At 51.0% G+C, this 57,671-nt stretch carries 58 protein-coding genes, 1 tRNA gene and 1 pseudogene (1 of these 60 running past the window's edge); 26 read left to right on the plus strand and 34 right to left on the minus strand.

Annotation, left to right across the window (positions count from 1 at the left end):
• Both GKC03_05540 and GKC03_05545 read right to left on the minus strand, forming a co-directional pair.
• The coding region (locus GKC03_05540; protein ID NYT12002.1) for a radical SAM protein at positions 1 to 564 on the minus strand (564 nt) is incomplete at its 3' end.
• Between the two features lie 41 nt (positions 565 to 605).
• Positions 606 to 1,325 (minus strand): metallophosphoesterase, encoded by a 720-nt coding sequence (locus GKC03_05545; protein ID NYT12003.1) that lies wholly within the window; start codon positions 1,323 to 1,325, stop codon positions 606 to 608.
• Between the two features lie 133 nt (positions 1,326 to 1,458).
• On the opposite strand from GKC03_05545, the gene GKC03_05550 reads away from it, so the two are divergent.
• Positions 1,459 to 2,232, plus strand: coding sequence for an exonuclease (locus tag GKC03_05550; protein NYT12004.1), 774 nt, complete (start codon positions 1,459 to 1,461; stop codon positions 2,230 to 2,232).
• A 26-nt stretch (positions 2,233 to 2,258) separates the two neighbouring features.
• A complete protein-coding gene (locus GKC03_05555; protein ID NYT12005.1) occupies positions 2,259 to 3,782 on the plus strand; it encodes a DHH family phosphoesterase in 1,524 nt (507 codons plus the stop codon).
• Here the strand turns inward: GKC03_05555 and argF are convergent.
• Positions 3,766 to 4,677 carry an ornithine carbamoyltransferase gene (argF, locus tag GKC03_05560; protein NYT12006.1) on the minus strand — a complete coding sequence of 304 codons (912 nt, stop codon included), beginning with the start codon at positions 4,675 to 4,677 and terminating at the stop codon, positions 3,766 to 3,768. The genes GKC03_05555 and argF overlap by 17 nt on opposite strands.
• Before the next feature lie 357 nt (positions 4,678 to 5,034).
• On the opposite strand from argF, the gene GKC03_05565 reads away from it, so the two are divergent.
• From GKC03_05565 to GKC03_05575, 3 genes are all read left to right on the plus strand, one after another.
• On the plus strand, positions 5,035 to 5,610 hold the full coding sequence (locus tag GKC03_05565; protein NYT12007.1) for a helix-turn-helix transcriptional regulator: 576 nt from the start codon (positions 5,035 to 5,037) through the stop codon (positions 5,608 to 5,610).
• Between the two features lie 84 nt (positions 5,611 to 5,694).
• Positions 5,695 to 5,768, plus strand: a tRNA-His gene (locus tag GKC03_05570).
• Positions 5,739 to 6,035: a hypothetical protein gene (locus GKC03_05575; protein ID NYT12008.1), complete on the plus strand. Its 297-nt coding sequence runs from the start codon at positions 5,739 to 5,741 to the stop codon at positions 6,033 to 6,035. Before GKC03_05570 ends, GKC03_05575 begins: the two co-directional genes overlap by 30 nt.
• A 261-nt stretch (positions 6,036 to 6,296) precedes the next feature.
• Here the strand turns inward: GKC03_05575 and GKC03_05580 are convergent.
• Together GKC03_05580 and GKC03_05585 are read right to left on the minus strand one after the other, a co-directional pair.
• Positions 6,297 to 6,998 (minus strand): annotated as a pseudogene (locus GKC03_05580) (hypothetical protein).
• A 73-nt stretch (positions 6,999 to 7,071) separates the two neighbouring features.
• Positions 7,072 to 8,265 carry a DUF835 domain-containing protein gene (locus GKC03_05585; protein NYT12009.1) on the minus strand — a complete coding sequence of 398 codons (1,194 nt, stop codon included), beginning with the start codon at positions 8,263 to 8,265 and terminating at the stop codon, positions 7,072 to 7,074.
• Positions 8,266 to 8,382: 117 nt separating this feature from the next.
• On the opposite strand from GKC03_05585, the gene GKC03_05590 reads away from it, so the two are divergent.
• Positions 8,383 to 9,837: an RtcB family protein gene (locus GKC03_05590; GenBank protein NYT12010.1), complete on the plus strand. Its 1,455-nt coding sequence runs from the start codon at positions 8,383 to 8,385 to the stop codon at positions 9,835 to 9,837.
• Here the strand turns inward: GKC03_05590 and GKC03_05595 are convergent, their stop codons facing one another.
• The 4 genes from GKC03_05595 to GKC03_05610 form a co-directional block, all read right to left on the minus strand.
• A complete protein-coding gene (locus GKC03_05595) occupies positions 9,838 to 11,148 on the minus strand; it encodes an HD domain-containing protein (GenBank protein ID NYT12011.1) in 1,311 nt (436 codons plus the stop codon).
• 110 nt (positions 11,149 to 11,258) lie between these two features.
• Positions 11,259 to 11,636, minus strand: coding sequence for a cell division protein SepF (sepF, locus tag GKC03_05600; protein NYT12012.1), 378 nt, complete (start codon positions 11,634 to 11,636; stop codon positions 11,259 to 11,261).
• An 81-nt stretch (positions 11,637 to 11,717) separates the two neighbouring features.
• Entirely contained in the window at positions 11,718 to 12,212 is a 495-nt protein-coding gene (locus tag GKC03_05605) for an RNA-binding protein (protein ID NYT12013.1), read from the minus strand.
• Between the two features lie 56 nt (positions 12,213 to 12,268).
• The gene (locus tag GKC03_05610) at positions 12,269 to 12,790 is read right to left on the minus strand and encodes a hypothetical protein (protein ID NYT12014.1); all 522 of its coding nucleotides are present in this window, start codon (positions 12,788 to 12,790) and stop codon (positions 12,269 to 12,271) included.
• Between the two features lie 210 nt (positions 12,791 to 13,000).
• On the opposite strand from GKC03_05610, the gene GKC03_05615 reads away from it, so the two are divergent.
• Positions 13,001 to 13,822 carry a hypothetical protein gene (locus tag GKC03_05615; GenBank protein ID NYT12015.1) on the plus strand — a complete coding sequence of 274 codons (822 nt, stop codon included), beginning with the start codon at positions 13,001 to 13,003 and terminating at the stop codon, positions 13,820 to 13,822.
• A gap of 9 nt (positions 13,823 to 13,831) precedes the next feature.
• Positions 13,832 to 14,578, plus strand: a complete 747-nt coding sequence (locus GKC03_05620; protein NYT12016.1) for a hypothetical protein — start codon at positions 13,832 to 13,834, stop codon at positions 14,576 to 14,578.
• A 26-nt stretch (positions 14,579 to 14,604) separates the two neighbouring features.
• Here GKC03_05620 and GKC03_05625 read toward each other — a convergent pair whose 3' ends face one another.
• Positions 14,605 to 15,291, minus strand: coding sequence for a recombinase (locus GKC03_05625; GenBank protein ID NYT12017.1), 687 nt, complete (start codon positions 15,289 to 15,291; stop codon positions 14,605 to 14,607).
• Between the two features lie 252 nt (positions 15,292 to 15,543).
• On the opposite strand from GKC03_05625, the gene GKC03_05630 reads away from it, so the two are divergent.
• From GKC03_05630 to GKC03_05640, 3 genes are all read left to right on the plus strand, one after another.
• Complete coding sequence (locus GKC03_05630) at positions 15,544 to 16,257, plus strand: hypothetical protein (protein ID NYT12018.1); 714 nt, start codon at positions 15,544 to 15,546, stop codon at positions 16,255 to 16,257.
• Positions 16,232 to 16,630 carry a PadR family transcriptional regulator gene (locus tag GKC03_05635; GenBank protein NYT12019.1) on the plus strand — a complete coding sequence of 133 codons (399 nt, stop codon included), beginning with the start codon at positions 16,232 to 16,234 and terminating at the stop codon, positions 16,628 to 16,630. The genes GKC03_05630 and GKC03_05635 overlap by 26 nt, the downstream gene beginning before the upstream one ends.
• A 63-nt stretch (positions 16,631 to 16,693) precedes the next feature.
• Entirely contained in the window at positions 16,694 to 17,194 is a 501-nt protein-coding gene (locus GKC03_05640; protein NYT12020.1) for a CBS domain-containing protein, read from the plus strand.
• On the opposite strand, the gene GKC03_05645 is transcribed toward GKC03_05640, so the two are convergent.
• Entirely contained in the window at positions 17,151 to 17,897 is a 747-nt protein-coding gene (locus GKC03_05645) for a HesA/MoeB/ThiF family protein (protein NYT12021.1), read from the minus strand. The genes GKC03_05640 and GKC03_05645 overlap by 44 nt on opposite strands.
• 190 nt (positions 17,898 to 18,087) lie before the next feature.
• On the opposite strand from GKC03_05645, the gene GKC03_05650 reads away from it, so the two are divergent.
• A complete protein-coding gene (locus tag GKC03_05650; protein NYT12022.1) occupies positions 18,088 to 19,017 on the plus strand; it encodes an ABC transporter ATP-binding protein in 930 nt (309 codons plus the stop codon).
• On the plus strand, positions 19,010 to 20,104 hold the full coding sequence (locus tag GKC03_05655) for an ABC transporter permease (GenBank protein NYT12023.1): 1,095 nt from the start codon (positions 19,010 to 19,012) through the stop codon (positions 20,102 to 20,104). Before GKC03_05650 ends, GKC03_05655 begins: the two co-directional genes overlap by 8 nt.
• A gap of 55 nt (positions 20,105 to 20,159) precedes the next feature.
• Here GKC03_05655 and GKC03_05660 read toward each other — a convergent pair whose 3' ends face one another.
• The 5 genes from GKC03_05660 to GKC03_05680 form a co-directional block, all read right to left on the minus strand.
• The gene (locus GKC03_05660) at positions 20,160 to 21,188 is read right to left on the minus strand and encodes an ABC transporter permease subunit (GenBank protein NYT12024.1); all 1,029 of its coding nucleotides are present in this window, start codon (positions 21,186 to 21,188) and stop codon (positions 20,160 to 20,162) included.
• Complete coding sequence (locus GKC03_05665) at positions 21,188 to 22,108, minus strand: ABC transporter ATP-binding protein (protein NYT12025.1); 921 nt, start codon at positions 22,106 to 22,108, stop codon at positions 21,188 to 21,190. Before GKC03_05665 ends, GKC03_05660 begins: the two co-directional genes overlap by 1 nt.
• Before the next feature lie 4 nt (positions 22,109 to 22,112).
• The gene (locus GKC03_05670; protein ID NYT12026.1) at positions 22,113 to 22,367 is read right to left on the minus strand and encodes a hypothetical protein; all 255 of its coding nucleotides are present in this window, start codon (positions 22,365 to 22,367) and stop codon (positions 22,113 to 22,115) included.
• Between the two features lie 74 nt (positions 22,368 to 22,441).
• A complete protein-coding gene (locus tag GKC03_05675) occupies positions 22,442 to 23,158 on the minus strand; it encodes a hypothetical protein (protein ID NYT12027.1) in 717 nt (238 codons plus the stop codon).
• Positions 23,159 to 23,264: 106 nt separating this feature from the next.
• Complete coding sequence (locus GKC03_05680) at positions 23,265 to 25,541, minus strand: hypothetical protein (GenBank protein ID NYT12028.1); 2,277 nt, start codon at positions 25,539 to 25,541, stop codon at positions 23,265 to 23,267.
• A gap of 169 nt (positions 25,542 to 25,710) precedes the next feature.
• On the opposite strand from GKC03_05680, the gene GKC03_05685 reads away from it, so the two are divergent.
• Positions 25,711 to 26,697, plus strand: a complete 987-nt coding sequence (locus GKC03_05685; protein NYT12029.1) for a DUF1616 domain-containing protein — start codon at positions 25,711 to 25,713, stop codon at positions 26,695 to 26,697.
• Positions 26,698 to 26,699: 2 nt separating this feature from the next.
• Here GKC03_05685 and GKC03_05690 read toward each other — a convergent pair whose 3' ends face one another.
• The 3 genes from GKC03_05690 to GKC03_05700 all read right to left on the minus strand — a co-directional run bounded on the left by GKC03_05690 (position 26,700) and on the right by GKC03_05700 (position 28,835).
• A complete protein-coding gene (locus tag GKC03_05690) occupies positions 26,700 to 27,197 on the minus strand; it encodes a hypothetical protein (protein NYT12030.1) in 498 nt (165 codons plus the stop codon).
• Positions 27,198 to 27,242: 45 nt separating this feature from the next.
• Complete coding sequence (locus GKC03_05695; protein ID NYT12031.1) at positions 27,243 to 28,100, minus strand: CPBP family intramembrane metalloprotease; 858 nt, start codon at positions 28,098 to 28,100, stop codon at positions 27,243 to 27,245.
• 63 nt (positions 28,101 to 28,163) lie between these two features.
• Positions 28,164 to 28,835, minus strand: coding sequence for a metal-dependent hydrolase (locus tag GKC03_05700; protein ID NYT12032.1), 672 nt, complete (start codon positions 28,833 to 28,835; stop codon positions 28,164 to 28,166).
• A 251-nt stretch (positions 28,836 to 29,086) separates the two neighbouring features.
• Between GKC03_05700 and GKC03_05705 the strand changes: the two genes are divergently transcribed.
• From GKC03_05705 to GKC03_05715, 3 genes are all read left to right on the plus strand, one after another.
• On the plus strand, positions 29,087 to 30,349 hold the full coding sequence (locus GKC03_05705) for a UDP-glucose/GDP-mannose dehydrogenase family protein (GenBank protein NYT12033.1): 1,263 nt from the start codon (positions 29,087 to 29,089) through the stop codon (positions 30,347 to 30,349).
• 4 nt (positions 30,350 to 30,353) lie between these two features.
• Positions 30,354 to 31,262 carry a UTP--glucose-1-phosphate uridylyltransferase GalU gene (gene galU, locus GKC03_05710; protein NYT12034.1) on the plus strand — a complete coding sequence of 303 codons (909 nt, stop codon included), beginning with the start codon at positions 30,354 to 30,356 and terminating at the stop codon, positions 31,260 to 31,262.
• 115 nt (positions 31,263 to 31,377) lie between these two features.
• Positions 31,378 to 33,195 (plus strand): hypothetical protein, encoded by a 1,818-nt coding sequence (locus tag GKC03_05715; protein ID NYT12035.1) that lies wholly within the window; start codon positions 31,378 to 31,380, stop codon positions 33,193 to 33,195.
• Positions 33,196 to 33,277: 82 nt separating this feature from the next.
• On the opposite strand, the gene GKC03_05720 is transcribed toward GKC03_05715, so the two are convergent.
• On the minus strand, positions 33,278 to 34,123 hold the full coding sequence (locus GKC03_05720) for a universal stress protein (GenBank protein NYT12036.1): 846 nt from the start codon (positions 34,121 to 34,123) through the stop codon (positions 33,278 to 33,280).
• A gap of 179 nt (positions 34,124 to 34,302) precedes the next feature.
• On the opposite strand from GKC03_05720, the gene GKC03_05725 reads away from it, so the two are divergent.
• The 4 genes from GKC03_05725 (at position 34,303) to GKC03_05740 (ending at position 37,283) form a co-directional block, all read left to right on the plus strand.
• On the plus strand, positions 34,303 to 35,112 hold the full coding sequence (locus GKC03_05725) for a mechanosensitive ion channel family protein (GenBank protein NYT12037.1): 810 nt from the start codon (positions 34,303 to 34,305) through the stop codon (positions 35,110 to 35,112).
• A 148-nt stretch (positions 35,113 to 35,260) separates the two neighbouring features.
• Positions 35,261 to 35,947, plus strand: coding sequence for a phosphate ABC transporter ATP-binding protein (locus GKC03_05730; protein ID NYT12038.1), 687 nt, complete (start codon positions 35,261 to 35,263; stop codon positions 35,945 to 35,947).
• Positions 35,948 to 36,727, plus strand: a complete 780-nt coding sequence (fetB, locus tag GKC03_05735) for an iron export ABC transporter permease subunit FetB (GenBank protein ID NYT12039.1) — start codon at positions 35,948 to 35,950, stop codon at positions 36,725 to 36,727. It begins immediately after the preceding gene.
• Between the two features lie 187 nt (positions 36,728 to 36,914).
• Positions 36,915 to 37,283, plus strand: a complete 369-nt coding sequence (locus GKC03_05740) for a helix-turn-helix transcriptional regulator (protein NYT12040.1) — start codon at positions 36,915 to 36,917, stop codon at positions 37,281 to 37,283.
• 156 nt (positions 37,284 to 37,439) lie between these two features.
• Here the strand turns inward: GKC03_05740 and GKC03_05745 are convergent, their stop codons facing one another.
• A complete protein-coding gene (locus GKC03_05745) occupies positions 37,440 to 38,333 on the minus strand; it encodes an NAD-dependent epimerase/dehydratase family protein (protein NYT12041.1) in 894 nt (297 codons plus the stop codon).
• A gap of 594 nt (positions 38,334 to 38,927) precedes the next feature.
• On the opposite strand from GKC03_05745, the gene acs reads away from it, so the two are divergent.
• Both acs and GKC03_05755 read left to right on the plus strand, forming a co-directional pair.
• Positions 38,928 to 40,907, plus strand: a complete 1,980-nt coding sequence (gene acs / locus GKC03_05750) for an acetate--CoA ligase (protein NYT12042.1) — start codon at positions 38,928 to 38,930, stop codon at positions 40,905 to 40,907.
• The gene (locus tag GKC03_05755) at positions 40,904 to 41,581 is read left to right on the plus strand and encodes a hypothetical protein (protein NYT12043.1); all 678 of its coding nucleotides are present in this window, start codon (positions 40,904 to 40,906) and stop codon (positions 41,579 to 41,581) included. Before acs ends, GKC03_05755 begins: the two co-directional genes overlap by 4 nt.
• A gap of 30 nt (positions 41,582 to 41,611) precedes the next feature.
• Here the strand turns inward: GKC03_05755 and GKC03_05760 are convergent, their stop codons facing one another.
• The gene (locus GKC03_05760; GenBank protein ID NYT12044.1) at positions 41,612 to 43,483 is read right to left on the minus strand and encodes a GNAT family N-acetyltransferase; all 1,872 of its coding nucleotides are present in this window, start codon (positions 43,481 to 43,483) and stop codon (positions 41,612 to 41,614) included.
• Positions 43,484 to 43,706: 223 nt separating this feature from the next.
• Here GKC03_05760 and GKC03_05765 point away from each other — a divergent pair, with 223 nt between their 5' ends.
• Together GKC03_05765 and GKC03_05770 are read left to right on the plus strand one after the other, a co-directional pair.
• Complete coding sequence (locus GKC03_05765; protein NYT12045.1) at positions 43,707 to 43,979, plus strand: hypothetical protein; 273 nt, start codon at positions 43,707 to 43,709, stop codon at positions 43,977 to 43,979.
• A 591-nt stretch (positions 43,980 to 44,570) separates the two neighbouring features.
• Positions 44,571 to 44,837, plus strand: a complete 267-nt coding sequence (locus GKC03_05770) for a hypothetical protein (protein ID NYT12046.1) — start codon at positions 44,571 to 44,573, stop codon at positions 44,835 to 44,837.
• 24 nt (positions 44,838 to 44,861) lie between these two features.
• On the opposite strand, the gene GKC03_05775 is transcribed toward GKC03_05770, so the two are convergent.
• Both GKC03_05775 and GKC03_05780 read right to left on the minus strand, forming a co-directional pair.
• Complete coding sequence (locus tag GKC03_05775; GenBank protein ID NYT12047.1) at positions 44,862 to 45,920, minus strand: DUF2117 domain-containing protein; 1,059 nt, start codon at positions 45,918 to 45,920, stop codon at positions 44,862 to 44,864.
• Positions 45,921 to 45,969: 49 nt separating this feature from the next.
• Positions 45,970 to 47,118, minus strand: a complete 1,149-nt coding sequence (locus tag GKC03_05780) for a CBS domain-containing protein (GenBank protein NYT12048.1) — start codon at positions 47,116 to 47,118, stop codon at positions 45,970 to 45,972.
• 120 nt (positions 47,119 to 47,238) lie between these two features.
• On the opposite strand from GKC03_05780, the gene GKC03_05785 reads away from it, so the two are divergent.
• A complete protein-coding gene (locus GKC03_05785; GenBank protein ID NYT12049.1) occupies positions 47,239 to 47,646 on the plus strand; it encodes a hypothetical protein in 408 nt (135 codons plus the stop codon).
• Here GKC03_05785 and cobO read toward each other — a convergent pair whose 3' ends face one another.
• The 10 genes from cobO to hemL form a co-directional block, all read right to left on the minus strand.
• Complete coding sequence (gene cobO, locus GKC03_05790) at positions 47,647 to 48,189, minus strand: cob(I)yrinic acid a,c-diamide adenosyltransferase (GenBank protein ID NYT12050.1); 543 nt, start codon at positions 48,187 to 48,189, stop codon at positions 47,647 to 47,649.
• Positions 48,190 to 48,226: 37 nt separating this feature from the next.
• Positions 48,227 to 49,456 carry a geranylgeranyl reductase family protein gene (locus tag GKC03_05795; GenBank protein NYT12051.1) on the minus strand — a complete coding sequence of 410 codons (1,230 nt, stop codon included), beginning with the start codon at positions 49,454 to 49,456 and terminating at the stop codon, positions 48,227 to 48,229.
• Between the two features lie 6 nt (positions 49,457 to 49,462).
• Entirely contained in the window at positions 49,463 to 50,524 is a 1,062-nt protein-coding gene (locus GKC03_05800; protein ID NYT12052.1) for an NAD(P)/FAD-dependent oxidoreductase, read from the minus strand.
• Complete coding sequence (locus GKC03_05805) at positions 50,508 to 51,173, minus strand: hypothetical protein (protein NYT12053.1); 666 nt, start codon at positions 51,171 to 51,173, stop codon at positions 50,508 to 50,510. Before GKC03_05805 ends, GKC03_05800 begins: the two co-directional genes overlap by 17 nt.
• A gap of 123 nt (positions 51,174 to 51,296) precedes the next feature.
• Positions 51,297 to 51,872 (minus strand): flavodoxin family protein, encoded by a 576-nt coding sequence (locus GKC03_05810; protein ID NYT12054.1) that lies wholly within the window; start codon positions 51,870 to 51,872, stop codon positions 51,297 to 51,299.
• A gap of 75 nt (positions 51,873 to 51,947) precedes the next feature.
• Entirely contained in the window at positions 51,948 to 54,866 is a 2,919-nt protein-coding gene (locus tag GKC03_05815; protein ID NYT12055.1) for a PAS domain S-box protein, read from the minus strand.
• Positions 54,867 to 55,037: 171 nt separating this feature from the next.
• Positions 55,038 to 55,820 carry a uroporphyrinogen-III synthase gene (locus tag GKC03_05820; GenBank protein ID NYT12056.1) on the minus strand — a complete coding sequence of 261 codons (783 nt, stop codon included), beginning with the start codon at positions 55,818 to 55,820 and terminating at the stop codon, positions 55,038 to 55,040.
• The gene (cobA, locus tag GKC03_05825; protein NYT12057.1) at positions 55,817 to 56,575 is read right to left on the minus strand and encodes a uroporphyrinogen-III C-methyltransferase; all 759 of its coding nucleotides are present in this window, start codon (positions 56,573 to 56,575) and stop codon (positions 55,817 to 55,819) included. Before cobA ends, GKC03_05820 begins: the two co-directional genes overlap by 4 nt.
• Complete coding sequence (gene hemC, locus GKC03_05830) at positions 56,572 to 57,447, minus strand: hydroxymethylbilane synthase (protein ID NYT12058.1); 876 nt, start codon at positions 57,445 to 57,447, stop codon at positions 56,572 to 56,574. The genes cobA and hemC overlap by 4 nt, the downstream gene beginning before the upstream one ends.
• A protein-coding gene (hemL, locus tag GKC03_05835; GenBank protein ID NYT12059.1) for a glutamate-1-semialdehyde 2,1-aminomutase crosses the window boundary here: on the minus strand, positions 57,444 to 57,671 show its end. Its footprint extends 1,050 nt past the window's final position; only the last 228 of its 1,278 coding nucleotides appear in the window; its start codon lies off the right edge, out of view; it ends in the stop codon at positions 57,444 to 57,446. Before hemL ends, hemC begins: the two co-directional genes overlap by 4 nt.

Below are 57,671 nucleotides of genomic sequence, written 5' to 3' on the forward strand. Positions count from 1 at the left end.
CTCAGAGAACGCCTTGACGTCGATATTCATCACATCCACGAGAGGAAGAGCGTCATTGAGAGCCTCCTCAGAGATGAAACCGTTTGTGTTCAGCAGGATGAATAGGCCCTCTTCCTTCGCCAATGCAGCGGTGTCCAGAATGAACTCGAGCCAGACTATTGGCTCATTGTATGTCCATGCGATGCCGTCCACGCACCTGTCCACTGCAGATCTCATCACGTCCTCAGGATTCATGATCTCGCATGGCAGTTCCCCCTCATTGGCGCAAGCAACCACGAAATTCTGACAGTTATCGCAGCGCAGATTGCAACCGAAGGTGCCGAGTGAAAAGAGCCTGCTGCCCGGTCTGAAGTGAAAGATGGGCTTCTTCTCGATGGGGTCTGCTGTGGATGCGCATACATGCCCGTATGATAACGATCTAAGTTCATTTCCAATGTTCCTACGGGTCCTGCAGATGCCAGTCTTCCCCTCGGCAAGCAAGCATCGATGAGGACAAAGTTCGCAGCGAACATTTCCATCCTCTCTGGACCACCATCTAGCGGTAATACCATCCATGAATCTCAACGAATTCGTAAGGTACTCGATAGATAGAAAGATTTGTCGATTCAGACCCTGAGGCCTCTGAGATCAGTAAGCCTTCCTAATGGTAATAGACCGACCTCGCTGCAGGCGATTATCTTGGCTTCCCCAAGCTCCTTCCCCTTGAGTATGGGGGATAAATATTCATCCGGAGAAACGGTGGAAAAATCCGTTCCCAGAGCCAAGGGAGAGAAGGCAGGTATGACGGTGATCCCCATTCTCTCATGGTGGACGAAGCAGGGAAGCTTGACATATGCTCCCACGCTATCGATGATCTTGATGGAGGGGTGCTCATGTGCCATGACCACGGGTCTCGATCCGTGGTCCTTGTGTCCGTGGACGAATGTCACACCGTTCTCATCGAACGAGTCGACCATTGGGATCCCCATCTTCGATACGATGTTCGCCAAGTAGTTGTCGTGATTGCCTCTGACCATGACAACCTCAGCCGTACTCTTGATCATTTCCAGCAGTGAACGCACCTCGCTCCACTCCTGGCTCAGGTTTCGACTGAACTCATGTTTGAAATCACCCAACACGACAACTTTCTCGATCTCGAACTTGTCGATAAGATACATCAGTTTCTCGGACATCAATCGAGTCTGCATTCTGGGCAGATGGATCCCGTCATTCTCCAGGGCGCTCTCGTAGCCAATATGGAGATCCGCTATGATCAGAGTGTCGTCTGTGATCAGGCACCTGTCAGTGGATGCGATAATTCCAGGGGTGAGCTCCATCATCTCCATGTGACGATCTCCAATATCACACCTAGCCCGGTCAAGCGTATTTCTAGATTCGCCATATACAGCGGGCTTGGAGGTACAACTTTCAAGATACCCTCCGAAACCATATTGATTCCCATCAGCCAATCACCGGGGGATGATCAGGAGGACCTTCGTTATCCTGCCATCCATAGGCAATGGTACCGAAAGGTCTCTCTGGAGAGATGGAATCAGACACTGGGATGAATTCATAGATTCACCTTCTATAAATGGCATGTCTCAAAGCCGCAAGGAGAAGATGGACGAGCATCTCATCGAAGCCAGAGAAATGCTGAACAGTGGACATTCTCATTATTTCACCAATCTACTGGTTCCATGTGAGCAGTGGCGGCTGTTCCAGGAAATGGAGCCCAGTGTTACATATTTGGATATCGAGACCGATGGATTGAGACACGATTCCAAGGTTACCGTTGTCGGTATTCACCGAGATGGCGAGACACGAACATTGGTGAGGGGGATTGATCTGCACTCCGACTCGCTGGCAAGAGCTCTAAGAGGGACCAAACTGCTCGTGACCTTCAATGGTAGAAGCTTCGACGTTCCGCTCCTGGACTTCAACTTCCCGTTTACGGTTCCAAGGGTACCGCACTTCGATCTCCGTCACGGATGCGCGAGGATCGGCCTGAGGGGAGGTCTTAAGAAGGTTGAGAGAGACGTTGGTATTGGGAGGCCGAAGGAGGTCGATTACGTTACCGGGGAGGAGGCTGCCTATCTCTGGAAGCTCTGGGAGCGGAAGGGCAACCAGAATGCTCTCAATCTCCTCAGGAGATACAACGAGGAGGATACCAGGAACCTCGAGCCGCTTGCCAGGCATACGTACGAGAGATTGAAATCTAGACTTGAAGGAGAGATGATAGAATGTCAGCGATGAGCCGAGCCAGTGATTTCTCTAGCTTCATGGAGGTCGCGGCCGAGACCGCAAGATTCCTCACAAGGGCGAAGAGGGTGGATGTGCTGGCTCACATAGACGCTGATGGTATAACATCTGCCTCCATAGCCTCAATGGCCCTTGATAGGGCGGGAATAGATCATTCGGTTCATTTCATCAAGAAACTGGATCCAGAAGCGATCGAGAAGATCAATCTATGCGAATCCGATGCAGTTTGGCTAGTGGATCTGGGAAGCGGATCATACAGCCTTCTTGAGCACAGGGGGGTGTGCATTTCAGACCACCACGCCCCCAACTTCAACGGGCAGACCTGTCTTACAGCTTATTTCGGTCGACATGTGAACCCCCACCTCCACGGGAAGGATGGATCTGTCGAGATATGCGGGGCGGGGGTGACCTATCTGGTAGCGAGGATGATGGATGAGCGAAACAAAGACCTCTCCTACCTGGCCATCGTGGGAGCGGTGGGGGATTTCCAGGATTCCGGTGAGTGTCGCCTCATTGGTATCAACCGTCACATACTGCAGGATGCTGAGGAGATGGGGGTTATCCGGGCATCCACTGACATTCGACTGTTCGGAAGGGAGACAAGACCCCTAGCGAGGATGCTCCAGTACTCCTCGGACCCTTTCTTGCCTGGCTTGACTGGCAACTACTCAAACTGCAAGGAAACGCTGCAGATACTTGGCCTGATCCCCGATGATGGTGTATTCGAGGGGGATGCACCTGAGGGAGATGATTCCATGGGTTCGAACAGAAGGTGGATCGATTTGGACCATGAGGAGAAGAAGAGACTCACCAGCTGGCTCTGCGAATTCCTTCTGCACAACGGCCTGGGATCACGAGCTGTAAGGAGGCTCATAGGCGAGGTCTACGTCCTACCGAGAGAGGAAGAGGGCACGCCCCTTCACGACGCCAAGGAGTTCGCAACCCTGTTGAACGCGTGCGGAAGGTACGGGAAGGCCGGAATGGGCATGGAGGTGTGCAAAGGAGATCGCAACCAGCATCTAAAGGAGGCGCTCACGATGCTCGGATCGCACCGCAGGTACCTCTCCGAATCCATAGGTCTGTTGACCTATCCAAACCCTTCTAGGGTGGGAGCGGAGGGAGATGCATCGCAAATTGGTACGGGGAAGGTACCAGATGATTCCATCGTTATCCTCCCCTTCGGGAAGAACATCAGGTACTTCCAGGCAGATGAAAGGATCCCGGACACCATAGTTGGAATAGTGGCTGGCATGTATCTTGGCTCAAATCAAGAGATAGCGGATAGACCACTTATCGGCATGGCCCCCGTGCAGGATGATCCAGAGAAAGTGAAGGTTTCTGCAAGGGGGACGAAGGAGCTGGTGAGGATGGGGCTGGACCTTGCCAGGGCCATGAGGCTGGCCTCGGAGAGAGTTGGAGGAATTGGCGGTGGTCACGCAATCGCAGCAGGAGCCACCATCGAAAGAGGAAGGGAAGAGGATTTTCTCGAGGAGATCGAGAGTATTGTGGGTAACCAGCTATCAGATGCTAACCGAGAAGCATGAGGAGTATTGCCTTCTGAGCATGCAGCCTGTTTTCTGCCTCGTCGAATACCACGCTCTGAGGCCCGTCGATGACCTCTGCACTGATCTCAAGTCCGCGATGTGCCGGCAGACAATGGAGAACGATGGCATCGCTCTTTGCCTTTGAAAGAAGCTGGGAATTGAGCTGATAGGGCTCGAATACCTTCTCGCGCTCCACTTCTTCTCCTTCCTGACCCATGGAGACCCAAACATCCGTGTAAAGGATATCAGCCCCTTTGACCGCCTCTGCCGGATCCTCGATTATCAGGGAGGAACACCCGGTTGCTGAAGCGAGAGCCTCTGCCTTCCTCGTGATTTCCCCATCCGGAAAGTATCCATAAGGGCAGCACGCCACGAAGTCCATTCCCACTATGGCGGCGGCCAGCATGAGCGAGTTGCAGACATTGTTCCCATCTCCGAGGTACACCAACTTCAATCCCCTGAGCTTGCCTTTATACTCCATTACAGTCTGAAGATCGGCGACGATCTGGCATGGATGCTCAAGGTCATCCAAACCGGATATGACCGGTATGGATGCGTTCTTGGCCAACTCTTTCATGTTCTTGTTGGAGAAAGCACGGTACATGATAGCATCCAGGTACCTACTGAGCACCTTTGCGGTATCCGCAATGGTCTCACCCCTCCCAATCTGAAGATCCTTGGGGCTAAGGTAGAGGGCGTGACCGCCAAGCTGGAACATACCTGTTTCGAAGGATACCCTGGTACGCGTAGAGGATTTCTCGAATATCATCCCAAGGGTCTTTCCCTTGAGAGGAAGATCCGCGCCCTTTGTCCCTTTCTTGATCTCGATCGCATCCCGAACGAGCTGTTCTAGCTCTTCCTTGATGTCTAGAATTGAAATGACGTCCCTTTTCATTTTCTCGGATGTCGGAAGAACTGTTCCCTATTAACGGTTTTGTGTAATGCGGTACATTTCAAGGTAAGAATTGTCCCCTATGCTTGCCATAGTTTGACCTAGAAGTATCAATTTAAAGAATAGTAAGGAGTTTATAAATGGTTTTTCGAGATCTCATTCATCTTGGCAACAGGTAAATTCCAGGAATAACTGGCACAGGTCTCAGTTCCTTTGATCCGTAATTTTTCCTCCTCATACTATCACCCTTATACGGTAAACTCATCTATTACCGTTAATATTTCATTTTAGCGTATTCTAGAGATATATTTAAGCCTTTTGAACATATTATATCGATAAAACCTTGTTTGAGTGGGAAATATGAGTAAGATTGGCATTGAACAGATCAAGGTCTTATCAGATCCCAATCGGTTGGCCATTCTATCACTACTGTCAATGAAGGAAATGACCACCACGCAGATTTCGCAACTGCTAGGTATCAGTGTCCAGAACACGCAGTACCACATAAAGAAACTTGCCGAGGCCGATCTCATTTCACAGACACGCCAAGAAATAGTTGGCAACCTTGTGGAGAAATATTACAGATCCGCATTCGAACCGGGCATGATTTCAGAGGCTGCGGACGAGGCGACTATTGACATTGCCGAGCGGGCCGATCTCGTGTTCGCCGCAATGGGGGCAATCAAAGGCATACTCAATCATGGCATATCAATTTTGGACGAACGGAGGAATGAATATTTCCTAAGACCAGATATTCGACCCCGATATCCCTTTGGAGCCGACTATATAATCCTACCCAATACCTCAGAGAGCGCGAAGATGGCCGAGACTCTTGTCACTGAATTCGACGATAAGATGCACGCCCTGGCCGAGGAGTTCAAGGATGAGAGGAAGGAAAAATTTGCACTTCTTTACGCCCTCTTTCCTTACGATTGAGCCCTGTGGTAATTGGTCTGGATGAAGCTTGCTAAATACCGGAAAACTTTATCTATGGCGAAGCAATCCAAGTTCTCCTGCATGGCCGGGATGGGGTAGCCTGGTTATCCTGTGGGACTGTGGATCCCTTGACTCGAGTTCAAATCTCGGTCCCGGCCCTTTCCTTTTTCATTCTCATCATCTGGTTGAAGGACCTCACATTCTCTCTCGAACAGGGCGAGATCTCTGGTATCCAAAGCAGCTGGATCAACTGGAATCAATATTCTGATGTCCTTATCAACGGCCTCGTCTCGGAGGGCATAAAGGAATTTCAGAACCTTCTCAACAGGATTGTTGGAGATCAGATACTCAAGGCCATCGATCATTATTACCACCCTATCAACCGAATTGGTGAACTCTACAATGGTGTGCTGAAGTATGGATAGATTGCTGGGTTCCACATGGTTCAAACCAGCTTTCTGCGCGAGCCAAATGATGGGGGTCTTGACAAACCCGTACTTCTCCCTCAGAGTGTCTGGATGGGTTCTTGATACTATTAGGCCATGAAAGCCACCGTTGAGCTCCTCGAGGAAGAGAGAGTACGCGACCTCAGCCTTCTTCTCCTCGATTAGTACGATGGTTGAAGCCAATATCCCATTCTTTTCCGACATGACCACATTTGGTTCCTTAACACCATCCTCCTTAACCGGAGAGATGATGAACATGTTGAATTTCAGTATGCCGAAAGCGAAGATGATATTGGCGATCACGAACCCCGGGGAGAGAATCGGTACGTTGTCGATAATACCTAGGTAATTGAGCATCTCCTGACCTGTACCGTATACCAGAGGGACAATGACCGCGAGCGACATCATGAAACATTGCCATTTGACCTCATCGTTGCTTGAGGACCTAGCGGTTCTTGCCAAGACGATTATGGAGATCAGTGCCAGACAGACCACGATGCCAATCAGAAGATTCATGCTGAGTGAGTTTGGGACTCCCCAGCCAAAACTAGTCTTCAGCATCTCATCGACGGTTACTGCGGGAATTAAGGCCATTACAACCACGATTGCCCAATATCGCTTTGGGTTGGAGTGGAGCCAATTTGAGGCACTCCCAAATGGGAAGGATGAGCCGATATAGAGATATCCTGCGAACATCACCACCATCAGGAAGAAAATGGTTCTGGCGATTAGCCTGGCGTATTCTTCGTCAGGCGCGTTCATGAGCGCAAAGTCCAAGACGCCAAGAGTAAGCATGATTAACATGAGCTGGAAGAAGAATACGGATATTCTCATGAAGGGGTTCTTCCTATAAACGTAAAGGCCAAGCAGGAATCCTGAGCCTCCAGCGGCTATTGATATAAGGGACCATATCTGGCCACCTTCCAGCAATGCCTCGAACATACTCTTCTAAACTCCGATGGGAATGAATTACTTAAATTGGACTCTGCCGCCTATCATCTTTGATAATGGAAAATTATAGACTCAGGACCTCGAATTCTCTCTCGAGCAAGGCGATCTCCGATTCGCTCATGATGTTTGGATCGATTGGCAATATGAGTCTGGCGTTGCCCACGATGACCTCATCAGATATTGAATAGAGCATCTTCAAGACCCTGTCCAAGTTGTTATTGGAGATCAGGAACTCTACACCGTCCAGCATGACTACGGCCTTCTTGCTCTTGCTCACAAAATTACCAATCATGTTCTCGAGGATGAAGAGATTGTTGGGTTCAACCCTGTCCTGGCCTGGTTGGTTCGCCAACCATATTATCGGTGTCCTCTCGAGTCTGTACCTCTCCCGAATGGCATCGGGATGAGATCTCGATATCACAAGACCCTGCGATCCCTCGGACAGCTCTCTGATGAAGAGATCGTAGGAGCACTCGGGCCTCTTTTCCTCCACCAGTAGGCAGGGAGGAAGCCCGAATGATTTCGGAGGCTTGTCATTTGGAATCTCTGAGAAAAGACTCTCCTCAACGACTGGGTTGATTATGAACATCTTGTACTTCATTATCCCAAAGGTGAAGACAAGCATCGTCACGAGATAGCCCAGCCCACCTAGGATAAGCGCTCCTGGAAGGACCGGCTCTAATACATACAAGATGCCCGTGTAAAGCAGGGGGAAGAATATTCCAAAGGCTAAGAGAACGCATTGCTGGCGCGCATCCGGATTGGTGGCAAAGGTGTAGGTCTTGTGGAGCAAATGCACGCTGAGTAACGCAATGGAGAAGGATATTACTATCAGGAACAGCATGGCCGGCTCCTCAAACGTCCAATACCCAAGAGACTTCAATGTCACTTCATCGACGAGATAAGCGCCTAGAACTCCAATAAGAACGATGACCGTTCCATACTGGAATTTATACTTCCAGAAGGAACTGCTGTAATTCTCGAAGGGCATCTGTGACGAGAGGAAAAGATATCCTCCCAACATCAGAGTGAAGAAGAAGATGGCGCCCATGCCCATATAGCGGGCGATCCATGCATCTGTATTTCCCGCAAGAAGGAAGAAGAAAATTTCCACGAAGAAGCCCATGAGCATGGTCACGAAGAATGCCTGGGCCAAGCTGAACTTTGGGTTTTTGAAGAGAACGTACGAACCCAGGGCTAGGTGCAGGACCCCCACCGAGATAGTAGTAACGGAGTAGAATAGCACAGCCCCGTTCATCATGCCGAGCTAAGACTTACTGTACTTAAAATAATGTGAGCCAAACATCAAAAATGATAGGTTTGTGGCTTGAAAGAATTAATATGCCATACCAAGCATTGACTTATGGTAATGAACATGGCTTGGGACGGTCCTATCGAAAAAATCAACAATTTCCGCTGGAGGATCCCGCAGAATTATAAGGATTGCATGAACACCGATGCAGTGATCTTCGCAGACGATGAGATGATTCCATCCATATTGAGGGACAACGCCCCGGAGCAGGCGGCAAATGTAGCCTGCCTCCCAGGAATCGTGGGTAGATCCTTGGCGATGCCGGACATCCACTGGGGATACGGATTCCCCATAGGTGGTGTTGCGGCCATGGACTCTGAGGAAGGGGTCATCTCCCCTGGTGGAATCGGCTTCGATATCAATTGCGGGGTGAGGCTTATCAGAACCGATCTCTGGGATAAAGATGTCCGCCCCAAGATAAAAGACCTTATCGCAATTCTTCTCAAGAACATCCCCGCTGGCCTTGGTTCCAAGGGAGTGACCGATGTCGCTGCCAGCCAGATCAACGACATCCTGGAGATGGGATCGGAATGGGCAGTGGCCAACGGATACGGCTGGCCCGAAGATCTGGAGGCGACCGAGGAGGGCGGCAGAATGAAGGACGCCGACGCCTCAAAGGTCAGTGACAGGGCTAAGAAGAGGGGGATCCCACAGGTTGGATCGCTAGGATCTGGTAACCATTTCCTTGAGGTAGACAGAGTAGATAGGATATTCGACGAGAAGGCTGCCAAGGCGTTCGGAATCGAGGGTGAGGGACAGGTAACTGTCACCATCCACTGCGGTTCCAGGGGCTGCGGACACCAGATAGCCACTGATTACCTGAAAGTGATGGAACACTCGGTCAAGCAGCGGAACATCAGACTACCTGACAGGCAGCTGGCATGTGCCCCGGTCACCTCCGATGATGGTCGCAATTACTTCAAGGCCATGGCCTGCGGAGCCAACTTCGCCTGGGCCAACCGTCAGATGATTCTCCATTGGGTCCGCGATTCATTCCAAGAGATGTTCAATCAACCTCCCGAAGAATTGGGTATGAGGCTCGTGTACGATGTTGCGCATAACATCGCCAAGAAGGAGAAACATATTGTCGAGAGAGAGAAACGGGAGGTTTACGTACACCGAAAGGGAGCAACGAGGGCATTCCCAGCTGGACATGATGAGGTTCCAGCTAAGTACTCTGCCGTAGGTCAACCTGTCATAATACCTGGAGACATGGGAACTGGCTCTTACGTTCTGGTGGGTACCCAGAAAGCGATGGAGGAATCCTTCGGGTCGACCTGCCATGGTGCTGGCCGAGTGATGTCCAGAGGGGCAGCCATCCGCAAGTACAACATCAATGATGTCAGGAGAGATCTCGAGGGAAAGGGTATCTATGTCCGATCAGTGACCAAGGAGGGGATCCTGGAGGAGGCTCCAGGGGCCTACAAGGACGTTGACCATGTCATCAGGGTGGTTGAGGGGGCAGGATTGGCCAGGCCCGTTGTAAAACTCTCCCCCATTGGAGTCATGAAGGGTTGATCAGGAAAAAAGAACCTTGTTGGCTGCTTTGGCAACGGTCTCCACCAAGGGTTTGGGGCAGGAGACCATCACCGCCCAGTCGTACACACTGCGATACTGCAATGCCCTTGCCAGGGGACTGTACTTGGAAAGGGGCTTCACCCTGCCATTGGCCAGGATAGGCACATCCGTCTTTCCGATCCTGGGCTCGGAGAGCATCAACTCCTTAGAAGGGACATCCAATATTATGTCCGAGATGTCCACACCAGCCCTATCGGCGATCTCGGCTTCCTTTGCCTTGCGCTTCTGGTAATCGGCAAGAGGAAGCAGTCTCTCCAGCTTAGAGTCTTCGATTTCTGAGGTATTGAGGGAGAAGGCTTTCTTGTAAAGCTTCCTATATTTCATCTCTGTGACTATTTTTGCGGGTTTCCCTCCACAATCGATCAGGCTTCGGGAGAGCGAACAATCTGTCTCTCCTTGAATGTTGTCCAGTATTCTTTCGTCAGCGAGTTCCACCGCCTTGCAGAGCATCATCTCTGCTATCCTGACTGTCTTATGAAAGTAAACAGAGGTGTACATCAGAGCCCTCGCCACAAGAAGGCCCTCTATTGCTACAACCCCTCCTTTTTGAACGACCACGTCTCCGTGGAAGGTGGAGATCGTCTCCAGTATCCTGTCGAGATCTATTGTCCCGTGAGCAACCCCAGTATAGTAGGCATCACGCAGCAGGTAGTCCATCTGGTCAGCGTCGACCGGCCCGTGGATTATCTGCCTCTGGAAGTTGCTGCTCCCGAAGTGAGCCTGTCCCTCCTCCACCATCAGGTGATCCTGACCCACTCGGTCCAGCTCCTCCTGACCTATGAGGTCCCCAACCCTCCTGGCCGAAAGTCCATGAGATTCTAAGAGCTCTGAGATCGGCTCCATGTCTCCCAGCAATTCGGCTGAACGTTCTGGTAAGCCTTTCATCTCACCAAGAATTATGGAACGGGTCACCTCCATGTGGTCCTTGCCCGTGTGGTCCCGAATAACCGTTTCCATAGTATGGGAAAAGGGCGGATGACCCAGGTCATGAAGGAGCGCAGCGGCCAGGACTTCCTCGATCTCTTCATCCTCAAGGCCAAGGGAATTGGCCATCTTTCCCGCTATGAAGAAGGTGCCTAGCGAGTGCTCGAGACGGGTGTGATTGGCTCCTGGGAAGACCAGGTGAGCTAATCCTAGCTGATGCACGTGGTGCAGACGCTGCATCTCAGGTCTCTCGAGAAGCTTAAGATAAAGATCCCAGACCCTGACGCTTCCATGGACACTATCGTGAATGACCTTGAATCCAGTCAACGGCATTCGTATCGGATATGACTCTTAAGAAACTTACCCGTGCTTCAAGCTCTTAGTATAGAAGATCATGTCTTTCACTGGGATGGTGAAACCATTTGACAGTGGCCCTTTCAGAAGCCACCTTTTATCTTATGGCGATCCACCTTGATACCGTTCGGCGTGACCACGATCAGGTTCTTGCCTATGGCGGCAACATCCCCGTTTGTATCTCGGGCGACCGCCTTGAGTTCGGTGGTGATCCTCTTGAGTGTGAGCGAATCGTTCTGGACAGCGGAGTAATCTACCAAGAGTATGTTGCCGTTATAGACCGGCTTGGCGATGGATGAAACGTCCTCGTACCGGTAGATTTCAGCCACCTTCACCATTCCGCTACCCCCAAGCGGATTCTCCTCTTCAAAATTCAGCTGACCGAGATCGATGTATTGATCAGTTTCAACCGTCTGGATTTCTTCCCTCGATCGACTAAAAGGCTTCTTCAATAGCGCCATGGAATCCCACTTTGTTGTAATAGGGGGATGTGTTCTTAAACCTTTCAGTTGGGTACCCACAAAGGAAAGAGCTGGATTGACTCACTTCTCATCGTACTTCCACAACTTATCCCCAACATAATGAATGGTCGCCACGGCCTTACCAGACTTGGCTGAGATCATGTCAGACCCGGACATAAGTGCTTTGCCGATGGCCAGGGGTCTTGCGTTCTTCTCATCTCGTATCCAGACCATATCCCCTTCTTCAAGCTGTAGATCTGCGTCCACTACACCTGGTGCCATGACATCTGCCCCGTTCGCCACGTAGGGGACAGCACCCATGTCCACGGTCACGAAAGCGCGGTCTGCACCGAGCTCCAGGATCCCCCTCACTGTGAGGAAGGGTTTCCCTTCCACGATGATTGCCACGATGTCACCATTCACGAAGATGACATCGTACTCCATGCTGGAAGCGATATCGACCATGTCCTCTGTCGAAAATACGTCCATTCCCATTGTCTCATTGAGCTCTTGGGCAAGCGCCTTGACTTCCTTGTTCCTGAGGCGTCGACGCTTCCTGATCCTGATCTCCGCCATGCTCTCCAAATATGGATATCGGCTAAAAAATGCTATTGGAGTTTTCGGGCTATTTCTCAGTGGGAACCTTTCTCAGTGGTTCCCCCGTCCTTGACGTCCCTCTTTGCCCCCCTGCGGTTCAACTTCTTCTCCCGTTTTTCCTGTCTCCTGAGGGATTTCTTCTCTTTCTTCTCAGCTTTGAGGGTGACCTTCTTGATCTTTTTCTCTTTCTTTCGATCCTTGCGATGCTGTTCCATTTCAGCCAATGACATCGGTTTATCGGGATCTTCTTCAAATTCCTCAGGCTCCGTGATCGATTCGGAATCCTGCTCTTGGTCTTCAGATTCTTCCTCGACAGGTTCAGCTTCTTCAGGGATTTTTTCTACTTCGTCAGGACTCGTTTCGAGCTCCTCTTCGGATTCCACCGCCACCTGAAGAGGGGATTCAGGATAGAAATCATCGACATGTAAGGCAAGTTCCTCAAGTTCGTCAAGCCCGCTCATTGAGAGCTCTGTGCCGCAGAACTGGCACTTCTTAGACGTAGCAGGTATCGACCTGTCACATATGGGGCACTCTATAAGTATCTCATCCAGTTCCAAAGAATCCCTATCATTCGCAACGAGGATTTCGTGATATAACCCTTGTGGTATTATTCACTCCTATTAATAATGAGAACAATGAGGACAATGGATGGGTCGACATTCTCATAAATGGTATCAATGCGGAAAACGAGGGATTCGAACTTCTGGTTATCAATTGAGATATTGGGCAGAGAAGGATTTAATAAACACTTGTGAGTGGGTCGGGTGATGAAATGGGGATTGCTGGGTGTCAGGCTGGGCATTCTGGGCATCAATATCGTCATAATTGTCATAATCATCATGAGCATCGTTCCTCTCGCCACGGGAGGAATGGACGTCGATATCCCTGAAGGACAGACCAGCTGGACGGTTCAGGACAATGTCATCTCGTTGAGTCAACCGGTCAGAATATACAACGGCGGCTTCTACGACTTCGAGGACTTCACCGTTCACTTCTACCTTGAGGATTCGGATGGTAGTGTGATCACCGATTACCGCAACAGCCCGGTGGACATCGATGCCGGCAAGAGGACCACTGTCAATATCAACCTGCGTATTGATCTCAACGACATGGGCGAGGAGGGGATGAGGAACCTCGTCTTCAACGGTACGACATTCAATATGCTGGTAGAGATAGACACGGCCTACATGATGAAGCTGATCTGGCTCAACGTGAATGTCTCGGAGGAGATGGAGTGGGAACCCCTGATCCAAGACTACGGGATCAACGAATGGGGCATCCAATACTACATGGTCGGAAGCCAGATGCAGATCGACGTCCCCTATTTCATAGAAGCCTCCGAGATGCTCAATGACCAAGATGTTGGAATAGACTGTGTGCTGAGGAACGATACCTCCGTCATGGGTAACGCCAGCGAACAGGTGACTCTCCAGGGATACACCGAGGGTACTTTGAGCTTCCTGCTCAGTGAAGAGGCGAGCCAATGGCTGCTGCACAACGAGGAGGAACTGACCTTTGATTTCCAGATCGAGGTGGAAGAAGTCACTGGAAATCAAGAATACCACTACCACTGGGATCCGTCAACATGAGGTGAGAAGATGGGTGATTTTGCTTTGGAAAACGGAAAGGTCAGTAAGGGCATAATCGGCGCTATCCTGGCGGCTGTGAAGTACCTGGTGATACCTGTTCTTATCGTCAGCATCATCCTTGCCATGCTGAGCGATTTCGCTGAGGGATACCTTCCACTCGAAGAGCTCGAAGCCATCAGACTCTCGTTGATCGTCTTTGCATTACCTGTCATAGCTCTTGCCTTCTTTGTCGGATTCTATCCCAAGGGTTCCTACTCAAGGATGACCTTCGGTATAATCTACGTAGCTTCCATCTGCTTATGGCTCTGGTTGGCAGCCCAGGGGGGAAAGATCGATGCTTCGATCGAGTTCGTAGGATTGGCCCTGGACTTCACTGTACTCCTACTGCTGTTCATATTCGCGGCTTCGCTCAAGTCGCTGTTCTACATAGCTGAGGCTCCCTCATACCGAGAGGAGTTCCTGAAAAAGAAGGAGCTGGAGCGGGGGGCACAACCAGGACCAAGCGGTTCGACCAATCAAGCTGGACCTTCCCTGCAACCACAAACCAGATCTGAGGTCCAAACCGAAGCCCAGATCACGGAGGAGCCTAAGAGTGGTCCGGAGGATATCAACAGCCCCCAACCAGCCACTGAATCCACGACATCGGCGTCAACAAAAATCTCAATGCCGCTTCCATCGTCAACCGATTCTTCCGTTAGTGGGAGCTCAGAAGAGGTGGAAACCAACTCGGATATCTCGGATTCAGTGAGCGATTGAAAATAACTGATGGTGCCAGTATTCGTTCAGGAGAGTATGTTGATGCCCTTCTTCCCTATCTCGAACACTAGGTACTCTATGGGCGCTGCCATCGATCTCATCTTAACAATCTCCATGGCTCTCTCCCTTGAGTCGGTGTAGGGATTATCTCTTTTCATCAGTTTGATTACACCGTGCACGGAGTACAGCGCCACCTCCTTCTTGTCCTTCATGAGGGTCTCATCAGAGATTATCAGGGAGGTGCATTTCCTCTTACTAAGAGTGTAAACTAGAAAGTCCAGCTGTTGTCTGAACTGAGATAGTGCCATATCCAGTGCTAGGATTCCCAGGTTGTCGATGACCACTACCTCAGTATCGGGTTCGATGACCTCCAGGAGTCCGCCGAAGCCGGTCTCGGGGCCAAAGAAGGTGAATTGGTACTTGGCTTCCACCATGCGTTCCTCGAGCAGCGGGACGATCCGGAGGAGACCCTCCTGTTGGTACTTGACGAAATCCCACCCGAACTGAGCCGCCTGAACAATCAAGTCCTCCTTGGTCTCCTCGATGGCAACATAGGCACATTTCTTACCTTGGGAGCAGCTCTTCTCAATGAAATGGAGCGCGAGGATCGTCTTGCCAGAACCTGCGCTCCCCGTTACAAGAACGCACTTACCGCTAGGGTAACCGCCAATGATGCGATCGAGCTCCAGAATACCAGTGGAATTCTTCTCCAATCAAACCCACCTCGGGCATTCGATACACTAGTGAAGACCTCACTCAGTCCTGCCCGTATCATGGGTCAGACGTTATATAATATCTTCCTGCTGAATGGCAAAATGAATACCAATAATGAACCTTCTGGCCTGCACTGAACCGAAGTCATCGAACCCTCATTAACACAAGATTCCATTAGGTCTCAAGGTAATAAATAAATACCCGGGCTGTTTCTTCCACAAGGACAGGGGGCATGAGAACTGGGAATCAGTATGGCCATCTGCGAGCTTGACAGTGATGATTCACTATGCAAGAAGGCAAAACTAACGATCGTCAGGGTTCACCTGGACTCCATTGAGGGTCTGGAGGAATATGCGGAATACGACCTTGTAATATCCAACACCATGGCAAAGAAGGTACTGGGTGATTCATGGGAGCAGTTCCTGAAGAGGAATAGACTTGACAACGATCAGGAACAGATCTATCTAGATAAGTTGAAGAAAGAGGCTGACAGGGAGATATTGATACCACATGCCGAGAAGCGATACACCGGCTGGTTCGTTATGGACGACCTTCCGGTAAAGGTTGCGGAGGAAGTACTATCCAGAAAAGGCGATGAGGACCTCCTGACAGGGTGGGACATGATCTCCTTCGATGAAATGAACAGTACCTGCGCAGTTTGTGAACTGTCTTGGGATAAAGGGAGAGGATGCATTGGAACTTTCGGTCCGGACAGCGGTCTTCTCCCTGGGATCGCGGAGAAGTATGGATGTGAGATTATCGCTAACGTCCCCAAGTTGGCCGAGAATGGAGAGAAGCTTTCCACTCAGGACGCGAAGCGACTGCTCGAAGAGATCGCTCTGCTGAGGGAGAAGCTTCCTGATGAGGGGAAGATGATGGTCCGCCGATACGCAGGAGTACTCGACCGTCTTGAGAAGATGGCCGAAGTCTGCACGGGATATGGTACCAGATTCTACTTCATCTGAACGAATTAGCCTAGGGAGGAATAGTATCGAAGACAGAGAGAAGTTCAATAGGACCTTCGGGGGTCATGGGTTCAAGACCGGGTTTCTGAAGCTGATGCTTCTCAAGCTGATCTCCGAGGAACCTTCTCATGGTTATGCATTGATGCAGAACATCGAGAGCCACACGGACCAGGACTGGAGACCGAGCCCTGGCTCCATCTATCCCGCCCTTCAAGAACTGGAGAAGAAGGGGCTGATATCATTCGAGAGCGTAGGTCGCCAGAAGGTATACCGGATAACCCCTGAGGGCGAGATAGTGCTAAAACAGGCTGTTAGTCACCTGAAGATGGTGCTCCGTCACATGAGATCCGTCTTCTCCGATGAGATTCTCTGACCGATTCAGGCTTGCAGAAGAGAAGATATGTGTTTAATAGGTTGATATGTCGTTATAGTGGACATGCCCTACATTCAGAAGAAGTTCGTTGAGCTAACGGTGGAGGAGGTGGCAGATAATCTGATCGTAGAGCCTTCCGTGATCTCCCGGAATGCCAGCATAAGGGAGGTCATCGACGCCATGCTCGAGAACCCCATCACCAGAAAGGTATATGTGGTGGATAGCGAGGGCAAGCTGGTGGGAATGGTGACCACCGCTACCATTCTCCGGCTTATCGGATACAGGGTCGGGGTACGAACTGGGACGCTCTCATTCTACAAGTTCCTCAGGGATACTCTGAAGGAGGAGGTGAATTCAGTAATGGAAGCGCCGGTGTTCGTGAGACCCAAGAACAAGCTGACCGAAGCCCTCCTTAAGATGCTGGATGAGAACATGAACGACATCCCTGTGGTTGACGAGAACATGAAGTTATTGGGGGAGCTTAATAGCCTGGAACTCTTTTCCAAGGCCAGGGATCTGTTCATAGAGGAAGGTGACCACAAACCGGACACCGTTCAGACCTAGAAAGCTCGATGATGTCCCAGATCTGGAACTTGAGGTCGCCAAACAGCAATCTCGACTTGAGAGGTTTTCCCACCCCAAGAATCAGCTTCAACGCCTCCGAGGCCTCCATTGCACCGAAGACTCCGGCCGTTGAACCGATTATGGGGAACTCCTCCGTGCTTGAAGGAACGCTGGGGAAGATGCATCTCAGGCATGGTGTCTCACCTGGTACGATGGTGGTAATCTGACCATTGAATGACTCGATGCCGCAATGGACGAAAGGTTTTCCAGACTCGACGCAGTAGTCATTCAATACGTACCTCGGAGCGAAATCGTCGAGGCAGTCTACGATGAGGTCCGCGTCCTCGAACACCATACCGATATTTTCTGAGTCAATTGCTATGTTGTGAGCCTCGACCTCGATATCAGAGTTCAGGTCTCGAACCCTGCGTTCGGAACTCATGGCCTTGGGAATCCCCCTCGCAACCTCGTTCTCACCGTGCAGCACCTGACGGTTCAAGTTGGAAAGCTTTGGTGGTTTTTGATCGACCAGAATGAGTTTTCCCACCCCTGCCGCTGCGAGATAGAGCGTGCATGGCGACCCCAATCCTCCTTGCCCCAGAACTCCAACGGTGGCTGATGCGAGTTTTCTCTGACCCTCCTCTCCAATATCAGGAATCAGTATCTGCCTGTGGTATCTTTCGAGATCCCTATCTGACAGCACATGTGACGACATGGTTTGGCTCCCCATGGTTCTCATGTTCCTTAGGACCGTCCTATGCAAAATAGTTGACTACACATCATTTGAAATAAGGAGATTGGATAATGTGTCATTTTGGATCTCGACCTTCATTGAAGTAGGATAATCTATTTATAGAATCCCTAATACGGGATAAAATAGGAGGATTACTACCTTGACAGAAACTGTGATCGAGGTGAAGAATCTCGTCAAGCAGTACGGGGAACTGAGAGCCGTTGATGATCTGAGTTTCGAGGTCCGAGCGGGTGAGGTATTCTCAATTCTTGGCCCCAACGGGGCGGGAAAGACCACCACCGTGGAGATCATGGAGTGTATCAGAGATCCCACATCAGGAGAGGTGAGCATCCTTGGAATGAAGACCCACAAGCGGTCTGGGGATATCATCAAGAAGATCGGTGTGCTGCCCCAGAGGTTCGACGCCTTCGACCTTCTCACGGTGAAGGAGAACATAGACTACTTCGCCAAGATGTTCGAACACCACTTAGACGCGGCGGACCTTGTCAAGACCATTGCTCTGGAGGATAAGTCCAATGAATTGTTCCGAACGCTTTCCGGCGGAATGAAACAGCGCGTTGGTGTCGCAATTTCAATGGTCAACGATCCCGATATAATATTCCTGGACGAACCCACCACGGGTTTGGATCCCAGAGCTCGAAGAGAGGTTTGGGAGGTTGTCAGGAACCTGCGAGAGCAGGGAAAGACAGTGATACTCACCACCCACTACATGGAGGAAGCAGAGGTGCTCTCCGATAGAGTGGCCATAATGAACCAGGGTAAGTTCATGGTCGTGGATTCTCCCAAGGATATAATCGACCGTTACGGAAAGCAGAGTACCTGCACCATCAAGGGAGGAGGGAAGACTGCATATGAGCTCCTCTCTGGAAATGGGGACGATGTGGAACTGAAGGAGGACGACGTGGTGGTCCACCTCAAGTCAAAGCGCCACCTGACTCAGGTCATCATGCAGCTAGAGGAGAAGGACATCTACTACGATGAGGTTCTTCTCCAGAGATCGAACCTTGAGGACGTGTTCCTGGCATTGACTGGTAAGAAGATACAGGAGGGGGTGCTCACCGATGGTTAACCGAATCTTGGTCGACTTCAAAGCCACGGCAAGAATGTTCTTCAGGAGCAAGAGCGCGATATTCTGGACATTGGCATTCCCGATAATCCTAATGGTGATCTTCGGAGCGATCTTCAGCGGCTTAGGAGAGGCCACTTACAGCCTGTACATCCAGGACAAAGATGGAACGCAGACATCCCAGCAATTCATAGAGGCACTCAAACAGACTGGCGCTCTCAATGTGGTCATGGTGGACCCGAACATCGATGCTGATCAGTACATCAAGGATAACTCACTCACCACATTCATGATCATCCCTCTTGGGTTCCAGGAGGCGGTGATCTCGGGCGGGACACAGAACGTCACGTTGGACCTCCGCCTCGATCAGACCAGCACTTCAGCGGGCGTGGTCTCGGGCATCGTGGGTTCAGTGGCTGAGGCGTGGAATCTGCAGATCGCCCATGCGGTTCCTACAATATTCATCCACGTAGGAGGTATCATCAGTGACGGGTTCAACTTCATCGATTTCTTCCTGCCGGGAGTGATTGGCCTTACAATAATGACCTCGGCGGTCAACTACATGGTCAGCATAAACACCAGATACCGGAACGCGGGCATGTTCGCCAAGTTCACGACCACTCCATTCAAGAGAATAGATTTTCTCCTGTCAAGGATGCTTTGGCAACTTGTGGTCACGGCGATGTCGGTAGCAGCCATCCTGCTGGTGGGAGTCGGACTGTTTGGAGTAAATGTCAACCTGGACGCTATCTCAATACTCCTGCTCATTTTCGGTAGCGTGCTATTCTCAGCCATGGGAATGGCCATGGCCAGGTTCATTAAGGAAGAGGAGACGGCAGAGACTGCAGCCGCAGCCGTCACCTTCCCGATGATGTTCCTTGCGGGGAGCTTCTTCCCCCTGGAATCCATGCCATCTTACCTTCAGACTTTCGCCCAGGTGCTTCCCCTCACCTATCTCAACGATGGCCTGCGGGATTCCATGATATACGGCAACTACGAGAGCGCCCTTTTCAATCTCGGAGTGGTAGCGGTAATCGCGGTGGTGCTCATGGTATTTGCCGTGGCCGTGACCAGGTGGAAGACGGATTAGATCATCCGCTTCAAACCTATTTTTTCATCTTTCCTATAGAGGAGTGAAAGCGAGGTCACTTCCACCTGATGAGTATCTCCTCCCTCTTGAATACCTTCATTGCCACATAGATGATGGTGACGACAGCCGCTCCCACCACGCCGATGAACAGCAGCATGTTCAGCACATCCAAGTTGACCAATCCAAGAAGGATCACCAGGAAGAATATCACGATCGGTAGCACGATGAGACTTCCTATCTGCTGGGAAGCCCTGACATCGCTCACCCTGGAGGACACGATCACATTGGCGAATATTGCCAGCAGACAGATCAGTGGGGCCAGGATGAAGACTCCTAGTGCCCAGACGAGGTTTGGAAGGGCATAGTATCCCAACACTGGTTGGGTGATCATATCCACTATGATGACAAACGGAATGAGGCTGATCCAGGTGACCAACATGGTTGGAACGAAGATTGAAAGCCCCTTGCCCATGAGCAGCTCCAGGTCAGTGGTGGGAGTGGCCAGCAGGGGCTCAAGACTCCGGTTGGTCTTCTCTCCCACGAAGCTGTACGACGCTATGATGGTGGGTAGAATAGCGGGAATCAAAACGTAGAAGAACAGCAGCGCATCGATGAATGTCTTGAGCATGATGGCCATCTCGCTTTCCTCACCGATCATCACGCTGTCCGAGACTGAAGCCCTTGTCAGCGTGGTGTTCAGGAGGTTGGAGTGGGTAATGGCCATACCCTCTCCCGTTGAATTGCCCATGTACGACGATGTCGCCACCACATTTGACATGTTGCAGGCTTCAACCTCACATCGATATAGCACTCCGCTGGCAATGGTGCAGTCCACGAGCCGGGTGTTGTTGAGCGTCACATTGTTTAGCTCCTGGCCCTGGATGGTAACCGTCGGGTCGAGGTCAAGGTCAAGGGGGGTGGTGGGGTCATTTGGAGCGAAAGAGGTGATCGGCAACAGATAGATGATAGGCAGTAAGATCGCCATTATCATCGGCATGAGAGCCAGTGAGAACATGATGTATCGATTTGTCCTGAACTCCGATATGTCCTTCCTTGCCACCGTCCAGATCTTATCGAAGCGCATCATGACCCCTCGATGAGCTTGAGGTAGACGTCCTCAAGGCCGTGTTTCAGTTCGTTGACGAACTCAACCTCGGCTCCCATTCGCACCAAGGTGGAGACTATCTGCGGGTTCTCATGCTCCGGATCGTCCAGATCCACCAGGATCTTATCCCCGACGACGCGGGCATCACGTGTGAAGGGCAGAGAAGAAACAGCCTTGAGCATTGGATCGGTGACCTTGGCCAGATGAAGCACAGTGGTTCGGCCATAGAACTTCCTGGCTAGGTCCTGAGGTGAGCCAATGTCCAGCAATTTGGACTTTAGCACGCCGATGGTGTCGCAAAGCCTCTCAGCATCATCCAGGTTGTGGGTGTTCAGGAATATGGTGTGACCCTCTCTTTTCAGATCTAACAGGTAATTACGGACTGTCATAGCCGCCTGTGGGTCAAGGCCAGATGTGGGCTCGTCAAGGAATAGGAACTCGGGTTCGTGGACCAATGCCCTGGCTATGGCGATCTTCTGCCTCATGCCCTTAGAGAATTTGGCCACAGCGTCCTCCCTTCTATCCCATACTCCCAGGGTGGTAAGGAGGTCCCTGATCCTTTTCTGCCTCTCTCCCTCTGGCACTCCATAAAGCTTAGCATAGAATTCCAGGTTGCGATAGGCGCTCAGGGACTCGTAGAGGCCGGGAACTTCTGGTAGAAGACCGATCATTCCCCTGATCTTGAGTCTCTCCCTCTCCTCGCGGGTGTCCATTCCGTTGATGTAGGCGGTTCCAGAGGTGGCGTTGATAAGGCAGCAGAGCATCCTTATAGTGGTGGTTTTTCCCGCACCATTGGGCCCCAGGAATCCGAAAACCTTGCCGTCTTTGATAGTAAGTGTGAGCGAGTCAACCGCAGTGATCTCGCCGAATCGCCTGGTAAGATCAACTGTCTCGATCATGTTATCACTCGTACTTGCTTTCCTCTATACGCTTCCTCATCCTCTCCTCGGAAGAGAGGGACTCCGTCCGCTCGAGATCTGAGACCTCCTTCGTCACCATGTCCCCCGAGATTATCTCGACATTGTTACCATGGAAGTCGAAGGTGTTCCATTTGCCGCAGTGAGGACACTTCTCCTTGCGTCTGAGACCCATGTTCAAGCCAATTATACGGCGCTTGAACTCCTGACCACAGGAAACGCATACCCTCATCAATGCCATGAGCGCACACTAAACACTATGAATATAAAAATGATTTGTGAGCCATCCTAGACTCACTTGATCGAACCGATGGATCAAAGATTCTCGAGTTTCTTTTTCCGGTCCTCTGACTCCCTATACTTGGCCTTGTAATCGTCGTTGACCTCGAAGGGCAACCTGGACCCTTCCACCTGCATGGGCTCATCTGAGACCTCTACCGTTCCGGCAACCTTCTTTCGGGGCTTCTTATCAAGATGGTCCTTCAGCTCCTTCATGTCGATATTGAGCATGACCATGTCCCCCACAGTCTTGATGTCTTCCGTAAGGATCTTGATAGTCTGGGTGCCCAATCGCGGCTTCTTCAGACCGAGATCTGATAACACGGATTTTTCCAGCTTCACCATCATGCAGGTGATCGTCCAATTCTTTTCGGAGGCGAAGATGAAGTTGTCAACGTATCCGATGTGCTTTCCTCCCCGGGCAACAACCCTGGTGTCCACGATGGATCCTGCTGTGGGGATCTCATTCTCGGTCTCCAGGATGACCTCTTTGGTGGCGGTCAGGTTCGGTTTGAGCGTTACCATGTCAGAGATCGAGTCCACTCCCTCGGTATTCACGAATATCGTTGTGGACCCGAAACGCGTCTTCTTCAAACCGATGGGTTCCTCTAAGCCCTTTCTCAATCCAATCTTCAGTGCTGGGACCTTCCAGGCTTGGATGTCGATTCCCACGCCCTCGACGTTGCCCAGGACACGGGCGTCTCCCGTTATGACTTCCATACCCACGATATCCTCGATTTTCATATCCCTCACCGCGTTGCTATGTTCCTCTGCTGTTTAAATCATTTGGTAGCGATTCAAATCTTCGATATCGAAAATAAGCTTTCCGGGCAGGTTTTGAGTGTGCGCCCGGGCTCCCTCAACCTCTCCTGCGCCTCATCACGACAACTGCAACCATCCCTACGACCAAGATGGCGATTACTGTTGCCCATAGGTACCACCCCGGGATCACTCCCACTTCGGCCACATCGACATTGATTGAGGCGTCGTTGTTGGTCTCATCGAGCTCGCTGGTGGAATTCTGGGGGTCGAGGAGCACCTGGATTTCATGCTCACCTTCTTCCGCAGTCCAGTTAAATGACATCGATACCGTCTCGTTCACAACGATCTCCTCGATTGTGCCGTTCGCCACCTCATCACCATCCAGCATGAGCAGGACCTTGACTTCCGAAGCATTGACCCGGCCATCGTTGTGAACATTGATGGTGATTACCGCCTGGTCCCCTTCCTTGAGATCAGTTGGAACGATGCTCAAGTCAGCATCTGAGATGTTCAGGTCAGACCTGTAATATCCTGCTGGCATCACCTGGATCTGCTCCATGATCTGGTTGTTGTTCTCATTCAGCTCCTCTATCTTGTCATCGGGATCCAGGATGACCTTGATGGTGTGGAGACCCTGGAGCGCATTCCAGGAGGTGAACGACGTCTTAGTCTCACCAGGTTCGATCTTGGGAATGAGCTCGAGCTCACCTATCTCCACGTTGCCCCTGAGGAACTGCACCTCAACTCCCTTGGCAGTCTTGTTTCCCAGGTTCGTGACCTCCACGCTGATGATCATGGGCTTCATCATCTCGAAGTTCGTGGGCGAGAATGTGATGTTCCCCTCGAAGGCAAGGTCTGGCCAGAGCTGAATCTCATTCTCTATCGTCACGGTGATGGATACGATGTTGGAGTATGCCCTGCCATCGTAGGACCGTGCTTCGAACCTGTACTGCCCATTGAGAACTGTGGAAGTGTTGAAATCAAAGGACCAATTGACATTTCCCTCGATAGACATCCAACCCGAATCATAGTCGTCGATCCTGACCAGTCTGACCTCAACATCCAGATGTGAATCGTTGTCATCTGGATCGGTCGCGTTCCCCCTGAAGGTCACCCAATCGACTAAGGTATCTCCATCCCCTGGGGATGATATCTCGCAGAACGGGGGAGCGTTCAGCATCTTGGAGAACAATATGTCCCAGTTCTCTCCTCGATGATCCTCGAACACCACCATGGGCGTGTCATTGGCCCCAATGGCAACATCTGGAGCTCCTTGATATGCGGACTCCTCCTCATCGTCTACCCTGACGCTGGAGGAGAAGCTGGTGCCACCATCACGAGATAGGGCCCAGCCTATGTGAGGAACGCCCGTCCTCTCGTCCCTGAAAACCACTGACACATTGGCCATTGAGTCAACGCTCACCGATGGATAGCTCTGGTCGCTTCCAGGGGAAGCATCATCGACTCTGACAGAGGGAAGGAAGCCCCCACCCGACGAGCTAGAAGCCCTGATGTCAAGATCGCCCTCCCTATCGTCCTGCCAGACTACTGTCACCTCCCCTGAAGGATGGAATGCCGCATCCGGCTGGTCCTGACGATATCCGGTCAGGCCATCATTCACCTTGAGGTTGGGAGAGAAACTCTCCCCGGAGTTGTTGGACCATGCACCATAGATGTCCATGAGGGTATCGTCCCTGCTATCGAGCCAGGCCAGGAAGACCAAATCATCCTGGGCTGCCACCGAGGGAAAGTTCTGGGTTGCATTGGTGGTACAGTCATCAGCCTTGAATGCTGGAAGGAATGAAAGACCCCCATCCATGGACCGGGCGAACATGATATCGAGGTCCGTCCCGTTCTCCTGTGCCCAGGCTATGTAGACCATCTCACCCGATACAGCTATGTCCGGGTTGCGCTGAATCTCTGTGAAAGGCGCTACTTCAATCGCAGGGTGGAAAGATACACCAGAGTCACTCGACATGGCGAACATTATATCGGGCCCATTTGACCCAGCCTCGACCCAGGTCACGAAGATGACCCCGGTGGAGTTGACAGCTATCTTGGGCTCGGCCTGATCCTCTCCGCTGTCGTTGACTATCGTCTTCTCGGAGAATGTCGCTCCACCATCATCGCTGATAGCAAAGTAGATCGAAGGGGACCCGTGGTCGTCGTACTCTTCCCATGCGACTGATATGTTGCCATCTGGTGCAACAGCTATTGCAGGATTCCTCTGATCCAATCGAAGGGGGTCCTCGCCACTCACAAGCACATCATCAGAGAAGGATTTCTGAACATCACCCAGCGCTTGAGGCAAAAAGGCAATGGTCGATACAAGAATCAGCAGCGCGGTAAGAATAGTGAACGTCCTCCTGAACATTAGAAGACCCCTCAGATGTGCTTGATAGCCTATTGGACTTAAAATAACTTTCATTGATGTTGACCTCATAATCACTGTTTTCCACGGGTAGACCTGAGAAACGCCCATATTTCAATCATTCCAGCCATACACAAAGAATTAAGTAGCGTCTCTGGAATCCGCTGGCAGTATGAGGTTCGATTTTCGCAGATCCTGGGATCTGACTGGGATCATTGCGCTCTCACTCATTTTAATCGCCGTGATCATGGCAATTCCCGATAGTGTGGTCAGAGTGATAATCGGTCTGCCCTTCATTCTGTTCTTCCCGGGATACGCATTGATCGCTTTCCTGTTCCCCAGGGAAGCAGACCTCGGCATCATCGAGAGAGTAGCGCTCTCATTCGGCCTCAGCATTGCCATCACACCGTTGATAGGTTTGGGTTTGAACTACACTCCATTCGGCATAAGACTGGAGCCCATTCTTGCGTGCATCACCGCCTTCAACCTGATCTTCGCGTTCCTGGCGGAATACAGGAGGTGGAAGGTCGATGGACCCTACCACCCCATTCAGCCAGAGAGGATGAAGGGGTTTGTGAATTCTGCCTTCAAGGAGGGGACGCGGTTGGACCGTGCATTGACGGTGATATTGGTGATATCCATCGCCTGCTCCCTGATAGCCCTTGCCTATGTGATTGCCGTCCCCAAGGAGGGGGAGAAGTTCACTGAGTTCTACATCCTTGGTCCTGGAGGTAAGGCATCGGACTATCCCACCAACCTCACCACGGGAGAGGAGGCCTCCCTCATCATGGGAATAGCCAATCACGAGTATCGGACCGTGTATTACGGAGTTGAGCTATGGTTGGTGAACGCTTCCTTTGTCGATAATCAAACGCAGGTTCACCAGATGTACTTCTTCGATTCACTCAATGTCACATTAGAATCGATACCGCCTAACATCGAGGGCAACTGGACACCTCAATGGGAGATGAACTATAGCTTTTCAGTGGACATAGAGGGGCAGTACAAGATGTGGTTTCTTCTTTACGAGGATTCTCACGAATTCGAAGGCGTGAAGTACCAGGATTATGCCGGAACCAGCATGGAAGAGAAGATAATCCAGGCTGTTGAAGGCGATATCCTGAGTCTCAACCTCAACATGCGCATCACCGCTCCTTGATACTACTCGATGCGGTTCCTGTCCATGAAGCACTTTCCCCCCATGTCCAGACCAATGTCCTCTGCAATCGAACGGGTGTAATGCTCTGGGTCCTCCATTACCGAGAGCTCATTGTCTTCGGGGTCAAGGAATACGGCAAGAAGGCCTCCCCATTCCTGCCTCTCCGGTTTCAGCATGAACCTTACATCTGAGTCAACGAGACGCCTGTGGACATCGTAGATACTTTCAGTCCTGAACACGATCCCTGTTGGACCTCCAGGCTGCCTCGTGTCAAAGGGAGATGGCTCGTACAATGCGATGTTCCCAAGCAAATCGGGGGACCCTAGTTCCACCCAGTTGTTTTCCTTGCTATCAATAACCAGTTTGAGTCCAAGTACATTGGCATAGAAATCCAGCCCAGCGCCCAGATCTGAGACCGGGATTGATGCTATCCAGACACCTTTGAGCTTGCCAATTTCCCCGTATTCCTGCTCACCGCCCATGGGATCTCCAAGAGGCATGCTTGAAGATTGAAACCAGTGATATTTAAACCTTGGATGGAGGGATCAGTAGGGAAATACCGAGAACAGGAAGAAGTTGATTGCACCGTGGAGGATGGTCACGAACAGAAGGCTCCTGGTCCTTTCGTACGAGATACCAAAGATCAGGCCTATGAAGAAAACGTATACGAGATAGAATAACTGGGAGTATCCCGAGTGCATTAGAGTGAAAATCAATGAGGCCAGTAGTATCGCCGATGCTGTTCCCATCACCCTCTTGAAACGGTCCTGAAGCAGGTACCTGAAGACCAATTCCTCTCCCAGGCCCACGAATGCGAACATCACGATCCCTAAGAGTAGCAACGAGCCGAAAGTAATGTCGGGAATGAGCCTCTCTGGACCCAATACCTGATATTCTATGAATCCAAGAAGGGCGCCCAGACCAATCCCAACAGTGATGTAGAGAACGATTGTCTTTGCGTTAGCGTCTCTGATCCTTCCACGGGCGAGTTCGATTAACCCTCTTAGAGATAGACCACCATCCGAGAAGCCGTACATGGCGATCATGAAACCCACGACTATTACCGGAGCATAAATGAACGGAAGCCAGTAGATGGTCATGTCAAAGAAGACTGGCATGCTTATGTTCATCATCCTAAGCAAGGAAACGAGTGAGAAGGCCTGGAAGATTCCAGGGGGGATGTTGAGAAGGAATGGGGCCAGGATGCAATACATGAGGTTGAGACCGTGGATAGCCAACGGGATCTCGAGATCCTTCATGAAGAAGAAAGCCTCGGCGATGCCTATCAGAACGGTGGGGACCAGCACGGATAGTGCCAGGAATGGCATTCCCTCGGCAAGTTGGGTGGTGTGCGCACCTTCAATCTGTGTCCCTGAACTCACTCCTCCACTATCCTGGACCACCTCGCTGTATTTAGAGCCATCATATTAAACAATTGCCCGTCGAAGTCAACCTGTTAGAATGAGTTAGAGTTCCAACGAGTCACCTGGGGCAAGGGGGTAGCACTTCCTCCCCATCTCGGCCACCTTCTCGCAGAAAACAACGGGGTCTGCTCGGATCTGGTCGAAGGTATCGTAGTGCATCGGTACCACCGCCTTGGCATCGAGTAGACGCAAAGCTCTCAGGGCATCCTCCTGACCCATGGTATACCAACCACCAATGGGAAGGAGCGCAAGATCCAGGGAGAACTCCTCACCTATTAGGGACATATCCCCAAAGAGGGCAGTGTCACCAGCATGGTAAATGGCTCGGTCATCCATGGTAATTACGAAGGAACATGGAACTCCAATGATTCTTCCCTCAAACGAGGACGAGTGCCATGCTGGAAAGATCTTGACGGCGCAGAACCCCCTGTCGACAACACCTCCCATATGGGCGGCGATAGCATCAGCTCCCTTCTCGATACAGAAGTGAGCGATTTCAGGCGTGGAGAGGATAGGCGCCCCGCTCGCCTTCGAGATTGGAATGGCATCGCCGAGGTGATCATGATGAGCGTGAGTTACAAGGACAAGATCAGGGCTCACCTCCTCTGGCTTCAAGGCAGCATTGGGGTTCCCATCCAAGAATGGGTCGACAAGCACCGATCCCTCCTTCCCGGTGAGAAGGAAGGCCGCGTGTCCGAGATATTTCACCTTCATTCGATCCCTCCAATAAAAATGGGAAGTTCCATTTAAAAGGATTTGGGGGGTAGCTCGAATTTGAGAATATGGTATAGTCCCTGCAATCCATGCGAATATTTGAGTCGAAGATGCGGGTCCAAAAAAACACAATTATCAACGCTGTTTACTAATCTGGCTATAGATTCAATATTATTGAGAAAGCGAATCGGAGACCAAGGGTTTAATAGCGCGGAGGTTTGGTGAACAATGAGCCAAAGTCAGGTGATCATCTGAGGATATCGATCATTGGAACAGGCTATGTCGGTCTGGTGACAGGGGTCTGCCTTGCCGAATTGGGACACCAGGTTACCTGCTTCGACATAGTGAGGGAGAAGATCGACTCCATCAACCGTGGAAAGAGTCCCATTTTCGAGGATGGTATAGATGAACTTATTGAAAAACATCTTTCCAGCGGCGGGTTCAAAGCCTCAGAGGACATATCAGAGATCCTAGAATCCGATGTCACATTCCTATGTGTTGGAACTCCTTCGCGGGAAGATGGGTCGCTTGACCTGACTTACCTGGAGACTTCGGCAAGAGATGTCGGCGAAATACTTCGTGAGAAAGATGGGTACCATCTGGTGGTCGTGAAGAGCACCGTCATGCCAACTACAACAGAGAGAATCATCTTGCCCATCCTTGAGATGCATTCTGGAAAGAAAGCAGGTACAGACTTCGGAGTAGCGATGAACCCCGAATTCCTGAAAGAAGGAGTTGCTATCCATGATTTCCTGGACCCAGATCGGGTGGTGATAGGGGCTATCGACGAGAGATCATCGAAAACGCTCCTTTCCGTATACGATAGTCTGGGATGTCCTATCCTAGAAGTGTCCCTTTCCACGGCGGAAATGATCAAGGTCGCCTCCAATGCCTTCCTGGCCACCAAGATATCATTCATCAACGAGATCGGCAACATCTGCAAGGATATGGGAATCGACGTCAGAGAGGTAGCCGTGGGCATGGGGCATGACAAGAGGATTAGCCCATTGTTTCTTCGGGCAGGCTGCGGTTTCGGGGGTTCCTGCTTCCCGAAGGATGTTAGAGGTTTAATCGCGGAGGCTAGAAGGCGAGGCTTTGAGCCCTTGATGCTTGAAGCCCTGCTTGAAGTGAACAACCGACAACCTGAAAGGTTGGTGAATCTGCTGAAAAGCAGGATGGAGATAAACGGAAAGAGAATCGCAGTGTTAGGGCTTGCATTCAAACCCGGCACTGACGACATTAGGGAATCTCGGGCCATTCGCTTAGTGGAGAGTCTACTGGAAAAGGGTGCCAAGGTACTCTGCCATGATCCTCAGGCAGCGGTAAACTTTAGCAAGGTTTTTTCAACAATAACCTACTACTCCTCATTGGAGGAGTGCGTCGATGACAGTGATGCTGTCATCATAATGACGGAATGGTCCGAATACTCGAATCCTGCCTTGTATGGGGATAAGTTGGTAATCGATGGGAGAGGGGTTGTGAGGACAGGTAATTACGAGGGTATTTGTTGGTGATCAGATGAAAGCAGTAATTCCAGCAGCTGGCATGGGGCTCAGATTCCTGCCACTGACCAAAGAGCAGCCAAAGGAGATGATACCCGTGCTGGACAAGCCTACCATCCAATATGTGGTGGAGGAGGCTATTGCAGCCGGCGTAGATGATATCATTATCATCACGGGGCGCAACAAGAGGGCTATAGAGGACCATTTTGACAAGTCCTTCGAACTTGAAGCGGCATTGGAGAAGATCGAACGATTTGATATGTTGGAGGAGATCAGGAGACTTTCCAACATGGTGGATATCCACTACGTCCGCCAAAAGACGCCTCTTGGATTGGGTGACGCCATACTCAGGGCCAAGAAGCACATCGGGGACGAGCCCTTCGCTGTGATGTTGGGAGATACCATCCACATTTCCAAGGAGCCGGTCATCGGACAGCTTATGAAGATCCACGAACGAACCAAGGGTTCAGTAATAGCTGTGGAAACAGTCCCGGACGAGAAAATCTCGGACTACGGTATCGTTGATGCCGAGCCAATTGATGACAACTTGATGCTCATTCATGACCTAGTGGAGAAACCAACATTCGAGAAGGCTCCCTCCAACATCGGGATCACGGGACGATACATCCTTACGCCCGAGATATTCAGCTACCTGGAGCGAACCGAAATGGGTAAGGGAGAAGAGCTCCAGCTTACCGATGCCATTCGATTGATGAACCTTGACCATGATACCTATGCTTACCGCTTCGAGGGAAGGAGGTATGACATCGGGGACATGGTTTGCTGGCTGAAGACCATCTTCGAGCTTGCCCTGGCACATCCAGATTATTCATCACAGCTGAGAGCCTTCTTAGAAGAGCTACTTTCCCTGAACGGGGAAGAAGTGAACTATGCCTCACTTGCATATGTTATGTCTGCCATCTGAATAGCCAAATAATAAAAGAATCTCGAAATTATTTTCGAGCGTTGGATATACTTCCCCAACGATAATATAAGGAGAATTCGTTAAGCCGCCACATCGAGACCAAGACGGTGAGGGATTGAGCGGTCTGGAAGAAACCTGGTGGAAATTCGAACATTGGTTCAAGCTCATTGGAATTACAGTGGGCACCTTATTGGCCATTGAAGGAATTATCTGCATCACATACCTGGCAACCCCAAACCTGATCTCGGGCTTCCTCCTTGAGATAATGGTGCCATTTGGAATCCACCTTGTCATCATCGGTATCGTCATGGTCGTTTACTGGATATTATGGGGTACGAGATTACCAGGATCCAAATTCACGGAAAACCGATGGTTTTCACTCTTATTATTGCTGATCGGCACACTGCTGGTTATCGAATCTTTCTGCCTTGCCTACTACATATCATGTCATTATAGCTATCCCGGCCATATCCGCAACTTCTGGATAGCTGCCGCAGCCGCCCAACTGTTCGTCCTTGGGATGATGATCGTTCTTGGATGGATCTCCAGGAACATGGACGAGGTGAAGACCGGCTGGGCAAGAATAGTCGCCTACACTTTCGGCTCGATTATCGCCGCTCAGGGACTTTTCGTTATGGCAGCTGCGGTCCCCCTTGAGATTGAGAACATCGGAGTTGTGACGGCAGGGACAATCTCACTGTTTGGATTACAGCTATTCGTTCTTTCCATTATCATAGTAATAATCTGGGGTTTCAAGGACAAGATACTGTTTGGAAAGAAACTTTTCTCGCACTGGCTGGTCCTGGACTTGCCCATACTGCTGGCCGAGATCGTGGCAATCGAGGGCATACTCATCATTATCTTCGCGGCACCTATCAATCCCGATATTCTTGGAATAGAATGGCTTGGCAAGTGGGTGATGGTCGCTTTGGGAGCTCAGCTATTCTTCCTGGCGACGATATGCGCCATTGCATGGTTCTGGTTAGAGAATGGCCCATGGGAATCCAAACCCGTGACCGTGATCGGGACCCTCATCGGCGCTCTCCTGGTCACAGAGGGAATGTTCATAATGGGGGTGGCAGCCCCCATCATAGTGGACAGTATCGGAGGAATGTTGGCCCGGACAGTCACATTGGCGGGAGCCCAGCTTCTAATCATAGGAGCAATAGTACTATTCTATTGGCTCCTGAAGGATAGCACCATTTTCAAGAGGAACATCACCTCCAACAGGGTGGTTTCTCTTGCCCCTCTGATCCTTGGGGCCTTAGTGACAGTAGAGGGGCTCGTCCTCGTGGGATACGCCTCACCCGTTTACCTAGAGGGGGTCGGCCATATTCGGGCTGCCTGGATGACGCTGGCTGGAATTCAGCTTTTCATTGTAGGCGGCATAACTTGTATGCTGTGGTACTGGCGAAACCATTCAAGATCCGAGGCATCTCTAACCAAGATAGGTGAGCCAATAATAGCCTGGATCATAACTGCTCAGGGCCTTTTCATCATGGGGATAGCAGCCCCCATTACAATCGATGGAATAGGCGGATTATTGGAAAGGACCGTGGCAATTGCCGGAGCACAGCTCTTCTTACTCGCACTGGCAATCATTGGATTGAGATTCCTGAGGGGCAGAAACCTACTGCACAGAGAGGTTATGGGGATAAGGTCATCAGAACTGCTAACCTACGTGATATGGGCACTCATCACTGTAGAGGGACTGGTGATCATGGCATTGGCAGCCAACATCTACATCGAGGGTTTCGGAGGAATCTCAGGCATATACATAGCTTTAGCTGGAGTCCAGCTGTCACTATTTGCACTTCTAGGGATGTCATCATGGCTGTGGAGAAATGAGGACATCAGCTATAGGAGAAGTCAGAAGCTAGCCCTCGTTATATTGTTCCTGTTACTTCTGGTTCCCCCCGCATTCATCCTGTAGATTTATTCTTATGCGACCGACGATATAGTTGAGGGTCACAGCCGTTCCTATTGGTCACTTAATCTCATTGTGATGGTAACTTTCAGCCTCGACCGATACACGGAATGATGAGCAGAGATACGGTTGCCTTGCGAATGACCTCCTCAGACACGCTCCCCAATGTCATCTCATGGAGGAGGCTCTTACCATGGGTTCCCATCATGATCAGTGAAGCGTTGAATTCCCGCGACACCTCAAGTATGTTGTAGACCAGGCTTCCAAAGTGGACGTGGGTGGATATATCGCAAGTTCTAGCCTCCAGCTCACCCTTGATCTTGTTCAGCTCCTCCTTCACCCATTGGAATCGGGTGTCATCGCTGACCCTGTACTTGGACGAATCTATGGTATGAAACAACACGGCCTTCTCTAACCCATTGTCGATGAGATACTGAAGTTGTTCTAGAACAGGTTTGTTGCAGCTCGAGAAGTCAAGAGGAACTATAGCCGTGCGGAAGAGGTTGGCGCATCGCCTAACAGCTACCAACTCGCCTTCCTCTTCGGTCACTTCAAACTTATCCAGGAATACCGGGATCAACGAGTTCCTGATGACCCCGAGGCATGTCGAACCAACGATGAACTCTCTGGCCATTCCCTTTCCGGATGAGGCCATTGCGATCATGGTGATGCTCTCTTTTTTCGCTACATCCAAGATGCTTTCCACAGGACTCCCAATCTCTGTACTGAACCTGGCTTTGATATCGATATTGGTTATCGAGTCAATCAGCTCCTGGACCTTGCGTTCTTGATCGTCAGTGACCTCATCGCCTTTTGCCATGACATTCAGTAGAATCATTTCCTCGTTTCCCTTTCCGCAGAATTGGGCAACGCATTGGAACATCTGAAGTGACTGATCTGAAAAATCGACTGGAATGAGAATCCTAGCGAACATGTTAACCTCTATTGGACATTGGATTTGCCCCATCATATTTTTTTTTATAAATTGAGGGGTGGATGATTCGAATCGAATAATGATCTCGATCGCACCTTTTAAACGACATGAAACGATGCCGATTGAGATAGTAACTTTTATATTAATCTAGTTTAAATATTTAAGAATCTGGGAATAAAATGGTTAGCTTAGAGGATACTATTCCCTTTACGGACATAACCCTGATGCAGCTGATCATAGCAATCGCCATCCTTATTGTGGGTTGGATCGCCATCAGGGTCGTAAAGGGGGTATTGAGACGGACTTTAGTCAAGACCAGACTCCCGGCACTCGTTGTCGAGTTCCTGACCAGATTGCTTAGCGTACTCCTTTGGGTGGTGATCATCCTATTCGCCGTGGGGGCTTTAGGTTTCGATACCTCTGCGGTGGTTCTCGGCCTCTCGGCCATAATGGGTTTGATTATCGCCTTCGGAATGCAGGATACCTTCAACAACTTCTTTGCGGGGATTTGGATAGCGATGATAAGGCCCCTGGACAAGGACGAGGTTGTGGAAGTGACAGGCTTAAAGGGGAAGGTGAGGGCGGTTGGCATCATGTCAACTGAACTGATAACACCAGACAACACCTTCATAACCATACCCAATCGATCAGTTTGGGGGGAGCCCATCGTCAACTACTCCCGAATGCCCATCAGGCGGGTTGATGTCTCGGTGGGCACCGCTTACGATGGGGACGTCAACAGAGCCATAGAGGTGGCGATGAGTTTCATCAAGGAGCACCCGCTGGTGTTGAACGAACCGGCCCCGGCCGTGGTGGTCACCGAACTGGGAGACTCCTCGGTGAACCTTGCGCTGAGGGCCTGGAGCGAGACGGCGGATTACTGGACGGTCATGGGAGACCTGACCAAGGGCATATTCGAGGAATACACCAAGGAGGGAATCGAGATTCCGTTCCCGCAGATGGACGTTCATATGGACAAGGGTGGGTGACCCCTCCCCACTTTTTTTCTGATGATATTGTGTCCAGTTGTCAGCGGCTTGAAGGGCATCGATGCCCATGGACTGAACGTTGATCTGCCATGCGATGGTCGACGGTTGTGCAACGGTTAAATCCCCTGGAACCTAATTGTATCAATCGATGTCGGGTAAGATCGAAGCAGAGAGCGTAACGGTATCGACTCAGGGAAAGGACATCATCAAAGAAGTGACGACGAGTATTCCTGAGAAGAAAGTCTTCACGATCGTCGGACCTTCTGGAGCGGGTAAGTCCACATTCCTCAGGACGATCAATAGGCTCATCGATTTCCGAGAAGGAGACATAAAACTGGATGGAATATCCATTAGGGATTACGAACCCATGGAACTGAGAAAGAGAGTGGGGATGGTTTTCCAGATCCCGCTGGCATTCCAGGGTTCGGTGAAGGATAACCTGCTTATGGGACCTAGACTGACCGGTTCCGCTCAACCGGATGTCGGTCAACTTCTGGACAAGGTCGGTCTAGCAAGAGAATTCGCTGAAAGAAAGGCGTCCGAGCTATCGGTGGGAGAACAGCAGAGGATGTGCATCGCAAGAGCAATAGCGAATGAGCCTGACGTACTTCTAATGGATGAGCCAACCGCCTCTCTTGATCCTGAGTCTGCCCGCAAGGTGGAGGAGCTCATTTTGAAGCTGAGTCATGAGGTTGAGTTGACGCTCGTGGTGGTAACTCACAACATGGAACAGGGGAGGAGAATAGGTGACTGGACCATGCTCATGAAGGATGGGAGAGCCGTGATGACAATGTGTACCGATGAGTTCTTCGAGATATACAAGGGGGTTTTTTAGTTGAACATTGAGCAGATCGTATCGATGGAGGATCTGGTGAGATTGGCTGTTGCCTCGATTCTAATCGGAGTTGTGATGATCCTCAGCTACGTAAGGCGCCTGGAGTTGGTATCGGATCTGGCAATTTCATCCATAAGGGCGTTCGTGCAATTATTGATCCTGGCTCTCTTCCTTCAGGTGATATTCGATATCCAGAACATATTCTGGATAAGCCTCATTCTAATCGGAATGATGGTAATAGCGTCATATACCTCAGCTAAGCGGGCTAAGGAAGTTCAACATGCGTTCCGGATCGGTGCGACCTCCATCATCGTCTCCTCCAGTGCAATCATCCTTGTAATGGTGGTCCTTGGAGTCATACCCATGCAGGCGGAGTTCATCATCCCACTGGGGGGGATGGTCATAGGGAACTGCATGAACATCACCTCACTTGCAATGGAACGACTGAAGGGCGAGGTGGCCAATAATACAATGATGATCGATAACATGTTGGCCCTGGGCGCTAGATCGGATCAGGCAATCTCGCCCCTTATCAAGAGGAGTGTCAGGGCATCCTTGATCCCAACCCTAGACAACATGAAGACCATGGGCCTAGTATGGATTCCTGGCCTAATGTCAGGCATGATCATTGGAGGAATGGATCCAAGTAAGGCAGCCGTGTTCCAACTGATCATCATATTCATGATACTTGCCTCCAACACAATCGCTTCCATAATATCCACGATGGAGATGTCGAAGAGTATGTTCGGTAGCGCTGAACAGCTCATCTATAGACCTTGAACAAACAATATCGAATCAGATTATCAGTTCAAAAACAGTCCTTTTCCCATTACCGATACCGAGAGGAAGTGTTCAAAATTGAATTATTTGCATATGCTGGCTATTATTCAAAAACGGAAATCAAATGTGATAATCAACTGAGATAGTTTTTATACCCTCATTTTGGTGCTATCACTAAGGTGAGCAAATGCACGCTCTTGAGACTTCGAGGCTGTTGACCGAGGAATACTCCGCGAAAATCCTGCTCGCAACCATGGGCAAGCCAAAGAGTGCGTTCGAACTCAGCGAGAAGCTGGGAATCCCGATAGCAGCGTGCTACCGGAAGATCAAGCTTCTCGAGAAGGCTGGCCTCATATTCTGCCATGAGAGGCGCTTGACCCGCGCTGGGAAGAGGGTGAGCGTCTACAAGTCCAGGGTAAGGAACGCCCAGATCATCTTCGAAAAGGGGAAGATCAGGGCAAGACTGGAGATGGTTGATGGCACCACGGAGGATTACAACTACAATCTTGATGCGTCAGTTCTACTTACTCAAGATTCACATATGGCCAATGCGTGATTCTATCGATATCCCCCCAGTGATTTCGAATCGCGCTTGGCCTCATTCCCTTTTCATTTCTTATTTCATCTCTTTCATTCTGTAGATCTTGGTCAATCGGCCTCAGGTCTATCAGGATCGAACGAGATTTGATCGGTTTCTGAGAACTCTATTGACCTAGGAGTCAAAGAACGCGGCCAAACCATCTCGAAGGGATATTTTGGGCTTGAAGCCAAGCAATTTTTCCGACACACTTGCATCTCCCAAGCTGTGCCTTATATCCCCTACCCTGGGGGGCCCATGAACAATCTCAACTGGTCTTGGTGCCACTGAGATCACGGTCTCGGCAAGTGCGTTGATCGTCGTAGATTGGCCGGATCCACAATTCATAGTCACGTTCCTGATATTGGAAGTGAGACATGAGCAAATCATGCTGGCTACGTCCTTGGCGTGAATGAAATCCCTTGTCTGTTCCCCATCTCCCTCAATGGTCAGAGGCATGCCGTTCATCGCGTTCTCAACGAATCGCGTGATTACTCCGGAATATGGGCTCTTGGGATCCGCTCTCGGAGAGTAGAGGTTGAACGGCCTGATTATGATGTAATCCTGGTCGAAACTCTCCTTGAATGCCCTGACATAATGCTCAGCGGATAGCTTGCTTGTGCCGTAGAATGACCTTGGTCGAGTGGGGTGACTCTCGTCGACCGGCAAGTAAACTGGATCCCCATAGACCGCAGCCGTTGAGATGTGGATGAATGAGGGGACTCCTTCATCATTTGCCGCCTTCAACATGCTGAGCGTGCCGCCCACGTTCACATCCAAATCCCAAGCGGGATCCTCCGTGCTCCTCACAACGCTTACTTGAGCCGCGAGATGAACTATCGCGTCTGCATCGCGGCAGGCTTCCCTCATGGATACCGTGTCCCTGATGTCCCCATCTCTGTGGAAGGGGACGTGCTCCCTTATGCGAGGAGCTACAAGGTCAACCGATATAACCTGGTGATCTCTAGACAAATCTTCCAGCAGGTACGAGCCTAGTTGTCCCGATCCTCCCGTCAACAGCACCTTCACAATCTCATGAATGCTGGACCGAGTTATACACTTTTTCCGACTAATACAGTTTGGAGTATGAGAAATGAAATGATGGGGGCCGCCCCACTGAGTCCATAGGTATAATCAGGTGGAGCGGGCCATCTGCGCCTCCAATGGTCTCTGCCACTTCTGCGCGAACTTAGGGGGGTATGGACTCAGATACTCATTTGTCATCATTGCTATATAAAAGTCTGATTCAAATTATCAAAGTAGAGAGCGAAAACAGTAGATTATTGTTGGTCGAAATTGCGAAAAGTGAATTTCTACTAATGATATCTTCCACTGAACTTACAGGAAGCATCATTGCGATTTGATAACACTGGACAGGGAGAGCGTTCTGAAAGGAGTTCGATATCGTACGATTGTCGGTATGGACAAATGACGACATCTTTCTAATCTTGAAATACAAATGTTCCAGACTACCTACGATATCTATAAAATAATACGACAATTAATGAATTATTCGAATCCTGTACTCCAACAAGATTTATATATGCGAGTCGATGGTGTTTCAATATTAACGGTTCAAATGGCAATGGCCTGACTGGGCTGTTCCATCAAAGGAGGCTCCGTATGAGCAATGAAAAGACCTTCGAGTCAATTATGGAGGAAAAGCGAAGGTTCGCCCCTCCGAAAGAACTTAGCGATCAGGCATACATCGGCAGCATGGAGGAATATGAACAACTCTATGAAGAGTCGATAAGGGATCCACAGGCATTCTGGGAGCAGAAGGCGAAGGAAGAAATTGAATGGTCATCTCCATGGGAGAGCGTATTCGAGTGGGATGTCAATGATGCGAAGTTTACTTGGTTCAAGGGCGGCAAGCTCAACGCAACCTATAACTGTCTAGACAGACACGCGAAGAGCTGGAGGAAGAATAAGGCCGCGATAATATGGCAGGGAGAGCCGTACGAGGACGTCAGGATATTCACCTACCAGCAACTTCTGCACGAGGTATGCAAGTTTGCCAATGTGCTGAAGAAGTACGGGGTGAAGAAAGGCGATCGCGTGTCATTATATCTGCCAATGATCCCAGAACTGGCCATCGCGATGCTGGCCTGCGCGAGGATCGGAGCGATCCACAGTATCGTTTTCGGGGGATTCAGTGCGGATTCACTGAGAGACCGCATCAGGGACAGCGATTGCTCAGTGTTGATTACATCCGATGGTAGCTTCAGGAGCGGGAAACTCATACCTCTCAAGAGCAACGCTGACATCGCGCTCTCCGCCGAGACACCGGTCACGAAGGTGATCGTGGTCAAGAGAACCGGCGTACCCGTAGAGATGAAGGAGAAAAGAGATGTCTGGTGGCACGAGGAGATGTCAGATTCCTCTCCGGTGTGCGCCCCGGAGATCATGGACGCAGAGGATCCGCTCTTCATCCTGTATACCTCCGGCTCGACCGGAAAGCCAAAGGGTGTTCTCCACACCACTGGCGGGTACTTGCTGTTCACGACTCTCACTTTCAAATACATCTTCGATTACCACGAGGATGACACCTACTGGTGCACCGCCGACATCGGTTGGATCACCGGGCACTCGTATATCGTCTACGGTCCACTCTCGGCGGGGGCGACAAGCATCATGTTCGAGGGAGTTCCCACCTATCCTGATAAGGACAGGTTCTGGGAGATAGTGGAGAAGTTCAAGGTGTCCATCTTCTACACTGCCCCCACCGCAATCAGGTCGCTGATGAGGGAAGGAGAGGAGTGGCCGAACAGGAGGGATCTTTCCTCGCTCCGAGTGCTCGGAAGCGTGGGGGAGGCCATCAATCCGGAAGCATGGATGTGGTACTACAATGTCATCGGAAAGGGGAGATGCCCGATTGTTGATACATGGTGGCAGACAGAGACCGGTGGGATACTCATTACCCCGCTTCCCGGAGCTAACATTCTGAAGCCAGGGGCTGCACTCCGTCCATTCTTCGGTATCGAACCACTTGTTCTGAAGGACAACGGAAAGCAGGCGGGAGTTAACGAAGGGGGCTATCTCGTCATCAAGAAACCATGGCCAGCGTTGATGAGAACGGTATACGGGCAGCATGAGAGATTCAAAGAGACATACTGGTCAATGTTCCCGGGCTACTATTTCACTGGAGATGGTGCAAGAGTTGACGAGGACGGCGACATCTGGCTGATGGGTAGGGTCGACGACGTGATCAATGTCTCGGGCCACAGGATCGGTGCCGCAGAAGTAGAGAGCGCCCTTGTCTCTCACGAGAAGGTAGCAGAGGCAGCCGTGGTTCCCATGCCTCACGAGATCAAGGGAGAGGCGATATACGCCTTCGTCACTCTAAAGGCTAACGTCGAGGAGAGCGAGGAGCTAAAGAAGGAGCTGGCAAATCATGTCAGGAAGGCGGTGGGACCGATTGCCAAGCCTGACGTCATACAGTTCTCCACTTCCTTGCCCAAGACCAGGAGCGGCAAGATCATGCGTCGCATACTTCGAAAGGTCGCATCTGGAGAATACGAGAAACTGGGTGATACAACGACACTTGCAGATCCTACAGTGGTAAAGAAGCTCATTGAAGCAAGAGTGGGGGCGGTCAAATGATCTTTCTCATGCGCCTTTACCCAAAGGATAGCGCGGTTTCCATATGGGAATTCGTGAAGTCGAGGATGCACTCCAGGAAGACCCAAAGGGTGGAACCCATACTCGTCTCAGTTCAGGAGGAGGCGAAGTGGGTCACCCTGTACCTAATGTCGGACGACGTCGAGGCCATAGGGGACTTCATCGTGAATGATTTGGGAGAATGCGATGACGTCCTATACACTATGACAGTACCTCTACTCAAGATGGTCTTCCTTCCAGTCTCTAAGAGTCTGCCTCCGGAAACGAAGAGATACAGCATCATGATCCGCTGCGACCTGCAGCACTACTACTCGGCATTCAAGAAGGTGATAGATCTCCATCCCAAACCTGGAGTCAACCCCACGTTCTCGGCATTCCTTCTGGGCAAGTACGACATTCTGCTGTCAATAGTGGCCGAATCGAGAGAGAAGCTGGACTCCTATGTGGAATCGGCAATCAAGACCATAATGGGGGTCCGGGAAGTGGAAGTGTTCCCGATCGACAAATCATGGATTGTGGTGGGTGAAGATGACTGGAAGCGGATCCAAAGAGCCATGCTCTACATCCCATCTTGGATGACCCACTTCGGGGACGACATGGAGTTCGCATTCTACCTCACGGAAGAGGACATCAGTCTGTCTGGAATGATCAAGTGATCCACTGAAGCCAGGTTCTCCCTGGCACCTTCATTTTTCTTCTGACATCAAGTCTATCTGGACGAAGTAGGAACCATCCTCCATCTCAGTCTCGACCTTCAACCCGATAGAGTGGAAAACATGAAGCATGGCCGTGTTCTGGGGGAGCACCTCGGCCATGAAGGTCTTAACTCCTCTCTGCCTCGCAATTTGAACCATGTACTCAAGCAGATATTTGCCTATTCCGCGGTCCTGCCAATCATCACGCACTATGAATGAGACCTCTGCCGTGTTAGATCTCTTGTCCAATAGATACCTGGAAACCGCTATTATCTCGGAAACCTCTTTTTCCCTGGCTATCCCCACCAAAGCCATTTCTGTATCATAGTCGATGTTGGCGAAGGGTTGCAGCTCACGGTGGGGCATTTTGATCTTCATTGCCATGAAGCGCTGATAGATGCTCTTCTCTGAAAGGGAGTAGAAGAGATCCTTTAGCAAGGGCTCGTCGGTGGGCTTCACTGGACGGAAGAATACCTGGATTCCATCAAATTCCTCGTAGATCTCCAGCTCGTCGGGATAGGGAAGCCCATGATAAGGGACCTCCGACTGATCCAGGAAGACGTAATTGTGAAACTTGGCAGCGTGGAGGAGCTGCTCCCGGAACTTGGGGTGAGCGATGTTGATCAGGGCGAGAGCACGCTGCATAATGCTTTTACCGTGAAGCCCCGCCACACCCCACTCAGTAACAACATAATGAACATCGCCTCGTGTGGTGGTGACCCCAGCACCTTCGGAGAGACGCGGAACGATCCTTGAGACTGCTCCACCTTTGGCCGTGGAGGGCAGGGCAATTATGGGCTTTCCATTCAATGAACGGGCAGCCCCCCTCATGAAGTCAACCTGACCCCCGAGCCCCGAGTAAAATTGGTAGCCCAGCTGGTCAGCGCAAACCTGGCCGGTGAGATCCACTTCCAGCGCCGAGTTGATGGCCACCATGTTTTCATGTTTCCCTATAAGACAAGGATCGTTCGTATAGCTAGATGGATGGAATTCGATCATGGGGTTGTTATCGATGAAATCATAGAGCTTGCGGGTCCCCATGCAGAATGAGGCCACGATCTTTCCTGAGTGCATGGTCTTCTTCTTGCCGTTGATAACGCCCTTCTCCACCAGACCGACGATCCCATCGGAGAACATCTCGGTGTGTAACCCTAGGTCCTTCTTGTCAAATAGGTGTCTGAGAACTGCGTCGGGAATAGCCCCATAGCCCACCTGGATGGTGGACCCGTTCTCCACCAGTTCCGAGACATGGATACCGATCCTGTCCACGATCTCTTCCTCGCTGTCCTGATTGGGGCTCCATTCCAGCAATGGTTCCTCGCATTCCACGATGTGCTCGATTTCAGAGACATGGATGAAGCTATCACCCAGAGTGCGAGGCATTGTTTTGTTAACTTCGGCTATTACCACATCGGCCTTATGCGCCGCCGTCTTGGTAATATCGACAGAGACGCCGAAAGAGCAGAACCCATGCTCGTCTGGGGGAGAGACCTGGATGAGGGCTACATCCACCAAGTAGCGGTCCATACGCAGGAGTCGGTCGATCTCCGAGAGATACACCGGAGTATAGTCGGCTCGACCCTCATTCACAGCCTCTCTGACATTGGGGCCTATGAAGAAAGCTGTGGTTCGAAACTCATCCCCAAACCGCTCTTCAGTGTAAGGTGAGAGACCAAGGGAGAGGGTGTGGATGATTTCGTTATCTGCTAGAGATCCAGCTCTCTCTATCAAAGCCCTAACGAGTGATTGGGGCTCGCCGCAGGCAGTCCCGATGAAAACCTTCTCCCCCTTCTTGATGGTCGCCACTGCATCATCGGCTGTCTTCAGCTTGGCTCGATACTCCTCCCTCCAGTAATCTGACAAGAGTACACCTCGAGGATAGAATCAATGAACTTTACAGACTTATATCCTTTTGTAAGAGCCCCTCAAAGGGGGACCGATGACATCACCACTGGAATGAGGAATGGAAATCTGGCGATATTCAAAGGATTCATAGATGTCCAATGACATTGGGCACCGATCATCCAGGAACACATTGGTAGAAAAGTTAATCTTAACTTCATGGTATAATAAGAATGGGAGACATATGACAATTGAAGTCGGATGTTTGAAGGAGAGGAGTGTAATCACCAAGGACGGCAAGATGATCGGTAACCTCATCGGGGCCGACATCGATACCGAGAATTGGAGTGTCACCACCGTAAGAATCGAGATAGAGAAGGATTTCATCAAGGAGCTTGGATTAGAGAAGTCTATGATGAAGAGTACTAAGATCAAGCTTTCGACTGGACTGATCGAACTCGTCGGAGACATCGTCCAGCTTTCCGTGGATTTGAAAAACCTTAAGGACGCGCTCTGATTTCAAGGCAATCGCAATCATCGGAAGGGGATCGTCCATCTATTGGATCTGTACCTCTTGGAGATCTCTCGGATCCCTCTTCAATGCAGGGACTTGAGTTCTAATGAAAGGAATAGTATATCGGATAAGTTGCGAGAATTTCCAATTCTTATGAGCAGAAGGGAGAGGAACACAAAGAGATTCCATTCGTGTCATGCTTGGACTATGGTCCTTCAACAATGCCTTGAGAACCGTTGAATTCGATGTGAATCATTACCTCGACCAGCTGTCGTTTTGAACCTATTTTATACGATATCGATCGCTGGTTTAACCATTGATGAATGCCTAGAATAGGTTCATACAATAAGGCTTGATAAGTGAGAATGCGCAACTTAATGAGCGTGCATCTAGGAATGCTCCCCCTGCCCCGTCCCCTTAATGAATGTAGAAATATCCATTCTCAATACTTTGCTTCTAGGGGGCAAGGAACCCCGTCACTATCTCTGCTATGATGTTACAGTTGTCTATTCCTCTGGGGGCAATATCAATCCGGATAGGGGGACCAAAATGGTTTTTATTGCATATCACTTACATGGAAAGGGTGAATCACCTATGGAGTTGGGGTGTACAGAGGAGAAAGAGGTCGTCACCAAGGACGGACGTAAAATAGGAATACTGGTGGGGGCAAAGGTAGATACAGATGACTGGACCGTTCATTCGATTTTGATCGAGGTCACGAAGGAAATGGTGCTGGAACTAGGACTCAAGAAATCAATGCTGAAAAGTCCCAAGACCTCGATAAGTACAAGCCATGTTAGCCTGGCTGGGGACATCATACAGCTGAATGTCACTTTGAACGAGCTGAAGGATCACGTGTGAGAGAATCTGGGAATAGATAATCGCTCAAGAGCCTATCCACAAGATCTCCTTGATTCTGTCGCCAGCCATCTCGATTATCATTTCCACCAGTTCAGTCGCGGTGCTCCTCATCTTTGCGTGAACATCATCTCCAAAGAATCTGTCCCTTACTTCCTTTCCTAGAAAATCATCGTTTCCAGGATGGAGTTTTAGGATCACGGATCCAGAAGAAAAGACCTCCTCGCCACAAATTCCATCCTCATCTCCATCGGTTATCCCAATGATCGACATTCCCTTCCTGTATAGGAGTGCGCCTGCAATGCGTGTCGTATCGTCCCCTACGGTTATTGCGAGCGAGGCGTCTTCGGTTTCAAAGAATGAGTCTTCAGCACAGTGATCTATGAGCATGATCTTCCCGTTACTCCTTTTATCAACCGACCTGGGAACGGCCTTTGTCCTCCTGATATGGCCCGTCCTTATCATCGCATCGTGAAGATCGAATGGCAACACCTTCCTAAGACCGTCTTCCTTCACCTCAACTCCCTCGAAGATCGGGAAACCATCATCGATTCTAATAGTGATGCTCTCATCAAGGGCCTTTCCGATGACATTCCCATTTATCCATATGTTCTCTCCAGGAATGACCCCGTGAAGAGCCCTGCTCATGTAATGTGATCGATCCGAGGTCAAACTCTCAACTTCCAGATTCAGCCTGGGGGAGATTTCCCTTGCTATGGGGTCCGCTTTCTGATTAAGTGGCAAGATGAAATCAATATCCAACTGGATTGCGGGGTGCTCGAGCTCATGTGACAACCTCTCCATGAGGATGCTGCCAAAGGCTATGCCGCTCTCCCTGGTCTTCGCATGATTCAGCAAAACTATGACATCACAGGATCTATCCATTCGGACCATTGCCTCGGAGACCTTCTCCCTCCTCGAGATGTCAATGACATTCTCCAAGCAAGCGTCCATCACCGCAATCGCACCCATAACTCCCCCGATACAGACCTCACAGTACCCCATTTCGCTCAGGAACCGGATCAGATGCTCGGCCCTGCCAGTGTCAATCACCTCAGGACCGTGAATGATGATGCCCAACCGCATGAATGCTCAATACGCAAAGGGTAATTGAGTATTAAAAATTGATACATTCTTATTCGCCAAGGTTCTTCGGCCGGAAAGTGTCACCCGTCATGGAGAGTATCTCCATGGCCTTCACCAGGTCGGTCCTGGTCACTATGCCAACCATCTCTCCTTCTTCCATCACTATTAGTCTACCGATCCCCTTGGAGGAGACCAATCTGACAGCGTCCATGACCTCGGTCTCCGGTGAGACAGATACGATCTCACGTGACATTATCTCCTTCACCTGGATCATCCATTGCTGTTCCTTGGAGACTCGGGAGGCGTCCTGGAGGGTCACGACCCCTACCACCCTGTCCCTGTCAAGAACTGGATAACCCATGTGCTTCTCGGTCAACATCCTGTCCAGCAGTTCGCGAACTGTGTCCTCAGGAGAGACTGAGGAAACCTCTGAGGTCATCAGCTCCTTGACCCTGACGCCTTGGAAGGCCTCCGAGAGCTTGGTCCCCCGTTCCTCCTCTCCTGCCCCAAAGTAGATGAAGATCGCTAGAAGCACCAGCCAGAAATTGAGTATCAGTATCCCAAAGAATCCCATCCCAATGGCTATTGCCTTGCCCAACGTGGCAGCGGTCTGGGTAGCCTTCATGAAGCTCATCCTTCTTGCAAGAAGGGCCCGGACAATCCTTCCTCCGTCCATGGGAAAGGCTGGAAGAAGGTTGAACGCGCCGAGGAACAGGTTGTAGAAGCCTATTAGGCCCACCATGATGGCCGGAATCTCTATCTCAAACCCTTCTCCGAGACCGTATATCAGAAAGGACAGAGGAATGAACGCTGCACCCAAGACCATGCTTGAGGCGGGCCCCACGAACGCCATGAACGCCTCACCCGGCGCCTTGGATGGTACCTTCTCTATCTGCGAGACTCCACCGAAAATGAACAGGGTGATGCTCGATATCTCATAACCGTACTTAATGGCCACATAGGAATGGGCAAGTTCGTGCACCAGTACGGAGAGGAAGAATAGAATCGCGGCAATGGTCCCAAGCATCAACTCGGTTGGAAGACCAAGACCCAATCCGCCAAAGCCAAGCCGAATTCCCAGTATCTCGTTGGAATACAATCCGAACACTGCAGCGAAAAGAGGCAGGATTAGCAGGAATGTCACGTGGATCCTGATGGGTATCCCGATTGCGCTGGCCACCTTGAAAGATACTCTCATCCCTAATAGATTTGTAGGCCGGAGGATAAGACTTTGTTGACTGATTTCACCACATTTCCATGTGGATTCACCAATTCTCATATATTGGATGAGGAACATAATACAATTAGGGGCGTTAACTTGACATCCCGGATTAAGGAAGAGCTCGATGAGGAGTACGAGCGCTTTGCCGACCATTCGATCTGGGACAGGACCGAGATTATGGTCGAGGGAGATACTAGGTACTTCATCGCCTGGCTACATTCCACAGAGGGAATCGACGAGATGGTCTCAATCATGGGAAGATTGTGCGGAACCCTCAAGTGCTTACTCCAGGCCGCATCAGATTTTCAGAAAATTGGTCAGGAAAAGATGGGTAAACTCGAAGCATGGCTGGAAGCCAAGATAAGTATAGGGACCCGAAGCTCAGACGGTCGAGGTTGCTTCACACTGCGGCTTGACCCAGGGGGCATGCAGGGAGAGACGGTGACCACCTCCATAATCTCACCCGAGGGGGATGAGGTGGGGGCCTGCGTCTTCGAGATCTGACTACTTGTCGATTCCTGGACGGGAAAGCACTCCCCTCTCATACGGGTGGCGGACGCATTTCATCTCGGTGACATAATCGGCCAGTTCGTAGAACTCTTGTGGAGCATAGCGACCGGTGAGAACAACCTCTACATCCGCGTTTCTTGATCTTACGGCTTCCAATACATCATCGACCGAAACCAACCTCCACTTGACGGCGATGTTGATCTCATCCAGCACGACCAGCCCGTACTCCCCGGACCTCATTGCCTCGTTGGCTATCCTCAAACTCTCACTGGCCCTCTCGAAGTCCTCTGGTTTCGCCTCCTTCTCGAACACCAAGCAGGAGCGTGCCGTAGAAACTATCCTTAAGTTCTCCAATCGCTCGGCCGACCTGCATTCGCTGTAGAAGCCTGGTGTCTTCATGAACTGGACGATAAGGACTTTGAAGCCCTGTCCCATCGCGCGTAAAGCGAGACCCAAGGCGGCGGTCGTCTTCCCTTTCCCATCACCGGTGTACAAGTGCACCAGCCCCAGTCCCCTTTCCGCCTTTTCCCTCGTCATTGCAGTCCCTCCCATACTCCTATCATGGTAACGTGGGCTATCTTCCGTGAACGGGTATTGCCTTGATGTTGCGTTGGGAGGCCACTAAACGAGCACGAATCGATGAGAGTGTTGTTGCCCCGATAAGCTCATCACGGGTCATCCTGAAAAGGTCGTCAGGGTCTAGGCAATCACACATCAGGAGGCCGCAGGCCACCACCTTGGTGGAAAAGGAGATGTCCGGCCTCATCCAGGTCCTCACGATAAGATCCTTGATCCCTGCCCCCAATCTAAGCTCTTCCCCCACACTCTCTGCCAGTATTTCATCATACTTTCTAAGAGTTCTCAGATCGCCGGATTGTGATGCCATGGACGCAACCGTACCCGCGACCCTACCGCATGCGTAGGAGGGAATTATCCCCTCACCTACGAAGGCCAGAGTCTGCCCTGCTGAGTCACCAGCGAAAAGAATATTGCCCTTCCAAGGCCCGCCGGAGTATCCTGGAATGGGTGCCTCGCCCGACTTCACTTCCAGCACACCATTCATCTCGAAGTATCTAGACACAAGGGGATTGGTCTCTATCCAATCGCGGAGCACGGCACTTCTTCCCTTGACCTCTCCAACTATTCCCAATCCCACGTTTCCTCTTCTCCTCCCCTTTGGTATTATCCATCCATAACCTAGCCCGATCTCCGGCTCGAGGAATATCTGCATGCAGGGAGGCAAATCGGTCTTGGATACCATCTCGAACTCTATTCCGTTAGCGACCTCACCCTCGGGGTAGACTCTCCTCCCTGTGAGCTTTGAGATGGTGGAGTGGACACCGTCTGCAGCCACCACCACCTTTGGCTTGACCCAGATCCTCTCTCCCCTGTGGACTAGCTCGGCCTCCCTGACCACATCTCCATCCATCTCCAGCGAGAGAAGCCTGGTATCGGCCTGGACCACGGCTCCGCTAAGGACGGCTCTCTGGGCCAGGTGCTTGTCCAGTATCTTTCTCTCGACGGTCACGCTTGCCCAGTAGTCCTCGTGATTGTTGACCATCAACCGCCTGTCCAGCAGGAAACGGGTATAGGCCTGTCGTCCACAAACAGCGGACGAGGGCAGCGTTATTCCGCACATCTCAAGCAGGGATTTCCCTACAACCTCCCCGCACTGCACCGGCGTGCCTATCTCCTTCTTTCTGTCTATCACGAGGGTCTTGGCCCCAGCCTCTGCGGCACCTATCCCGGCACCGGAACCTGCTGGGCCCGCTCCCACAACGAGCACATCCCACTCTTCATCCAAGATCAATCACCATCCATATTCGCTCGTCAACCTGTAAGCCTTATAGAGTTCCCTGTAGTTGGGCCGTGTAACGTATGCCCGTGCATATGGGAGCATACCATATCCCTTTCGGAAGGGCATGACCGAATCTGTCATCTTCTCATCCGTCATGCTCATCAGTTCCCTGTACGCCTCAAGGAATATTGGTGACGAAAACCTTGATGAGCGCCACCATCTCTCGTACGAGGTCAGGTCACCTCCAGAAATGGCCTCCGCTGCCTGCCTGCCAGCGACCATTGCGATCCTGATACCTCCAAAGGTCAGTGGATTGGCCTGGGCCGCCGCATCACCGATCAAGCATGCGCGGCCTTGGACCACTTTAGAGAGGCCTCCCACTGGGATCCTCCTTGCATGGATCTCAATCGGATCAGAATCAATGTCATCGGTACCTGCGGGAAACCCTACCTTCTTCATCTTTCCAAAGGGGAACTCCCACCTGTAGCCCCCTCCATACCTGGTCCCATATTGAAACCGAATTACATCTCCAGGCATCTCTTCCTCCAATAGATACTGCCTGGCTGAGACCACGATAGGTGGACCCTCATCGAAGATATCCTTCCGCACTCTGGAGCATGCTCCATCGGCGCCTATGAGAAACGAGCAACGCAATCCTCGCCCTGATTTCAACTCAAGATCAAAACCTTCCTTGAGAGGCACCACAACCTTGACGGAGTCGTTGAGGACCTCTCCGCCCTTGCCTTTGAATTCCTGAATGAGATCCTCGAGAAACAATGACCGATCAATGATGTAACCGTCGGCCTTGGATGTGATATGAAGTCCATCTGGCCAGATCTCCTCTGCGAATCTGATTCGGTTGAGTATCCTTCCTGGACGAATGGGATCTAGCTCCCTGAAAGCCCTGGAGGATATCGCCTCCCCGCACATCCGGTGGTAACGCGAGAACCGTTCGTCTTTCAACCTTTCAATGAGCAGGACATTCAGATCGGGTCGCAGTATCTTCATGAAGTAGGATGCGGCGCAGCCACCGGGACCCGCGCCCACCACCACGACATCATGATCTTGATCCAATACCGATACCTCCCTTGCTCAGGCTCTCGATGAATGAGTAGCCGAAGTCGAACCCTAAGAAGGCAAAGAAATACAGGTAGGACGAGAGTATCGATAGGGCACAGAGTAACAATATTGTCATCTTTAGCACAGGGCGCTGCCTCAGGATCCATCCAGCGGGCGTATCGCCTCTCTCCACCCAATCGACATCGTTGATCTTCTCATCAATGAACGCTGCTCCGAACACGGCAATCATGCCCACAAGCATCTCCGGGGAGGGGGCGATCACCGCGGCATACAGGCCAATTCCTCCGGCTATCAGGAAACCGAGCTTGAAGGCTATGTTGTCGTACTTGGCCGCCACCATCAGTGCCAGAAGCAATCCGAGAAATATTGTGGCGCTGTCGACGTCCAAGAGTATCAGGGCTCCCATCCAGATACCGCCCGGGATAGCAAGTACGGTGGCGGATCTTCTGCTGAAAACATCTGTGTCGAATGCCTGGTCGCCATACTTTATCAGCATCCCCAAGGATACGAAGGAGAACGCGATCACCAGCTGGTGGTTGAGATTCACCTCTCCCATCATATGAGCATATACTCCTGCGCAAATGGTCACCAACACGGTCAAGAGGCCAAAGAACAGCGCCTCGCGTCTACCAGTTCTTCTCATCAGAACCCTCGAGTACTGATCAACTCAGTCGCGAAAGGTCAACGCTGCAATGTGTCTTAGCATTTTTGCATATCCATTCGGATTTGTACTTGAAGCAAGTCCGAGATTAGTCAGAAGGAATTTTTAATCGGCAAGCTTCTTCAAGACCCATGCCATGTTCTTTCCAAGGGTCCTCATCGTCTTCTCGGCTTCCTTGTCTTCCTCGATGTCGCCCCGATTGTTCCCGACTCCAATGTTCCAGTAGTTGGAACCCACCACTATCATCTGGCCTATGAGGAAGAACAAGTTGATTTGATTGAAGGTGTTGAGGGCTCCTGCCCTTCTGTGGACTGCTACCGCGGCGCCCACCTTCCTCTTGAAAACATCGTCGTTTGCCTTGGCAAGCTTACCGACGCGATCGATGAAGGCCTTGGTCTGAGCGGTGACACCGCCGAAGTATACCGGCGATCCTATCAAGATCCCGTCCGCGGCCTTCATCTTATCAAACCACTCATTGATCTTGTCGGTCTCGATCAGACAGCGACCATCGGTGTTCTGGAGGCATGTCTGACAGACCTGACAAGGATCGATGACCTCCAGGCCCATGTCGATCATTTCAGTCTCTATCCCCTCCGCACGGAGCTCATCGAGTGCGTACTCGAGGGCCCTTCCTGTGTTACCGGCTATCCGAGGGCTCCCATTGAATGCTATGACCTTCATCTATCTCGAGCTCTCGAATGCAATTCCACAATAATTAGATTCCCTCGTTAACAGTACTCTAGTTCCAGGTGTCCCTTAGACAAGAAGCCTGTATTTGCCCTCGGGTATGAACATCTCAAACCTGACGCCCTCACCAGGAACGCCTACCTCGTGGATGGTTATGCCGGTTATCTCAAGAATATCCTTTACCATGAAAAGACCGTGCCCCAGGATCTCATCGAATAGATGGGACTTGTCCTTCAACGTGATGCCCGTTCCATCGTCCTCGTAGATCAGTTTGAGCCCGGAGGGGATTGGCTCGTAATAGACCTTGATGACTGATACTCGTTCCCCATGACGGCAGGAGTTGTCCAAGAGGTTGTGGAATACCTTCACCAACATGGGATCGGCAAATATCTCGAGACCTCCCAACTTGCGGTAGATGTCGATATCTTGCAGCTCTACGGTGGAGGCTCCGTTCACGAAGGCCTCCTCAGCCCTGATCCAGGTCGGTTCCCTCGTCCCCATTCGCTCGTAGTCCTTGCCGAACTCGAGGAAGTAGATGATGTTCTCACCTGCTGAAAGGGCACGGTCGATCCGCTCCATGACATCTGGATTATCGACCTTCATCTTAGCAATCTCGAGATGCCCGAATAGAGTTGTGAGTTGATTCATGAGATCGTGCCTTGTCACGCTTCCCAAGAGGTTGAGCTTCTTGTTGGCTGCCTCGAGGGCCTCCATCATCATGTTCCTCTCCCTATTGTCGCGGAAGATGCCCGCCAGGAGAGTCCTGTCTCCACTGTTTATCGCGATAGAGTTTATGTCGACCGGTATGATCTCCCCGCCCTTTCCTCTGATATGAACATTGGTGCTAACGCTGCTTCCATTCATCATCGTCTCGCCGAAACTCTCAATGATCTCCATCGTCTCAAGGAAAGGAAGCTGTTTCATATTGAAATGGATAAGATCCTCCTTGGTGTAACCAGTGAGGTCCCTGAAAGCCTTGTTCGACTCGATTGCATTACCGTCAGTGTCCACCAGGAGAATGCCATCTGCTGATTGATTGATGATGCTCCTGTACTTCTCCTCACTCTCGAGAAGGAGGTACTCTGCGATCTTCCTCTCGTTGATGTCCTCGAACATAGAAATTATCATTTCGGGGATACCTTCGCTGTTCCTGATCACCAATGTGGTCTGCTGAACCCACACGTAGACTCCGTCCTTTCTTCGGATCCTCAGGTCATTGACAAAGTGATCCATCCGTCCCTCAATCATATCCTGGAATTTCCCGAGTTGGAGTTTTAGATCATCAGGGTGGACGAATTCAACGACATCATTCAGATCTCTGGCATCATCGATGGTATACCCAAGAATTCTATTAGAAGCAGGATTCAAGCCCATCAGTATTCCCGCTCCGTCCGTGATCATGATGCCCAGGGCGGAGTGATCGAAGAGGCTCCTGAAGGTCGATTCGCTTTTCTGGAGAGCGCGTTCAGCCCGCCTTCTTTCTGTGATGTCTCTGATCAGGCTTATCGTTCTCTCGAAGTTCCCTTCATTATCATAAATCGCGGAGGAGTTGATGCCCACGTCAATGATCGATCCGTCCTTCCTTACCATCTTGTACTCATTGTTTTGAGAGTCTCCCTCCTCGATGATTTTCTGGAGGGCTGCCTTGACTTTCTTGTGATAGTCTGGATGGATTGTCAGAATCATGTTCTGCCCTATGAATTCTTCCCGCTTGTATCCAAGCACCTCCTCAACTCGAGAATTGCAGTCAACGATGATTCCTGCAGAGTCGACGGAGACGATGAGATTGGCCGCAGTCTCGAAGATCTTTCGATACTTCTCCTCGCTGCGCCTCAACGCATCATCTCGCTTGATCCGGTCCTCAATTGACCAGAAGTAGATCAGGATCATCTCATCTGTTGGATGGACCCTGATCTCGAACCAGTGCTTCTTCCCACTGATCTCAAGGTCTATCTCAAGTTGGACACTATCGCCCGTGATGACCCGATTGGCCAGCTCATCATTGTATAATCGGACTATCCAGGGAAAGGTCTCTAGGAACTCCTTGCCAATGACGCTTTCCCTAGTCACACCCAATAGGTCCTCCGCAGCCTTGTTGAAGTAGGTAATGATCAGATCGTAGTCAATAGCCACGAAGGCGTCAGCAGAAGCGTCCAGTATTTCCCTGATCTTCCCTTCGGACTCGACCAAGGCCCTCTCGGCCTTCTTGCGTTCGGTCACCTCATTCCCTATCGCTAGGATGCCGATTCTATTACCATCACCGTCGAGGAGTGCTTTATTGGTCCAGGATACCCAGACCCTGGTCCCATCACTGAGCATGTTCTCGTTCTCGTTCAATCTGAATGCTTCGGGATTCTCGCTGACGCCTCTGATCATGGCCGCCATGTCCTTCCCGTTGGAATCAATTTCGGGCACGATCGAGCCGACCACGCAGCGACCCACGAGCTCTTCCTCAGAGTAGCCAAAGAAATTCAGACCGAATTCATTCATGAAGATTATCTTGCCGTCCAGATCCCTCTCCATGATGATTACGTTCGCACATTCCACTAGCTGCCTGTAGCTCTCCTCGCTCCTGAAGAGCTCCTCCTCGACATGACTCGATCTGACCGAGCGGACAATCATGTTGCTAAGCTCCGCGAACTGGGCCTCCGTCGATCCTCCTTTCTGGATATAGAATTCCGCACCGTTGTTCAGAGCATCTATGGCAACTTCCTCACGGTCCTTGCCTGTGAAAAGAATGAACGGTGTGCTAACGCCCATTTCCTTGATGGCCTTTAGAAGCTCAAGGCCATCCATGTTTGGCATCATATAGTCCGAGACGATAACGTCGAAATGCTCTCTTCTGATCCTGTCGAGAGCCCTTGGAGAGAAAGTCTCGATCTCGACAACACAGTTGCCCAAATCCTCAAGGTAGGTCTTTGCCAGTTCAGCGTAAATCTCCTCGTCGTCGATGTAGAGTACCCTTGGCCTTGGTGATTGTGTTTCCATGACGACATCCTCTCGTCGGGAACCTGGTGAGTTTAATCACCAGGATCATAGCTTTTGGAATTTCCAAACATCAGAGGCATTTATAATTCATACATTACCATTATCATTTTTGAGTTTAATGTCTGTTAATAAGATGATTGCTCATTCTTCCTGGAAAAAACGACCTGTTGACTAGATCAACTCTCTCATTGACATCAGTAGGAGACGGAAATCTGCTGCTCTTGGCACTGTATCCACCCTCACGCCTTCCTCTTCCAAAGCCTTCCTTGTGGGATTGCCTATGGCTCCCACAACCGCGTTCTTCATCATTTCCATGGCCGCCTCCTTGCCTAACCTTCTCCTTCCAGCTTCCAGAATGGTTTTAGCGGAAAGGGAGCTTGTGAAAGCGAACCCGTCTATACCGCCAGAGTTGCCCTTATCCAGGAGTGCAATCACATCATTCCCGTCCAGATTCTTTCTGAGGTGATAGACAGCTACTTCTTCTACAAGGCCACCCGATTCTCTCAAACCTTTGGGCAGGATCTTAGAGCCCATGTCAGAGCGAAGGATCCAGATCCTTCTTCCTTTGATCATGTCCCGAGGGATGTCTCTGACCATTCCCTCTGAGGAGAACTCATCGGGCATGATGGCCACCTCCACCCCCTCGCTTACCAGTGGGGCACGGGTATGGAGTCCGATGACCAGAACGTCGATCGAGCGCAGAATTTCCAGCATCTCATCACCCCTTCCCCGGGCTTGAGCCAACTCCATGGCTGCCTCCACCCCTGATGCCGAGGTGAAGGCTACCGCGTCCACCTTTCCTTCAGAGGCGCTCTCTATGAACCTAGTGAATGAATGGCTGTCGTTGATGACGATCTCAACGGGTGAGGCACAGATGGGTTCGAGACCTAGCTCTCTAGCGATGTCCGCGGATTTCAGAAGCCTGTCCCTAGGCCTCATCACCGCGACCCTCATTCAAGATCCCCCAGCCATTCTCTCATCGTAGCCACTCCACCCACTACGATGATCGATGGCGCATGGACATCTTCCTTTTCGCATAGTTCTGCAATACTTACCAATGTCCCCATGATAACCCTCTGATCGGTAGTGGAACCTTTTTCGATGACCGCGACCGTCGTGGAAGAGTCCATGCCTCCATTGATCAGATTGTCCATGTTGCTCCGGAGGTTGCTCATTCCCATGAGTATCACAATCGTACCTCCCAGATCGGCAAGAGACGACCAATTGACCGTCTCCTTGCCCTTATGGATGCCTTCGTGCCCGGTCACAAAGGTCACCGTGGACGAATGATCGCGATGGGTCACAGGGATACCAGCAAGACCCGGTACAGAGATAGCGGATGTCACGCCAGGTACCAAATGGACCCTGATGCCCTCTCTGATCAGCATCTCCGCTTCCTCCCCACCCCTGCCGAACAGGAAGGGATCTCCTCCTTTCAGGCGGACTACCAGATTTCCAAGCTTGGCCTTCCTCACGAGAATATTATTGATCTCCTCCTGATCCGCTTTATGGTGTCCGCCTGTCTTCCCCACATCAATGATCTCTGCTTCATCCCGCGCAAGTGAAAGCAGCTCCATGGGAATCAGAGAATCATGGACGATCACATCCGCCCTGGAGATGAGCTCTTTTCCCCTTATTGTGATCAGATCAGGCGCCCCAGGTCCAGCCCCCACAAGGAACACCCTGCCTTTCGTTTCCCCGGATCTCATATCTCCAATCCCCTCCTGAGCCTATGAACGATTGATTCTAGTTTGTCCTCTATCTCTTCGAATCCAAGGACCTCATCCAGTCTGACGCACTTTCGCCCGTCGGGTGAGAGGGCCGCCGCCAACATTCTGATGGCGACGCTAGTGGAAATGGCCAAGATACCTATGGGGACGGAACATCCACCCCCCAGAAGCCGAAGGACCTTCCGCTCCAGGTCCACCTCCCTACTGGTCGGGGGATGATCGACCGTTCTCACCATGCTCGCGATCGGGTCACCATTCCTGCAGACAGCGGCAATGGCCCCCTGTCCCGGGGCTGGAACGAATATCTGTGGATCGAGAAGGCGATATTCTTCCTCCAGGTTCAGCCTCAGGAGGCCGGCTCTTGCAAGGACTATTGCGTCATATTTGCCTTCCTTCATCTTCCTTATCCGGGTGGGAACGTTTCCCCTGATGTCCACCATCTCCAGGTCGGATCTGCGATTGAGAAGCATCGCCGCTCTTCGAACTGACGAGGTACCCACCCTTGCACCGGGAGGCAGATCGTCCAAGGCGATGTTCGGGAGGATGACATCCTCCACGGGCCCTCTGGGAAGCACCGCACATATACCAGTTCCATCTGTGGAATCAACTGGCATGTCCTTCAGGCTGTTCACCACTACGTCCACATTCCCCTCAAGGAGCTGCTGCTCGAGCTCCTTCACGAAGGCTCCATAGCCCCCAAGCGAGCCAAGTGGACGGTCAGTGACCTTGTCACCTGTGGTCTTCACGATCCTCACCTCCACCTCCTCGTCTGGAAAATGTCCTTTGAACCGTTCGACGAAGAGTTCTGTCTGGGCAAGAGCCAGCCTGCTTCCCCTAGTGCCAATTATCATAATGCGTCCTCAAGTGCCTCGCCATAGGCCTCCACCGTGAGATCGATCTCAGCGTCGGTGTGAGCCGTGGAGATAAAGTTGGTCTCGAACTGCGAAGGCGGCAGATAGATCCCTCTGTTCATTAGACCGAGAAACAGTTCCCTGAAGGCCGAGGTGTCGCAGGACCTCGCTCCCGCGTAGTTCTTGACCTCCCCATCAGTGAGGAACAGCTGGAACATCGAGCC

The sequence above is a fragment of the Methanomassiliicoccales archaeon genome, assembly GCA_013415695.1.
Classification (GTDB): domain Archaea; phylum Thermoplasmatota; class Thermoplasmata; order Methanomassiliicoccales; family JAAEEP01; genus JAAEEP01.

Bases quoted from the DNA above. Each gene is read 5' to 3' on its own strand.
- GKC03_05545 (NYT12003.1), bottom strand. From the start codon at position 1,325: ATGGAGATGATGGAGCTCACCCCTGGAATTATCGCATCCACTGACAGG.
- GKC03_05550 (NYT12004.1), top strand. From the start codon at position 1,459: ATGATCAGGAGGACCTTCGTTATCCTGCCATCCATAGGCAATGGTACC.
- GKC03_05555 (NYT12005.1), top strand. From the start codon at position 2,259: ATGGAGGTCGCGGCCGAGACCGCAAGATTCCTCACAAGGGCGAAGAGG.
- argF (NYT12006.1), bottom strand. From the start codon at position 4,677: ATGAAAAGGGACGTCATTTCAATTCTAGACATCAAGGAAGAGCTAGAA.
- GKC03_05565 (NYT12007.1), top strand. From the start codon at position 5,035: ATGAGTAAGATTGGCATTGAACAGATCAAGGTCTTATCAGATCCCAAT.
- GKC03_05585 (NYT12009.1), bottom strand. From the start codon at position 8,265: ATGAACGGGGCTGTGCTATTCTACTCCGTTACTACTATCTCGGTGGGG.
- GKC03_05590 (NYT12010.1), top strand. From the start codon at position 8,383: ATGGCTTGGGACGGTCCTATCGAAAAAATCAACAATTTCCGCTGGAGG.
- sepF (NYT12012.1), bottom strand. From the start codon at position 11,636: ATGGCGCTATTGAAGAAGCCTTTTAGTCGATCGAGGGAAGAAATCCAG.
- GKC03_05605 (NYT12013.1), bottom strand. From the start codon at position 12,212: ATGGCGGAGATCAGGATCAGGAAGCGTCGACGCCTCAGGAACAAGGAA.
- GKC03_05615 (NYT12015.1), top strand. From the start codon at position 13,001: ATGAAATGGGGATTGCTGGGTGTCAGGCTGGGCATTCTGGGCATCAAT.
- GKC03_05620 (NYT12016.1), top strand. From the start codon at position 13,832: ATGGGTGATTTTGCTTTGGAAAACGGAAAGGTCAGTAAGGGCATAATC.
- GKC03_05630 (NYT12018.1), top strand. From the start codon at position 15,544: ATGGCCATCTGCGAGCTTGACAGTGATGATTCACTATGCAAGAAGGCA.
- GKC03_05635 (NYT12019.1), top strand. From the start codon at position 16,232: ATGGTACCAGATTCTACTTCATCTGAACGAATTAGCCTAGGGAGGAAT.
- GKC03_05640 (NYT12020.1), top strand. From the start codon at position 16,694: ATGCCCTACATTCAGAAGAAGTTCGTTGAGCTAACGGTGGAGGAGGTG.
- GKC03_05655 (NYT12023.1), top strand. From the start codon at position 19,010: ATGGTTAACCGAATCTTGGTCGACTTCAAAGCCACGGCAAGAATGTTC.
- GKC03_05660 (NYT12024.1), bottom strand. From the start codon at position 21,188: ATGCGCTTCGATAAGATCTGGACGGTGGCAAGGAAGGACATATCGGAG.
- GKC03_05665 (NYT12025.1), bottom strand. From the start codon at position 22,108: ATGATCGAGACAGTTGATCTTACCAGGCGATTCGGCGAGATCACTGCG.
- GKC03_05670 (NYT12026.1), bottom strand. From the start codon at position 22,367: ATGGCATTGATGAGGGTATGCGTTTCCTGTGGTCAGGAGTTCAAGCGC.
- GKC03_05680 (NYT12028.1), bottom strand. From the start codon at position 25,541: ATGTTCAGGAGGACGTTCACTATTCTTACCGCGCTGCTGATTCTTGTA.
- GKC03_05685 (NYT12029.1), top strand. From the start codon at position 25,711: ATGAGGTTCGATTTTCGCAGATCCTGGGATCTGACTGGGATCATTGCG.
- GKC03_05690 (NYT12030.1), bottom strand. From the start codon at position 27,197: ATGCCTCTTGGAGATCCCATGGGCGGTGAGCAGGAATACGGGGAAATT.
- GKC03_05700 (NYT12032.1), bottom strand. From the start codon at position 28,835: ATGAAGGTGAAATATCTCGGACACGCGGCCTTCCTTCTCACCGGGAAG.
- galU (NYT12034.1), top strand. From the start codon at position 30,354: ATGAAAGCAGTAATTCCAGCAGCTGGCATGGGGCTCAGATTCCTGCCA.
- GKC03_05720 (NYT12036.1), bottom strand. From the start codon at position 34,123: ATGTTCGCTAGGATTCTCATTCCAGTCGATTTTTCAGATCAGTCACTT.
- GKC03_05725 (NYT12037.1), top strand. From the start codon at position 34,303: ATGGTTAGCTTAGAGGATACTATTCCCTTTACGGACATAACCCTGATG.
- GKC03_05730 (NYT12038.1), top strand. From the start codon at position 35,261: ATGTCGGGTAAGATCGAAGCAGAGAGCGTAACGGTATCGACTCAGGGA.
- GKC03_05740 (NYT12040.1), top strand. From the start codon at position 36,915: ATGCACGCTCTTGAGACTTCGAGGCTGTTGACCGAGGAATACTCCGCG.
- acs (NYT12042.1), top strand. From the start codon at position 38,928: ATGAGCAATGAAAAGACCTTCGAGTCAATTATGGAGGAAAAGCGAAGG.
- GKC03_05755 (NYT12043.1), top strand. From the start codon at position 40,904: ATGATCTTTCTCATGCGCCTTTACCCAAAGGATAGCGCGGTTTCCATA.
- GKC03_05765 (NYT12045.1), top strand. From the start codon at position 43,707: ATGACAATTGAAGTCGGATGTTTGAAGGAGAGGAGTGTAATCACCAAG.
- GKC03_05770 (NYT12046.1), top strand. From the start codon at position 44,571: ATGGAGTTGGGGTGTACAGAGGAGAAAGAGGTCGTCACCAAGGACGGA.
- GKC03_05775 (NYT12047.1), bottom strand. From the start codon at position 45,920: ATGCGGTTGGGCATCATCATTCACGGTCCTGAGGTGATTGACACTGGC.
- GKC03_05780 (NYT12048.1), bottom strand. From the start codon at position 47,118: ATGAGAGTATCTTTCAAGGTGGCCAGCGCAATCGGGATACCCATCAGG.
- cobO (NYT12050.1), bottom strand. From the start codon at position 48,189: ATGACGAGGGAAAAGGCGGAAAGGGGACTGGGGCTGGTGCACTTGTAC.
- GKC03_05805 (NYT12053.1), bottom strand. From the start codon at position 51,173: ATGAGAAGAACTGGTAGACGCGAGGCGCTGTTCTTTGGCCTCTTGACC.
- GKC03_05810 (NYT12054.1), bottom strand. From the start codon at position 51,872: ATGAAGGTCATAGCATTCAATGGGAGCCCTCGGATAGCCGGTAACACA.
- GKC03_05815 (NYT12055.1), bottom strand. From the start codon at position 54,866: ATGGAAACACAATCACCAAGGCCAAGGGTACTCTACATCGACGACGAG.
- GKC03_05820 (NYT12056.1), bottom strand. From the start codon at position 55,820: ATGAGGGTCGCGGTGATGAGGCCTAGGGACAGGCTTCTGAAATCCGCG.
- cobA (NYT12057.1), bottom strand. From the start codon at position 56,575: ATGAGATCCGGGGAAACGAAAGGCAGGGTGTTCCTTGTGGGGGCTGGA.
- hemC (NYT12058.1), bottom strand. From the start codon at position 57,447: ATGATAATTGGCACTAGGGGAAGCAGGCTGGCTCTTGCCCAGACAGAA.